General features: G+C 52.1%; 49 protein-coding genes (2 of these 49 cut by a window edge). 19 read left to right on the forward strand and 30 right to left on the reverse strand.

From position 1 onward, the window contains the following. Both EYC87_RS08665 and uvrD read right to left on the reverse strand, forming a co-directional pair. Positions 1-826, reverse strand: the 5' portion of a protein-coding gene (locus tag EYC87_RS08665; protein ID WP_007230462.1) for a TRAP transporter substrate-binding protein. Its footprint begins 341 nt before the window's first position; the window shows 826 of its 1,167 coding nt (coding positions 1-826); its start codon is at positions 824-826; its stop codon lies beyond the left edge, outside the window. Between the two features lie 13 nt (positions 827-839). After that, the gene (gene uvrD, locus EYC87_RS08670; RefSeq protein WP_279252527.1) at positions 840-2,993 is read right to left on the reverse strand and encodes a DNA helicase II; all 2,154 of its coding nucleotides are present in this window, start codon (positions 2,991-2,993) and stop codon (positions 840-842) included. Between the two features lie 116 nt (positions 2,994-3,109). Here uvrD and EYC87_RS08675 point away from each other — a divergent pair, with 116 nt between their 5' ends. The 3 genes from EYC87_RS08675 (at position 3,110) to EYC87_RS08685 (ending at position 6,709) form a co-directional block, all read left to right on the forward strand. Next, complete coding sequence (locus EYC87_RS08675; RefSeq protein WP_279252528.1) at positions 3,110-4,177, forward strand: SPOR domain-containing protein; 1,068 nt, start codon at positions 3,110-3,112, stop codon at positions 4,175-4,177. 62 nt (positions 4,178-4,239) lie between these two features. Next, positions 4,240-4,599 (forward strand): hypothetical protein, encoded by a 360-nt coding sequence (locus EYC87_RS08680; RefSeq protein ID WP_279252529.1) that lies wholly within the window; start codon positions 4,240-4,242, stop codon positions 4,597-4,599. Positions 4,600-4,879: 280 nt separating this feature from the next. After that, positions 4,880-6,709, forward strand: coding sequence for a hypothetical protein (locus tag EYC87_RS08685; RefSeq protein WP_279252530.1), 1,830 nt, complete (start codon positions 4,880-4,882; stop codon positions 6,707-6,709). 77 nt (positions 6,710-6,786) lie between these two features. Here EYC87_RS08685 and EYC87_RS08690 read toward each other — a convergent pair whose 3' ends face one another. The 3 genes from EYC87_RS08690 to glmU are packed head-to-tail and all read right to left on the reverse strand — an operon-like array spanning position 6,787 to position 10,429. Next, the gene (locus EYC87_RS08690; protein ID WP_279252531.1) at positions 6,787-7,173 is read right to left on the reverse strand and encodes a DoxX family protein; all 387 of its coding nucleotides are present in this window, start codon (positions 7,171-7,173) and stop codon (positions 6,787-6,789) included. Between the two features lie 53 nt (positions 7,174-7,226). Then, positions 7,227-9,056 (reverse strand): glutamine--fructose-6-phosphate transaminase (isomerizing), encoded by a 1,830-nt coding sequence (glmS, locus tag EYC87_RS08695; RefSeq protein ID WP_279252532.1) that lies wholly within the window; start codon positions 9,054-9,056, stop codon positions 7,227-7,229. Between the two features lie 2 nt (positions 9,057-9,058). Further along, on the reverse strand, positions 9,059-10,429 hold the full coding sequence (gene glmU / locus EYC87_RS08700) for a bifunctional UDP-N-acetylglucosamine diphosphorylase/glucosamine-1-phosphate N-acetyltransferase GlmU (protein WP_279252533.1): 1,371 nt from the start codon (positions 10,427-10,429) through the stop codon (positions 9,059-9,061). Positions 10,430-10,557: 128 nt separating this feature from the next. Here glmU and EYC87_RS08705 point away from each other — a divergent pair, with 128 nt between their 5' ends. Further along, entirely contained in the window at positions 10,558-11,298 is a 741-nt protein-coding gene (locus tag EYC87_RS08705; protein ID WP_279252534.1) for a TrmB family transcriptional regulator, read from the forward strand. A 124-nt stretch (positions 11,299-11,422) separates the two neighbouring features. Here EYC87_RS08705 and EYC87_RS08710 read toward each other — a convergent pair whose 3' ends face one another. From EYC87_RS08710 to EYC87_RS08780, 15 genes are all read right to left on the reverse strand, one after another. Next, a complete protein-coding gene (locus tag EYC87_RS08710) occupies positions 11,423-11,851 on the reverse strand; it encodes a F0F1 ATP synthase subunit epsilon (RefSeq protein ID WP_007230437.1) in 429 nt (142 codons plus the stop codon). 27 nt (positions 11,852-11,878) lie between these two features. After that, the gene (gene atpD / locus EYC87_RS08715) at positions 11,879-13,276 is read right to left on the reverse strand and encodes a F0F1 ATP synthase subunit beta (RefSeq protein WP_279252535.1); all 1,398 of its coding nucleotides are present in this window, start codon (positions 13,274-13,276) and stop codon (positions 11,879-11,881) included. Between the two features lie 97 nt (positions 13,277-13,373). Continuing rightward, positions 13,374-14,237, reverse strand: coding sequence for a F0F1 ATP synthase subunit gamma (atpG, locus tag EYC87_RS08720; protein WP_279252536.1), 864 nt, complete (start codon positions 14,235-14,237; stop codon positions 13,374-13,376). Between the two features lie 20 nt (positions 14,238-14,257). Continuing rightward, entirely contained in the window at positions 14,258-15,802 is a 1,545-nt protein-coding gene (gene atpA, locus EYC87_RS08725) for a F0F1 ATP synthase subunit alpha (protein WP_279252537.1), read from the reverse strand. 23 nt (positions 15,803-15,825) lie between these two features. Continuing rightward, on the reverse strand, positions 15,826-16,362 hold the full coding sequence (locus EYC87_RS08730; RefSeq protein WP_279252538.1) for a F0F1 ATP synthase subunit delta: 537 nt from the start codon (positions 16,360-16,362) through the stop codon (positions 15,826-15,828). A gap of 12 nt (positions 16,363-16,374) precedes the next feature. Then, entirely contained in the window at positions 16,375-16,845 is a 471-nt protein-coding gene (locus EYC87_RS08735; protein WP_279252539.1) for a F0F1 ATP synthase subunit B, read from the reverse strand. A 65-nt stretch (positions 16,846-16,910) separates the two neighbouring features. Beyond that, a complete protein-coding gene (atpE, locus tag EYC87_RS08740; protein WP_007230418.1) occupies positions 16,911-17,141 on the reverse strand; it encodes a F0F1 ATP synthase subunit C in 231 nt (76 codons plus the stop codon). 36 nt (positions 17,142-17,177) lie between these two features. Further along, entirely contained in the window at positions 17,178-18,074 is an 897-nt protein-coding gene (atpB, locus tag EYC87_RS08745) for a F0F1 ATP synthase subunit A (RefSeq protein ID WP_279252540.1), read from the reverse strand. Between the two features lie 12 nt (positions 18,075-18,086). After that, a complete protein-coding gene (locus EYC87_RS08750; protein WP_279252541.1) occupies positions 18,087-18,488 on the reverse strand; it encodes an ATP synthase subunit I in 402 nt (133 codons plus the stop codon). A 281-nt stretch (positions 18,489-18,769) separates the two neighbouring features. Then, a complete protein-coding gene (locus EYC87_RS08755; protein WP_279252542.1) occupies positions 18,770-19,663 on the reverse strand; it encodes a ParB/RepB/Spo0J family partition protein in 894 nt (297 codons plus the stop codon). Between the two features lie 13 nt (positions 19,664-19,676). Further along, positions 19,677-20,489, reverse strand: a complete 813-nt coding sequence (locus EYC87_RS08760) for a ParA family protein (RefSeq protein WP_040542491.1) — start codon at positions 20,487-20,489, stop codon at positions 19,677-19,679. A gap of 32 nt (positions 20,490-20,521) precedes the next feature. Beyond that, positions 20,522-21,151 (reverse strand): 16S rRNA (guanine(527)-N(7))-methyltransferase RsmG, encoded by a 630-nt coding sequence (rsmG, locus tag EYC87_RS08765; RefSeq protein WP_279252543.1) that lies wholly within the window; start codon positions 21,149-21,151, stop codon positions 20,522-20,524. A gap of 1 nt (position 21,152) precedes the next feature. Continuing rightward, on the reverse strand, positions 21,153-23,084 hold the full coding sequence (mnmG, locus tag EYC87_RS08770) for a tRNA uridine-5-carboxymethylaminomethyl(34) synthesis enzyme MnmG (RefSeq protein ID WP_423243970.1): 1,932 nt from the start codon (positions 23,082-23,084) through the stop codon (positions 21,153-21,155). Between the two features lie 137 nt (positions 23,085-23,221). Continuing rightward, positions 23,222-24,061: an alpha/beta hydrolase gene (locus tag EYC87_RS08775; RefSeq protein WP_007230447.1), complete on the reverse strand. Its 840-nt coding sequence runs from the start codon at positions 24,059-24,061 to the stop codon at positions 23,222-23,224. An 11-nt stretch (positions 24,062-24,072) separates the two neighbouring features. Further along, positions 24,073-25,164 carry an alpha/beta hydrolase gene (locus tag EYC87_RS08780; protein ID WP_279252545.1) on the reverse strand — a complete coding sequence of 364 codons (1,092 nt, stop codon included), beginning with the start codon at positions 25,162-25,164 and terminating at the stop codon, positions 24,073-24,075. A 119-nt stretch (positions 25,165-25,283) separates the two neighbouring features. Here EYC87_RS08780 and EYC87_RS08785 point away from each other — a divergent pair, with 119 nt between their 5' ends. The 3 genes from EYC87_RS08785 (at position 25,284) to EYC87_RS08795 (ending at position 28,908) form a co-directional block, all read left to right on the forward strand. Beyond that, complete coding sequence (locus tag EYC87_RS08785) at positions 25,284-27,278, forward strand: sodium-translocating pyrophosphatase (protein ID WP_279252546.1); 1,995 nt, start codon at positions 25,284-25,286, stop codon at positions 27,276-27,278. A 164-nt stretch (positions 27,279-27,442) separates the two neighbouring features. Then, positions 27,443-27,919, forward strand: coding sequence for a nuclear transport factor 2 family protein (locus tag EYC87_RS08790; RefSeq protein ID WP_279252547.1), 477 nt, complete (start codon positions 27,443-27,445; stop codon positions 27,917-27,919). 2 nt (positions 27,920-27,921) lie between these two features. After that, positions 27,922-28,908, forward strand: a complete 987-nt coding sequence (locus tag EYC87_RS08795) for an LLM class flavin-dependent oxidoreductase (protein ID WP_279252548.1) — start codon at positions 27,922-27,924, stop codon at positions 28,906-28,908. A 163-nt stretch (positions 28,909-29,071) separates the two neighbouring features. Here the strand turns inward: EYC87_RS08795 and EYC87_RS08800 are convergent, their stop codons facing one another. After that, entirely contained in the window at positions 29,072-30,247 is a 1,176-nt protein-coding gene (locus EYC87_RS08800; RefSeq protein WP_279252549.1) for a DUF3754 domain-containing protein, read from the reverse strand. Positions 30,248-30,423: 176 nt separating this feature from the next. On the opposite strand from EYC87_RS08800, the gene EYC87_RS08805 reads away from it, so the two are divergent. Continuing rightward, positions 30,424-31,575: an acyl-CoA dehydrogenase family protein gene (locus tag EYC87_RS08805; RefSeq protein ID WP_279252550.1), complete on the forward strand. Its 1,152-nt coding sequence runs from the start codon at positions 30,424-30,426 to the stop codon at positions 31,573-31,575. A gap of 944 nt (positions 31,576-32,519) precedes the next feature. On the opposite strand, the gene mnmE is transcribed toward EYC87_RS08805, so the two are convergent. The 5 genes from mnmE to rpmH are packed head-to-tail and all read right to left on the reverse strand — an operon-like array spanning position 32,520 to position 36,423. Beyond that, on the reverse strand, positions 32,520-33,902 hold the full coding sequence (gene mnmE / locus EYC87_RS08810) for a tRNA uridine-5-carboxymethylaminomethyl(34) synthesis GTPase MnmE (RefSeq protein ID WP_279252551.1): 1,383 nt from the start codon (positions 33,900-33,902) through the stop codon (positions 32,520-32,522). A gap of 47 nt (positions 33,903-33,949) precedes the next feature. Continuing rightward, positions 33,950-35,647: a membrane protein insertase YidC gene (gene yidC / locus EYC87_RS08815; RefSeq protein WP_279252552.1), complete on the reverse strand. Its 1,698-nt coding sequence runs from the start codon at positions 35,645-35,647 to the stop codon at positions 33,950-33,952. A 15-nt stretch (positions 35,648-35,662) separates the two neighbouring features. After that, positions 35,663-35,890 (reverse strand): membrane protein insertion efficiency factor YidD, encoded by a 228-nt coding sequence (gene yidD, locus EYC87_RS08820; protein ID WP_083793614.1) that lies wholly within the window; start codon positions 35,888-35,890, stop codon positions 35,663-35,665. Continuing rightward, the gene (gene rnpA / locus EYC87_RS08825; RefSeq protein ID WP_279252553.1) at positions 35,890-36,273 is read right to left on the reverse strand and encodes a ribonuclease P protein component; all 384 of its coding nucleotides are present in this window, start codon (positions 36,271-36,273) and stop codon (positions 35,890-35,892) included. Before rnpA ends, yidD begins: the two co-directional genes overlap by 1 nt. 15 nt (positions 36,274-36,288) lie before the next feature. After that, positions 36,289-36,423, reverse strand: a complete 135-nt coding sequence (gene rpmH / locus EYC87_RS08830) for a 50S ribosomal protein L34 (RefSeq protein WP_279252554.1) — start codon at positions 36,421-36,423, stop codon at positions 36,289-36,291. Positions 36,424-36,934: 511 nt separating this feature from the next. Between rpmH and dnaA the strand changes: the two genes are divergently transcribed. The 9 genes from dnaA (at position 36,935) to EYC87_RS08870 (ending at position 50,403) form a co-directional block, all read left to right on the forward strand. Continuing rightward, on the forward strand, positions 36,935-38,398 hold the full coding sequence (dnaA, locus tag EYC87_RS08835) for a chromosomal replication initiator protein DnaA (RefSeq protein WP_279252555.1): 1,464 nt from the start codon (positions 36,935-36,937) through the stop codon (positions 38,396-38,398). 82 nt (positions 38,399-38,480) lie between these two features. Continuing rightward, on the forward strand, positions 38,481-39,584 hold the full coding sequence (dnaN, locus tag EYC87_RS08840; RefSeq protein ID WP_279252556.1) for a DNA polymerase III subunit beta: 1,104 nt from the start codon (positions 38,481-38,483) through the stop codon (positions 39,582-39,584). 37 nt (positions 39,585-39,621) lie between these two features. Next, positions 39,622-40,743, forward strand: a complete 1,122-nt coding sequence (recF, locus tag EYC87_RS08845; RefSeq protein ID WP_279252557.1) for a DNA replication/repair protein RecF — start codon at positions 39,622-39,624, stop codon at positions 40,741-40,743. A 25-nt stretch (positions 40,744-40,768) separates the two neighbouring features. Next, entirely contained in the window at positions 40,769-43,186 is a 2,418-nt protein-coding gene (gene gyrB / locus EYC87_RS08850; RefSeq protein WP_279252558.1) for a DNA topoisomerase (ATP-hydrolyzing) subunit B, read from the forward strand. Between the two features lie 70 nt (positions 43,187-43,256). Next, the gene (locus tag EYC87_RS19480) at positions 43,257-43,559 is read left to right on the forward strand and encodes an alpha/beta fold hydrolase (protein WP_423243973.1); all 303 of its coding nucleotides are present in this window, start codon (positions 43,257-43,259) and stop codon (positions 43,557-43,559) included. A 157-nt stretch (positions 43,560-43,716) separates the two neighbouring features. Next, the gene (locus EYC87_RS08855; RefSeq protein ID WP_279252559.1) at positions 43,717-45,447 is read left to right on the forward strand and encodes a hypothetical protein; all 1,731 of its coding nucleotides are present in this window, start codon (positions 43,717-43,719) and stop codon (positions 45,445-45,447) included. Further along, complete coding sequence (locus EYC87_RS08860; protein WP_279252560.1) at positions 45,444-47,588, forward strand: molybdopterin-containing oxidoreductase family protein; 2,145 nt, start codon at positions 45,444-45,446, stop codon at positions 47,586-47,588. The genes EYC87_RS08855 and EYC87_RS08860 overlap by 4 nt, the downstream gene beginning before the upstream one ends. A 188-nt stretch (positions 47,589-47,776) precedes the next feature. After that, positions 47,777-49,363: an arylsulfatase gene (locus EYC87_RS08865; protein ID WP_279252561.1), complete on the forward strand. Its 1,587-nt coding sequence runs from the start codon at positions 47,777-47,779 to the stop codon at positions 49,361-49,363. A gap of 335 nt (positions 49,364-49,698) precedes the next feature. After that, positions 49,699-50,403: an SDR family NAD(P)-dependent oxidoreductase gene (locus EYC87_RS08870; protein WP_279252562.1), complete on the forward strand. Its 705-nt coding sequence runs from the start codon at positions 49,699-49,701 to the stop codon at positions 50,401-50,403. Positions 50,404-50,688: 285 nt separating this feature from the next. Here EYC87_RS08870 and EYC87_RS08875 read toward each other — a convergent pair whose 3' ends face one another. From EYC87_RS08875 to glyQ, 4 genes are all read right to left on the reverse strand, one after another. Beyond that, a complete protein-coding gene (locus EYC87_RS08875) occupies positions 50,689-52,206 on the reverse strand; it encodes a DNA recombination protein RmuC (RefSeq protein WP_279252563.1) in 1,518 nt (505 codons plus the stop codon). A gap of 89 nt (positions 52,207-52,295) precedes the next feature. Further along, the gene (gmhB, locus tag EYC87_RS08880) at positions 52,296-52,862 is read right to left on the reverse strand and encodes a D-glycero-beta-D-manno-heptose 1,7-bisphosphate 7-phosphatase (RefSeq protein ID WP_279252564.1); all 567 of its coding nucleotides are present in this window, start codon (positions 52,860-52,862) and stop codon (positions 52,296-52,298) included. A gap of 2 nt (positions 52,863-52,864) precedes the next feature. Then, on the reverse strand, positions 52,865-54,943 hold the full coding sequence (gene glyS, locus EYC87_RS08885; RefSeq protein ID WP_279252565.1) for a glycine--tRNA ligase subunit beta: 2,079 nt from the start codon (positions 54,941-54,943) through the stop codon (positions 52,865-52,867). Further along, on the reverse strand, positions 54,940-55,893 hold the full coding sequence (glyQ, locus tag EYC87_RS08890; protein WP_007230578.1) for a glycine--tRNA ligase subunit alpha: 954 nt from the start codon (positions 55,891-55,893) through the stop codon (positions 54,940-54,942). The genes glyS and glyQ overlap by 4 nt, the downstream gene beginning before the upstream one ends. 92 nt (positions 55,894-55,985) lie before the next feature. Between glyQ and EYC87_RS08895 the strand changes: the two genes are divergently transcribed. Both EYC87_RS08895 and djlA read left to right on the forward strand, forming a co-directional pair. Further along, positions 55,986-56,879, forward strand: a complete 894-nt coding sequence (locus EYC87_RS08895) for a lysophospholipid acyltransferase family protein (protein ID WP_279252566.1) — start codon at positions 55,986-55,988, stop codon at positions 56,877-56,879. Positions 56,880-56,937: 58 nt separating this feature from the next. Further along, positions 56,938-57,671: the 5' portion of a co-chaperone DjlA gene (djlA, locus tag EYC87_RS08900; RefSeq protein WP_279252567.1), read on the forward strand. The gene runs 52 nt beyond the window's last position; the window shows 734 of its 786 coding nt (coding positions 1-734); the start codon lies at positions 56,938-56,940; its stop codon lies off the right edge, out of view.

A 57,671-nucleotide genomic window follows, 5' to 3' on the forward strand; every position in this document is an offset into this window, starting at 1 on the left:
AAGAGTCCTTGTTAATAATAAACTCAAGCACGGAACCGGGTTCATGCCAGCCGGGGTAGTAATAATACTTAGCCACCTGGTGAAAGCCGAAAATTCGATCGTTGTAGGGGCCAACCCACTCCAGGGCATCGATAACCCCGGTCTGCAACGAAGTATAAAGCTCACTGCCCGGTAAAGTGACCGAGGTGCCTCCTGCCGCAGTAAAAACCTCACCTGCCAAGCCAGGAATGCGCATTTTCAGACCCTGCAAATCTTCAATAGAGTTGATCTCCTTATTAAACCATCCCCCCATTTGCACGCCAGTGCTGCCACCGCCCATGGGCACCAGGTTGTAGGGTGCATAAGCCTCCTCCCACAGCTCTAGGCCGCCACCATAATGCAACCAGCCGAACGTCTCTTGGGCATTCAAACCAAAGGGTACGGCGGTAAAAAACACCGATGATGGGACCTTGCCCTTCCAGTAGTATGCCGCGCCGTGTCCCGCATCAGCGACGCCTTGAGACACCGCGTCAAACACGCCCAGTGCCGGCACGATCTCTCCGCCGCCATAAACCCGAATTTTAAGGCGGCCATTGCTCATTTCATCCACCATGGTGGCCAGATTTTCAGCTGCCGAGCCAAGCCCAGGAAAATTCTTGGGCCATGTAGTCACCAGCTTCCACTCAAACTGTTCATTGGAGGTCGCCACGACCTCGCCGGCACTGCCACCACTATTTTGGTTCCCGGCTTTGTCTGCCGCCCACAAACCCAGCACCGCGACCAAAGCCGCAACCAGGGTCAAAATAATGATGGGTGAATAGCGCCTTTCTGTTTCGCCCTGTGCCATTGCAATTTCCTTGTTATATCAGCTGCAGATTGGCGTACTGCAAAACCAGCCACTTACTGCCCTCGGCATCAAAGTTGACCTCTAGTCGAGCGCTGCTGCCCCTGCCCTCAAAGTTTAGCACGGTACCCTCGCCAAAAATCTGGTGGTAAACACGCTGCCCCAGGCACAAGTCGGTCTCGGGTACCGCAGCCTGACTGAGCGCACTCACTGGCCTGGAGACGGTATTATTAATCCGCACCTCCTGCAGCAGCTCAGCAGGAATTTCGCGGATAAACCGCGAGGGCGCGTTAAAGCTTTCGCTGCCATGCAAGCGTCGGGACTCCGCATAGGTAATGGTCAGTTGCTCCATCGCTCGGGTAATACCCACATAACAAAGCCGCCGCTCTTCTTCCAGCCGCCCTGGCTCCTCAATAGACATCCGGTGGGGAAACAGGTTTTCCTCCATTCCAACCAGAAACACCAACGGAAACTCCAGTCCTTTAGCGGAGTGCAAAGTCATTAGCTGGACACTGTCCTCGTGTTCATCCGCCTGGGCATCCCCGGCGTCCAGAGCAGCGTTATCAAGAAATTGTTGCAACGGTGAGGTTTCCTCTGCCTCATCCTTGACGAACTGCTTCGCGGCAGAGACCAGTTCCTCAAGGTTTTCTACCCGCGCCTGGCCTTTTTCGCCCTTCTCTTTCTGGTGATACTCGATAAGACCCGCGTGCTCAATACTATGATCAACCAGCTCCTCCAAGGTTAAATCATCGGTACCGGAATCCAGTTCGTTGATCAGTACGGTGAAGCCTTCAAGCGCAGATAAGGCCCTGGCAGGCAGCAATTTTTCGGTAATCACAGCCTCGATGGATTGCCACAGCGACAGTTCTCTGGCGCGGGCGCAACTGCGAACCACATCCAGGGTTTTACTGCCAATGCCACGGGGAGGCGTATTGATCACTCGCTCTACGGCAGCGTCATCGCCGCGGCTTTGCAAGAGACGCAGATAGGCCAGGGCATTGCGAATTTCCATGCGCTCGTAAAAGCGCTGGCCGCCATAAATGCGGTAAGGGATCGCGCCTCGTATCAGCCCTTCTTCCAAAACCCGGGACTGGGCATTTGAACGATACAGGATCGCCACGGAGGCACGGTCGTTGCCATTGGCAATCCAGTGCTCTATCTGCTCGACAACAAACCGGGCTTCATCATGCTCATTAAATCCAGCGTAGAGATTAATCGGCTCACCCTGCTCACCCGAGGTCCAAAGCTCCTTGCCCAGTCGCCCAAAGTTAAAGGCGATAACCCCGTTGGCAGCCTGCAAAATAGTTTGGGTCGAGCGGTAATTTTGCTCCAGCCTTACCGTACGCGTACCCTTAAAGTCGTCTCCGAAGCGCTGGATATTTTCTATTTTAGCGCCTCGCCAGCCGTAAATAGACTGGTCGTCATCGCCCACCGCGATCACCGGAATATCCTTTCCGGCCAGCACCCGCAACCAGGCATATTGAATGGTATTGGTGTCCTGAAACTCATCTACCAGAATTTGCCGAAAGCGGCCCTGGTAATGGGCCAGAACCTCTGGGCTCTTGAGCCAGAGCTCATGCGCCCTGAGCAGTAGCTCGGCAAAATCGACCATTCCGGTGCGATCACAGGCTGCCTCGTAGGCTCGGTAAACCTGCAGCATTGTCTGGGCGTAAAGATCGCCATGGGGCGCATCAATATGCTGCGATCGCAGGCCCTCATCCTTTTGTGAATTGATGTACCACATGGCTTGTTTCGGGGGCCAGCGACTTTCATCCAGCTCCATTTCTCGGCAGACCCTTTTAACCAGCCGCAGCTGGTCGTCGCTATCGAGGATCTGGAAATTCTGGGGCAGGCCAGCTTCCTTCCAATGAGCCTTGAGCAGGCGATGGGCCAGACCATGGAAGGTACCCACCCACATGCCATGACTGGGAATCTGCAGCATTTCCTCAATGCGGTTGCGCATTTCTTTCGCTGCCTTGTTGGTAAACGTCACCGCAAGAATCGACCAGGGAGAGAACTCTTCAGCGCGGATGAGCCAGGCAATGCGGTGCACAAGAACACGAGTTTTGCCACTACCAGCACCTGCCAGTACAAGCATATTTTGGCTTTCAGCCGCGACAGCATCGCGCTGGGCCTCGTTCAGTGGGGAAAGAATGTCTGATACGTCCATCGGCGCATTCTAACCGAGGCAACGAGCAAACCCCACCATGCTGACAAAACGACTACAGAAAAAGGACTCAGGTCTGCTACTATCGGCGCAAACGGGACAATAGAGCAGTGTCCGACATGAGCGACCGAGACGACGATAATAACGAAACCAACGACGGTGACCAAACCAGCGCGAACTGGAGCCAAAACGAGACCCTGTTCAGCGACTTCGAAGAAGAGTCAGACTACGAAGACTCAGACCGCGATAGCGATTTCGCTGCCATTTACACCGAAGTTGACGAAGACGAGCCTGAAGAATTGGACTCGCATAGCCATGACGCTGCCTGGGAACTGAAGGAAGAAGCCTCCAGGGCATTCGATGACGATCCCTGGAGCGAGCCAGAAAACGAATCTGCTGAATCCGACCCTTGGGACAAGGAACCCAACCCTTCAAGCGCCTTTGACGACGAACCATCCACAATCGACCACGATTTACCCCCCCTTGCAGCACCCCCCATTTTCAGGGACCTTGAACTGGAAGAAGAGTGGGATGACATGGATGAGGATAAAGACTATGAGGAAGAAGACCGGGAATTGAATATTTCTCTAGGCATGATAATCGTCGCAGTATTAGCGCTTGTTCTTCTGGGGGCTGGAGGCTACGGCGTTATCGAACAGCGAGCGGCAATGCAGGAGGAAATCCGCCAACTTCAAGCCAGTCTCGCAACATCAGCAGCGCCAAAGGACGTGGCAGCCAGTCGTTTAGCTGCCGCCCAAGCCAGTGAACGCAACGTGGAACTGCAAGAGCAGTTTACGGAACTCCTGAGAGAAAACAGTAACTTGCAAGCTATCGTCAGCGGCCTGGAAAAACAACTGGCCGCCCAGCAAGAAGCCTTGAAAAAGACAGCAGCAACGCCTGAGCCCAAGCCGGTTCCCCCAGCTCCCGCCGTAAACAGCAGTGCTGTCGCCAGCGGCTGGTTCGTCAACTTCAGTTCCTACAGTCAGCGCAGCACCGCCGACGGTTGGTTAAAAAAGCTGCAGCCCTCTAGCGGCAAGGTTATCGTTGCTACAGGCCAGATTGGCGGTAAGACGGTTTATCGAGTTCGTGTAGTGGAACTTCCTGACCGGAGCACTGCCGAATTCATAGCAAGAACGCTGGAAAAAGAATACGGTCTGCCCAAGCTTTGGGTAGGCAAGTCCCGCTGACTTGGCAGGGACAGATTGTCCTGTTAAATTCACAATCCAAAACACTGGCAGAGATAAGACACATGAAAATAATCAAGCTCACCGCCCTGGCATTAGCCTTGGGTAGCACATCCGCTCTCGCGGCAGACTGCACCGCCCCAGAGGCTCCGGCGGCTCTCGACGGTGCCTCGGCAACCATGGAGCAAATGCTGGCAGGCCAGAAAGCCGTTAAAGCCTTCCAGAGTGAAAACATTGACTACATGAAGTGCCTGGAGCCCGCAATGGCGACTGCCGAGGCCGCTATGCAAGTAGGCGAGGATGGCGCAGGCGAAGCCTACAAGGCTAGCCAGGAAACCTACAACGCAGCAGTTTCCGCAGAGGAAGCGGTTGCTGACCAGTTCAATACAGCCATACGCGCTTACAAAGCAGCGAATCCCGGCTGATTGTGTTCAGGGCCGCCTGAACCCCGGTGGCCCAGATTCACCTGATCAACACCAGTAGCCCCCGCGGCGGAAAGCAATACTAGGGTATCTACCAAATGTGGTAATACTCTCGCCAGCCTGTGGTTGCGCCCGCCATCATTGCAGTACTTAGTGGGGCGAAGGCCGGACATGCTCTTAAAGCCCTTAGTGCAGTCCCTTAACACCTGCTATCTTTGTGTTCATGAATAACTCAACCCCGCAGAGTTCGAGCCGCAAAACCTGTCGCGTCTTGACCCTTTTAATGCTAACGCTGCTTGCGGCCTGCCGCATGCCTGTGGCCACCAATGGCGAGGGCGTCGTATACGGCGAAAAAGCGGGGCAGGTTTATTCCAGTGGGTACGTCTTTGATATTCAAGAAGACTTTCATGAAACCTTTTGGCCAGTGCCAGCCCCGGGCCACAGCTTTCGTCGCTGGACAAAAATATGCCGAGATCAGCCAGGGGCTTGCGAGGTAAAGCTCGACGAGCGGCTCTGGGGTGAGGACGAAACCATACCGCTGGTATCCCGCTACCGGCCCTACTACAGCGGTCCACTCAAACTGCTGAATTATGATGCCTTCATTGGGCCCGGGCAGAAAACCCTTTCAGTTCCCCTCAGCAGTATTGAGATCGAAGGACTAAGCCTGAACAGCACACCCCGGTATTTCATGGCTACCACTGACATGCGAATCATAATCCCCGCTTTAAAAGTGGGTAATGAGCTTCAGTTTTCCTCCCCCAAGGCCGACTACTCAGTGCGAGACCTGGTTATGTTTGTCTCTGCAACAGACTCCGCCGGTACCATCGCCAGCGCGTCGTTTAGTTTTGGCCTCGCTAACCGGGTGTCGGGAAAAAGCCTAAAGCCCTATCAAAAAAACAGCCCTTGGGCAGAAGTGTTGGCGGCTTGTGCATCCGCTAATGATCCGTTCCAGCTTTGCTCGCTTCAAACTCTGCCCTTTCTGGGCTCGGTATCTGCGGAACCTGACATTGACCAAATTTTACAGCGCACTACCGTCACTCATTCCTGGATGGGGGACCGCTTCAAGCAGGTACTAGCAGCGCTGCCACCAGACATGTTGAAAATGTTTCGCGGCACCACTGCCATTGTCATAGGCTCAAGTATTCGACCCGCTTTTTACACGTCTGCCACCGGCGCCATTTACCTGGATCCACAAGACCTTTGGCTCACGCCTGCAGAACGAGAAACCATTGATTGGGAGCCAGACTATCGCTCAGAGTTCGGTTCTACTCTTAAGTTTATTTCTGCAGAGCTTTATGTGTCGGGAAACACGTCCGCGTGGCGGCCCTCCTATCTGTACGAGGAAGGCCAAAGTCGTACCTTTGACGAAATTATCTGGCCCATCGCCAACCTGCTGATACATGAGTTAACTCACGCCAATGACGCAATGCCGCCTGCTCTGTTATCAGACGTTTTACCTGATGAGACAGTTCTTGAAGCCACGTACCGGCTTGAGCGCCTGAGTCCCAGCCTGCAATTATTAAATACCTATCCACTGCGCTCTGCATTGCTCTATGACCTTGGATCTGTGCTGTTTTTCGGTGCGCCTGTTACCACCGTCTTTCGAAATCTGAGTGCCATAACGCTGGGGCTGGAGTTCGAACAGGACGATGCCAGCGCTCTATATGCCTATGCGTCCCCGTTTGAGGACACGGCCATGTTGGTAGAGGAAGTGCTAACTCACTACTACTTTGGCTTAGACAGAGTGAGCTCTTTCCTCGATGTTCCGCGCTCAGATAACCCTGACTGCAGCGAATATACAGTTCAGTGGGGGCGTATTAACCGGGTTGCAACGCCCGCGATTCGAGAGCGCGCCCGCCTGGTGCTCACAGGTATTCTCGATGAGGCCGACGTATCTCGCTACTTGGATGGAGTTCCTTCTCCAGGTGCGGTAAAGCGGGGTTTGGGCCTTTGCGACAGCCTGCTTCTTTTGCCTAACAAAAATCGCCTCAGCCCCGGTCAGTTTATTGCGCCACCAGAACTGGCGCGTGAGCATGCCATGCGTGCTCGGACTCACAAAGAAATGCGCGACCGCAGAAATTTCGGTAGAACAAGGATTAGCAAACGGCGTTAACTATACTGGGCGACTCCTTCTGTAAGTTCCCGGCATGGTTAATAATCCCCGTGTTTTCTATACGCTTACCAATGCAATCACTCGTTGGATGTCTTTTCCATATTGATGGCCGCCAACAGCAACAGACCCGCAAATATGCCCAAATTTTTGAAAAAGTTCTGAGATTCATGTTTGGCATCTACGCCCTCATAGACATTCCAAAAGTCATGCAAATTCAAATTAATGAGTAAGACCATGGCGGCAAAGCCGAGCGCGCAAATAACCAACTGTTTATTAAATAGCAGGCAGATACTACCGCCAATTTGAGCAATGCCAGCAATCGCTAATAAAGCGGGAACCATGACCATATTATGAGATTCCATTAACGCCACATGCATATCCCACGAAACAAACTTGCCGATTCCCGGCAACAGAAAATACAGTGCTAATAACACTCGGCCAACATGTATTAATGCAGATCTCATTCGTTACTCCCTATTGCAAGCGAAGCAGTAATTTTTAAATGACCGCTATCGTTCTATTCCACGGTAACAGATTTGGCCAAATTGCGCGGCTTATCCACGTCAGTCCCTTTTTGCACCGCCACATGGTAAGACAACAGCTGTAGCGCAACCGTATAGACAATTGGCTTAACGACCTCGGGACAATGAGGCATGTTCAACACATTGACTCTGGGCTCGCTGGCAAAGCCTGCCTGTCCGTCAGCAAATACAAATAACTCGCCACCTCTGGAGCGAACCTCTTCCAGGTTCGATTTTAACTTTTCCAACAGCTCATCGCCGGGGGCAACAGCAACAATTGGCATGTCGTCGTCAACCAATGCCAATGGTCCGTGCTTCAGTTCTCCTGCAGGATAAGCTTCCGCGTGGATGTAGGAGATTTCCTTTAATTTTAGCGCCCCCTCCATTGCCACGGGATATTGAATACCTCTACCCAGAAAAAGAGCATGGTGCTTGGAGATAAACGATTCGGATATCTGTTTGATCGCGTCATCCAACTCAAGCGTCTCCTGCACATAATCTGGAAGATTGTGCAGGGCATTCACCACCTCCTGAACCTGTTCGACCGGCATCGCGCGTCGGCGACCCAGCACTGTGGTCAGCATGAGCAAACCTACCAGCTGGGTAGTAAACGCCTTGGTAGACGCAACGCCAATCTCGATACCCGCACGAGTCAAAAAAACCAGGTCGCTCTCTCTTACCAGAGAACTGTTATCCACATTGGCAATCACCAGACTGCCAAGGAATTCCCCGGGGGCAACGTTGCGCATAGCTGCAAGCGTGTCCGCGGTTTCTCCGGATTGCGATATAGTGACCAGCAAGGTGTTTTCATGCTGGACTCGTTTGCGGTAACGAAATTCCGAAGCCACTTCGATCTGACAGGGAATACCAGCCAGCTCCTCCAGCCAGTAGCGCGCCACCATTCCGGCATGAAAGCTGGTTCCGCAGGCGACAATTTGTATCGCCTGAACCTTGTCAAAAATTGCCGCTGCGCCATTGCCAAACACCTCGTCGGCTATCTGGTGATCGGCACTCAGGTTGAGTGTGGCTGCCAATGCTCGAGGCTGCTCATAAATTTCCTTGATCATGTAGTGATCGAAATCACCCATATCTGCGGTTTCCACCGCGGCGTCAATACGGGTTTTCTGGCGCTGGACTTCCTTACCCGCTTCGTCATAAATAATGATAGAAGAGGGGGACAAAAGTGCTAAATCGCCCTCTTCAAGATAGATAAAGCGATCGGTCACCTGGCGCAAGGCCATCTGGTCTGAAGCCAGAAAGTTTTCGCCAATGCCAACACCAATCACTAACGGACTACCCTGGCGGGCAGCGACAATCTGCTCAGGGTGCTCTGCATCGATTACCGCCAAAGCGTAGGCACCGTCCAGCCGCGAGACCGTAATTTGCATTGCTTCCGCTAAACTGTTTCCCGCTTCCATTGCGCTGTGAAGTAAGTGAACGATTACTTCGCTATCTGTAACAGAGGCAAATTGATAGCCCTGCTGAGACAGCTCCAGCCGCAGAGCCTCATGGTTTTCGATAATGCCGTTATGCACCAGAGCCAGTCGTTGACCGGAAATATGAGGGTGCGCATTAGCCGCAGAAGGCTCTCCATGGGTCGCCCAGCGAGTGTGGGCAATGCCCGTGCAACCCAGGTAAGGCTGCAGTTGTTGGGCGCGCTCCAGCTCTGCGACTTTTCCCAGTTGCTTGTGCATCAGCAAATTTCGCTCGTTATCCAACAGTGCCATACCGGCAGAGTCATAGCCTCGATATTCGAGCCTGCGCAGGCCTTCCAACAGGATTTCAGAGACTTCGCGTCGTGCCGCAGCGGCCACAATTCCACACATGATCAGGCTTCCCCGCTGTCTTTGCCGGGGCGTTGCCAACCCAGAATATTGCGCTGTTTGGCGCGACTGACAGCCAGCTCTTTTTCACCGACTGCTTTGGTCACGGTAGAGCCCGCACCAATAAAACCTCCATCGGCAACCGCAAGAGGTGCGACAAGCGTGCTATTGGAACCAACAAACACATCATCACCCAGAGAAGTTTTATGCTTGTTGACGCCGTCGTAGTTACAAGTAATCGTACCCGCGCCCACGTTCACTCCAGCACCCATGTCGCAGTCGCCGATGTAGCTGAGATGGTTCACTTTACTGCCGGCACCGATATTTGCTTTTTTAGTTTCAACAAAGTTGCCAACTCTGGCACCTTCAGCCAATACGGTTCCAGGTCGCAGGCGCGCATAGGGTCCTACATTGGCTTTGGCTCCAACCCGGGCATCTTCCAGGTGGCTCATGGCATGAACAGATGCTCCGTCCGCAATCGTCACATTTTTCAGTACGCAATTCGGGCCTATGGAAACGCCATCGCCAAGCACGACCTGACCCTCAATCACCACATTAATATCGATACTCACATCAACACCACAGTGCAAGCTGCCACGAATATCCAATCGCGCCGCATCAGCCACGCTCACGCCATCGCGCAACAACTGCTGTGCTTGTCTAAGCTGGCACTCACGCTCTACCTGATTTAATTGCAGGCGATCATTGACGCCCAGCACCTCCAATTCGGACGTCGCCAGTTGAGCCGCCACAGTTTTGTCATCGGCAACAGCCATAGCGAGGACATCAGGCAAGTAATACTCCCCCTGACTGTTGGCATTACCCACCGCTGGCAAGTAACGCTTGAGATCAGCGGCTGGCGCAGCCAGCACCCCTGTATTGATTTCATTAATTAACAGTTGCTCCTGATTGGCATCCTTATGCTCAACCACGCCCAGTACAGAGTCATCATCGCCTCGCAAAATGCGCCCATAACCGGCGGGGTCCGTCACCTGAGCGGTCAGCAACGCAGGTGCTTTAGTGGCTTTCTCGACCAGGCCTTGCAAGGTGTCCAGGCGAATCAGTGGCACATCGCCATAAAGCACCAGGACTGTGCTGCGCTCATCCACCCTGGGCATGGCCTGCAGCACCGCATGGCCAGTGCCTAGTTGCTGTTCCTGAACAACCCATTGCAACGTTTCAGCAGCCATTGCCTCCTTCACTTCCTCTGCACCATGACCCACGACCACATGGATAGCCGAGGGGTTCAAGTCACGGGCAACGCTAATCACATGCTGTAGCATGGATTGGCCCGCAATCTGGTGCAAAACCTTGGGAAGGGGAGACTTCATACGAGTCCCTTGACCCGCAGCAAGAATAATAATTTCGAGATTCATGTAGTTGGTTCCCAGTGAGGCAGAAGCCTACTGTCAGATATTTTTTGACATTAATTCAGGATTAAGTGCATTATTATCGCTGATAATTATCAAAACAACGTCATTTGTCACATAAAAATTGACAACAAATGAAACTCGATAGTCTACGTCAGCTCGGTCTTAATGACCGGGAAATCAATATCTACCGTGCTTTGCTGCGTCTGGGGCCAGCATCTATCCGTGACGTTGCCGCTGAATCGGGGGTGAACAGGGGTAGTACCTACGAAACCTTGAAGAAATTGGCGGGTAAGGGGGTAGTGAATTACTTTCCTCGCGGCAAACGAAGAGTGTTTCAGGCAGAGGACCCTGAGCAATTATTGCAGCTGGGCGAACGCAGGCAACAGGCGCTATCCCTGGCCATGGAGCAACTTCGCAGCGAAGTGATCCCTGAGCTTAAGCAAACACAAGCAGAATTCAGTCCAGGCAACGTGCGCTTCTACGAAGGAGACGACGGCGTAGAATTTGTGCTCAGGGATATTCTCAACAGCACAGCCAGAGATCCGCAGCGTGGCTATGCAGTGATTTCAACAAAAACCCTCAGGGAACACCTCTACCGCCCCTTCCCCAATTTCACCCGGCAGCGAGAGAACCGCGGAATTCAAGTTCGCGTTATTGCTGTGGGTGAAGGCGGTGATGAAGCTGAGTACGCCGAACGCAAATGGCTACCCGCCAGCGATACCGCGGATGCGTCTTATATCGCCATTTATCCACCCAAAGTAGCGATGATTACGCTGGCAGATAATGACTATCCAGTAGTAGTAATCATTGATTCGGCAGCCATCGCCTCAACCCAGCAAATCCTTTTCGATACGCTGTGGCAGCTGCTGTGAGCGTGCAGTACCCCTGACAGTATCGAGGTTGCACTGCCGATGCGCCGCCCATAAAAAAGCCCCGGCTTTCAGGCCAGGGCTTTTTCGGCGGCCCTGTAAGTGGGCAACGTGGTGCAGGTTACAATTAGCCGCGACCGGCCCGATTTTTTAACTTGCGTAATGTCGCCAACTGAGCGGCGGCTTCGGCCAATTGTGCTGATGCACGGCCATAGTCGAAATCGCCAGATTGGTTAGCCAGTGCATGTTCAGCTTCTTTACGTGCCTCCTCCGCAGCCGCCTCGTCCACGTCGTGGGCACGAATTGCGGTATCAGCAAGAATAGAAACCACGCCGGGCTGAACTTCAAGAAAGCCGCCAGACACGTAATAAACTTCTTCGTCACCAGCCTGCGTGACGACACGGACTGGGCCCGGAACCAGCGCCGTCAGCAGAGGAGCATGGCCGTAGCTCACACCCAACTCACCTTCGCCACCAGTGGCCACGAGCATCTCGACCAGGCCGGAGAAAATTTCTTCTTCCGCACTGACGATATCGCAGTGGATTGTCATTGCCATAATTCTGGCCTCGTTAACTGACTGCTATTACAGGTTCTTGGCTTTCTCAACGGCTTCGTCAATGCTGCCAACCATGTAGAAGGCCTGCTCAGGCATGTGGTCGTACTCACCGGCGAGAATACCTTTAAAGCCCGCGATGGTATCTTTCAAAGACACATACTTACCGGGAGAACCGGTAAAGATCTCCGCCACGTGAAACGGCTGGGACAGGAAGCGCTCGATCTTACGAGCCCGGTTTACCGACTGCTTGTCTTCTTCTGACAGCTCATCCATACCCAGAATCGCGATGATGTCCTTCAATTCTTTGTAACGCTGCAGCACAGACTGAACACCACGGGCAGTTTCGTAGTGATCGTTACCAATGATCAGCGGATCAAGCTGGCGCGACGTTGAGTCCAACGGGTCAACCGCAGGATAAATACCCCTGGCAGCAATATCACGAGACAGTACAACAGTAGAGTCAAGGTGCGCGAAAGTGGTCGCTGGAGAAGGGTCAGTCAGGTCATCCGCCGGCACGTATACCGCCTGGATAGACGTAATCGAACCTACCTTGGTAGACGTAATACGCTCCTGCAGCACACCCATTTCTTCCGCTAGCGTAGGCTGATAACCCACCGCAGAAGGCATACGGCCTAGCAGCGCTGATACTTCAGTTCCCGCCAGGGTATAACGATAAATGTTGTCAACGAAAAGCAATACGTCACGACCTTCGTCGCGAAACTTCTCAGCCATGGTTAGACCGGTCAATGCAACACGAAGACGGTTTCCAGGGGGCTCATTCATCTGGCCATAGACCATGGCCACTTTGGAGTTGGAGAAGTTTTCAACGTCTACCACGTTGGACTCCTGCATCTCGAAGTAGAAATCGTTACCCTCGCGAGTACGCTCCCCAACACCTGCAAATACGGACAGGCCGCTGTGCTCGGTAGCAATGTTGTTAATTAACTCCATCATGTTTACGGTCTTACCAACACCGGCTCCACCGAACAGACCAACTTTACCGCCTTTGGCAAAGGGACACACCAGGTCGATGACCTTAATGCCAGTTTCCAGCAACTCGTCAGATGCTGACAGCTCTTCGTAGGTGGGCGCCTTGCGGTGAATAGCGGCGCGCTCTTGCTCACCGATAGGGCCACACTCATCGATAGGGTTGCCCAGTACATCCATAATCCGACCCAGGGTCTCGATTCCCACTGGCACTGAAATGGGAGCGCCGGTATTTTCTACCGCCAATCCACGGCTTACACCTTCAGAAGAACCCATAGCAATAGCGCGCACGACGCCATCGCCCAGTTGCTGCTGAACTTCCAGGGTGAGATCTTTCTCAGGCACTACCAATGCGTCGTAGACCTGGGGCACGTCTTCGCGTGAAAACTCCACGTCAATTACCGCGCCAATAATTTGTACGATACGTCCGCTGCTCATGTTCGGATCCTCTATATCAAAATTCAATGCTTGCTGGCCCCGGGCGTTGCCCTGTGCCGAGTTCGTTACCACTTCTTACGCCGTGTCGAGCTGCCGTTTAACCAATGGCCGCTGCGCCACTCACAATCTCTGACAGTTCTTGAGTAATCGCTGACTGACGCGCTTTGTTGTAAATTAGCTGCAGGTCATCAATCAGGTCTCCGGCGTTGTCAGTAGCATTTTTCATTGCCAACATACGCGCCGCTTGTTCACAGGCACCGTTTTCTACGACTGCCTGATAGACCTGGGACTCAATGTAGCGAGTCAACAAGCCCTCAAGAAGGTCTTTTGCATCGGGCTCATAGATGTAGTCCCAATGGTGAGCCATCTCGTCGCTTTCTTCAGCTTCCAGGGGAAGCAACTGTTCAACACTGGGCTCTTGAGTCATGGTGTTCACAAACTCATTACTGACCAGGAACAGGCGGTCGATCTTGCCCTCTTCATAGGCATCCAACATCGCCTTTACTCCACCGATCAAGTCGGCCAGCGATGGCTCTTCACCCAGGTCACGCACCGCAGCAATAACGTTGCCGCCGTAACTGTTAAAAAATGCTGTCGCTTTGGCTCCAACCAGGCTGAGGTCAATCTCAATACCCTGATCGTTCCACGCTTTCATGGACTTGATCGCAGCCTTGAACAAATTGATATTCAAACCGCCACACAAGCCGCGATCAGTAGAAACGATGATATATCCCACTCGTTTCACTTCACGCTTTTCCATGTACATGTGCTGGTACTCTGGTGCTGCGTTAGCAATGTGACCAACCACAGAGCGCATGCGACGGGCATAGGGCTTGCCCAACTGCATGCGGTCCTGAGCCTTACGCATTTTCGACGCAGCTACCATTTCCATAGCGCTGGTGATCTTCTGCGTGCTCTGGATGCTCGAGATCTTGGTCCGTATTTCTTTTCCGGCTGCCATCTAATGGTCCTCGGGCTCTACTACCAGGTCTGAGTAGACTTGAACTTCTCGATCGCAGACTTGAAAGCGCCCTCGATCTCGTCGTTATAGTCACCGCTCTGAACGATACTGCCCATTAACTCACTGTGCTCTGCATGCATGTAGGACAGCAGTGCATCTTCAAAATCACCAATCTTGGCGACATCAACATCACTGAGCATGCCTTCGTTAGCGGCATACAGCAGCAGGCCCATCTCCGCGATGCTCTGCGGAGAATACTGCTTCTGCTTCATCAACTCGGTGACGCGCTCACCATGGTCCAGCTGGGCCTTGGTCGCGTCATCCAGATCAGAGGCGAACTGGGAGAACGCCGCCAGCTCTCGATACTGCGCCAGCGCAGTACGAATACCACCGGACAGTTTCTTTATGATCTTGGCCTGTGCCGCACCACCAACCCGAGATACCGAAATACCGGCATTCATCGCAGGCCGCACGCCAGCGTTAAACATATCGGCTTCCAGGAAGATCTGCCCATCGGTGATAGAAATCACGTTAGTCGGCACAAACGCAGATACGTCACCGGCCTGAGTCTCAATAACAGGAAGTGCAGTCAAGGAGCCGGTCTTGCCTTTCACTTCACCGTTAGTGAAGTCTTCGACATACTTGGCATTAACCCGTGCGGCACGTTCCAGCAGACGCGAGTGAAGATAAAATACGTCACCAGGGTAAGCCTCACGACCGGGAGGGCGACGCAGCAACAGCGAGATCTGGCGGTATGCCCAGGCCTGCTTGGTCAGGTCATCGTAAATGATCAGGGCGTCTTCACCGCGGTCGCGATAATACTCGCCCATGGTGCAACCGGCAAAAGGTGCCAGGAACTGCATTGCAGCCGGGTCAGAAGCCGTCGCCGCGAGAACAATTGTGTGCTCCATTGCGCCATGCTCTTCAAGCTTGCGCACAACGGCAGCTACAGAGGAGGCCTTCTGACCAATAGCGACGTAAACGCACTTAATACCAGAACCTTTCTGGTTGATGATGGCATCAACCGCAATCGCGGTCTTGCCAATCTGGCGGTCACCAATAATCAACTCACGCTGACCACGGCCAATCGGTACCATGGCGTCAACCGCCTTCAAACCAATTTGCACGGGCTGGTCAACGGACTGACGGGCAATAACACCAGGAGCAACCTTTTCCAGCGCGTCGGTCATTGCCGCATTAACGGGGCCTTTACCATCGATGGGGCTACCGAGTGCGTCTACCACCCGGCCCTGTAGTTCGGGGCCAACAGGTACCTCCAAAATGCGGCCAGTACAGCGACAGCTTTGACCTTCAGCCAGGCTTTTGTAATCACCCAGAATTACCGCGCCAACAGAGTCGCGCTCCAGGTTCAGCGCCATCCCGTAGATGCCGCCTTCAAATTCAATCATCTCACCGTACATAACTTCGGCGAGACCATGGATACGAATAATACCGTCGGTAACAGATACCACGGTGCCTTCGTTACGAGCCTCAGAGGACACATCGAGTTCGTCGATGCGCGACTTGATAATCTCGCTAATTTCAGATGGATTCAGTTGCTGCATGCTCTGTTCCTCAATCCTAAATTCTAGGAGTTCAATGCTTCGGCAAGCTTGTTCAACCTGCCGCGCACGGAGCCATCGATCACCAGATCACCGGCCCTGATTAAAACGCCACCCAGAAGGTCTTTATCAGTAGATGTACTGACCTTCACTTCGCGTTCAAGTTTTTTGCCCAATACGTCGGCGAGCTTTACTGTCGTAGCTTCAGTCAAATCAAAGGCGGAGACCACTTCTACGTCTACCGACTTTTCCTGATTGGCCTTGAACAGCTCAAATTGGGACGAAATTTCCGGCAGCAAAGCCAGACGCTTGTTCGAGGCGAGGATTGAAACAAAGTTCTTCACCTCGGCGCCCAAGACATCACCGCAGACCTCTATCATGGTCTGCGCCTGCTGCTCGTCAGTCAGCGATGGATTGTTCAAAACCGCCGCCATACCGTCGTCTGCCGCGACAGCGGATGTAGTGAGCAATTGCTCTGACCACTGCGCCAGCGCATTATGCTCTCGGGCATACTCAAACGCCGCTTTGGCGTAGGGACGTGCCAGTGTGCTTAATTCAGCCATAGCTCCCTCGCGTTACAGCTCTGAGGCCAGCTTCTCGACCAGCTCGTTATGAGCTTCTTGGTCGATTGCAGAACCCAAAACCTTTTCAGCGCCGGCCAATGACAGGGCTGCAACCTGGCCGCGAAGTTGCTCGCGTGCGCGGTTGGTTTCCTGTTCGATCTCTGCCTGAGCAGAGGCTTTCACTCGATCAGCCTCTACAACTGCAGCGTCCTTGGCTTCTTCAACCAGCTGGCCTGCACGCTTGTTAGCGGAATCGATGATGCTCGAGGCCTCTTCCTTGGCTTCTTTCAGGCGTTCTACTGCCTTCTCTTTAGCCAACTCGAGGTCGTGACTAGCGCGGTCAGCGGCAGCCAGGCCATCGGCGATCTTTTGCTCGCGCTCAGACATGGCAGCGATAATAGGCGGCCATACGTACTTCATACAGAACACGACGAAACAGATAAACGCGATCATCTGCCCGATAAGCGTAAGATTTATATTCACGCTCTTCTCCTCACAGGTTGTTGGGGTTATTTAAAGCGCAATAACCCCGATTAGGTTTGTCTCTATTAACCCGCAACTACGAAGATCAGGTACATCGCGATACCAACACCAATAATGGGAATCGCGTCTACCAGGCCTGCGCCCAGGAAGAAGGTCACCTGCAGTTTGGGTGCCAGCTCAGGCTGACGCGCAGAACCTTCGATGAGCTTACCGCCCAACAGACCAACACCGATCGCGGCACCCAGACCACCCAGACCCATCATGATGGCGGCAGCTACGTAGATTAATTCAGGCATGTTTCTCTCCTAGTTTGTGTAGATATTTAAAGTAAATTAGTGGTCTTCATGAGCCATGCTGAGATACACAATCGTCAGCACCATGAAGATAAAGGCTTGCAGGGTGATAACCAGAATATGGAAAATCGCCCAACCGATTTGCAACATTCCCGCAGGTACCATCCAGGCGATACCGGCACTGAACAGGGCTGCAATCAGAATAAAGATCATCTCACCGGCGTACATGTTTCCGAACAAACGCAGGCCCAGGGAAAAGGGCTTGGCCAGCAGGCCAACCACTTCCATAAACAAATTTACCGGAATGAACATAAAGTGATTAAAGGGGTTCATTGTCAGCTCTTTCACGAAGCCGAAGCCTTTAACCTTTATTGAGTAATAGAGCATCAAGATAAAGATGCCCAGCGCCATGCCCATAGTGATGTTCGGGTCTGTAGATGGCACTACTTTCTGGTAAGGCACGCCGAGCAGCTCAAGAGTGTGGGGGATCAGGTCAACCGGAATGATGTCCATGAAGTTCATCATAAAGACCCAAACAAAAATGGTCAGGGCCAAGGGCGCTATCAGCTTGTTGTGTCCGTGGAAGGTGTCTTTCACCGTGCTATCGACAAACTCAACGATCATTTCAAACAGGTTGACCATACCGCTGGGGACACCCGATTCGGCCTTCTTGGCCACTGATCGGAACAGGAAGCAAAATACCAGGCCCAAGCCAACGGACCATAGCATTGAATCAACGTGAATCGCGTTAAACCCCATCGCAGAGGCCTCGGCACCGCCGTGGGCAATAGTCCAGATACCCCCTTCAGGAACAACCTCTGTACCACCGTCTACAGCGTGGCGCTCAAAACCAGCGGGCAACTTGCCATAGGTAAGGTTGGTCAGGTGGTGGACAATATATCCGGAGATTGTCAGTTCTTCGCCTGCAGCTGCCATCTATAGGGACTCTTAGGTCTGTCTCTGTACCGACTGGCTGCGAGAAAGCAGCAGCCAGCTACCAATAATTTGTATCGTCAGCATCGCCACGTATCCAGCAAAAACCGACGGGCCGCTAACCGGCCGTAATGTTGCAAACACCAGGGCAAACCCGGCAACACTCAATAAAAACTTGCCTATCTCGCCAGCGTAGCTGGACCGGGCCATGGCCCTGGCTGACTTCGCTCCTCGCCAACGAAAGGCAAGTTGAGCAAAATATGCCTGAGGCACAATAGCGATTACGCCTCCCGCTGCCAGAGACCAGGCGATCACCTGATCGTATGCCGTCAACGGCAGACACACAGCTAACAAAACTGCCAATTGCGCCAGGGTAATACGATGGACAGGAGGCCGCGCTATTTCAGCACCCGGCATAACAACTCCGCCTTTCTCCCCTCTCCAATAACCACACGGGTTTGATCCTCGTTCAAGGCGCGCGCATTATAGGGGCAATGGTGGGTGGGTTCAACCAACCGATAGTCACTATCGACATTAAAAATAACGGACGTAAACCTCTATTTCCAGGCAGCTTTACCGACGCTCGTCCCTTGTTGATTGGCAGACGGTCCATATAGTGCCTGACTGTTTCCTGACCACTATATACAGTATCAATTAATGCACCTCGCCTTTAACTGGAACGCTAAAAAAATTTTTGGCTAGTTAATGTGAGCCAAAATTCCGTCCAGCTCGTCAAGTGAGCTGTAATTGAGTACCAACTTGCCCTTTCCTTTGGCAGAGTGCTGAATCTGCACCTTGGTGCCAAGACGCTGGGCTAAATCGTCCTGCAAGTGCCTAATATTAGGGTCTAGGGTTTTGTTTTCCTTGGGCCTGTCTTTACCCGCGAGCAAATTGCGCACCATAGCCTCTGTCTGGCGCACAGACATGGCTTTGCCGACGACCTGGCCCGCAGCATGTGATTGGTCACCTCCCTCCAACGCCAGCAGCGCCCGCGCATGCCCCATTTCCAGATCACCATGTTCAACTAACTTGCGCACGTCTTCCTGCAGGCTCATCAAACGCAGCAAATTGGCCACGGTGGATCGTGATTTACCCACGGCATCTGCCACCTCCTGCTGGGTAAGCTCAAACTCTTGTTGCAGGCGCTGCAATGAGGCAGCTTCCTCGATAGGGTTAAGATCTTCCCGCTGGATGTTCTCAATCAGGGCCATGGCAATGGCTGCTTCATCTGGCACATCGCGAATAACAGCTGGAATGGTATCCAGGCCCGCTAGCTGAGTGGCCCGCCAGCGACGTTCTCCGGCAATAATTTCGTACTTTCGATCGGATATCGGCCGCACTACGATAGGCTGCATAACACCCTGGGCCTTAATGCTGTCAGCCAACTCTTGCAGAGACTCCGGCACCATATCGCGACGCGGCTGATATTTACCGCGCTGAATCAGGTCAATCGGAAGCTCTTTAAGCAATTTGTCTGGGTCCGCGGCCACTTCCGATACGGTCGACTCCGAAGCTTCGGCAGCCTCACTGGCCGTGGCGCTCGCACCTAACAATGCATCCAGGCCGCGCCCCAGGGAACGTTTTTTCGACATCCTGCCTCTCCGTTTATTCCGCTACCGGGGCTGAAGCGGGTGCCACAGCCTGCTGCGCGAGTTTTTCCTCACGCCGTATAATTTCTCCCGCCAATGCCATATAAGCTTTGGACCCGCGTGAAAACTTGTCATAGTACATCGCAGGGATTCCATGGCTGGGTGCCTCCGCCAGACGCACGTTACGGGGCACTACCGTACGATATACCTTGTCGCCGAAGTGCTTATGCAATTGATTGGATACCTCGTTGGTGAGGCTGTTACGAGGGTCGTACATGGTGCGCAATATGCCCTCTACTTGCAGCTCACTGTTCACTGACTCCGCGATTTGGGAAATGGTGCGAACCAGGTCTGACAAGCCTTCCAAGGCAAAATACTCACACTGCATAGTAATAATAACCCCATCAGCGGCAACGAGGGCGTTCAGTGTCAGCATATTAAGCGAGGGCGGGCAGTCAATCAGCATGTAGTCATAAGCTGCAGATGCCTCAATAAGGGCTGCCCGCAAGCGGCGTTCCTTATGCTCCACCTCAATTAATTCAACTTCTGCGGCAGTCAGGTCGCTGTTGGATGGCAGCACGTCAAAACCACTGTCGGCGGCATGCTGCGCGACTTGACTGACCGGGGCGCGATGCACCAGGACATCGTAGGTGCTGCGTTTAACGCTATATTTGTCGATGCCACTACCCATGGTGGCATTGCCCTGAGGATCAAGGTCTACCAGCAGAACACGTCTGTTCATGGCGGCCAGGGAGGCGGCCAGATTAATGCAGGTCGTAGTCTTACCGACACCGCCCTTCTGGTTCGCAATTGCAATTACTCTTGCCACGATTTCCCCTGGTAGCTGTTGTAGCGCTGCATTCAGCGCAAAGTCATATCCACCAAATGGCGCTGCTCCTGCAGACCTGGCACCGTCACTGAGTGCACGGCCTCTAGGTGACAACGGTCTTCCACGGCGGCAATTTCTTCCCCTGGATAGGCACCCTTCATCGCAAAAAAATGGCCGCCTGAAGCCAATAGATGACGGCAATCGTCGACCATATCCTCCAAAGAGGCAAAGGCCCGGGAGAGCACCGCGTCAAATGGGGTCTCCGAATCGAATGCCTCCACTCGCGCCTGGTGAACGACCATATTATCCAAGCCAAGCGCAGTTTTCACCTGAAACAGGAAACGGGTCTTTTTGCCATTGCTATCCAACAAGTGAAACTGACGATCGGGAAATACGATAGACAGGGGCACACCGGGCAAGCCGCCTCCCGTTCCCACATCTATCAAATCGTCGCCAGCCAGGTAGGGCGCAATCGCCAGACTATCCAGCAAGTGCTTGGTGACCATTTGCTCTGGGTCGCGCACTGCCGTGAGGTTGTATGCGCGATTCCATTTAATCATTAGCTCCAGATAAGCCAGCAGACGCTGCTGGGTCGAGCTGTCAGTCGCGACCGCCAACGCGTCGCAACCCCGGGCCAATTGGTTGACGAGGACTTTGTCCAAGTCAGGCCGTCTTGCGCGAATCGTCGCCCTTGATCGCACCCAGGGCGCCACGCTTTTTCAGGTAGATTAACAACAAGGAAACTGCGGCGGGAGTCACCCCGGGTATGCGACCTGCCCTGGCCAGAGTGTCTGGCCTGCCTTCACCCAATTTTTGTTTGACCTCATTGGAAAGACCATCCACTTGCTCGTAGTCCAGGTCTGCAGGTAAGGCTGCGTTTTCATAACGCCGAAGGCGATCAATGTCACCTTGCTGACGATCAATATAGCCGGCGTACTTGGCCTGTATGGCAACTTGCTCCGCCGCTTGCAGGTCTGTCGTCGGCTCTCCTTTGAGACCGGCGATGTCTGCGTAGTCCAGCTCTGGTCGCTTCAACAGATCAGCCAGTGAATATTCTCTCGCCAGCGGGCTGGTAAGCTTGTCAGCCAGCTTCTCTGCTTCTGCACTTCCCGGTTGCAGCCAGGTGCTGCCCAGGCGCTCTGCCTCCCTGACAATGGCGTCACTTTTTTGCTCAAAGCGTTGCCAACGAGCATCGCCTACCAGGCCCAGCTCGCGCCCTTTGCCAGTCAGCCGAAGATCAGCGTTATCCTCGCGCAGCAATAACCGGTGCTCAGCACGGGAGGTAAACATGCGATAGGGCTCCATGGTACCCATGGTAATCAAGTCATCCACCAACACACCTATATAGGCCTCGTCACGACGCGGACACCAGGCCTGCTCCCCCTTAACTGCCAGGGCAGCATTCAGTCCCGCCAACAAGCCCTGGGCGGCCGCTTCCTCGTAACCTGTTGTGCCATTGATTTGACCGGCGAAATAAAGGCCGGGCAAGGCCTTGGTTTCCAAAGAAGATTGCAAATCCCGAGGGTCAAAAAAGTCATACTCGATAGCATATCCGGGGCGCGTGATGTGAGCATTTTCAAAGCCCTTAATGGAATGCACCAGATCTATCTGCACATCAAAAGGAAGGCTGGTTGATATGCCATTGGGGTATAGCTCCGGTGAAGTCAGCCCCTCGGGCTCAATGAACACCTGGTGAGAGTTCTTATCGGCAAAGCGATGTATCTTGTCTTCAACACTGGGACAGTAACGTGGGCCAGTGCCTTCTATCACCCCAGAAAACATGGGCGACCGATCGAGGCCAGCGCGAATGATGTCGTGGGTGCGCTCATTGGTATGAGTAATCCAGCAACAGCGCTGCTCGGGATGCTCGTCTACACTGCCCATAAAAGACATGACGGGCAGGGGTTCATCACCCCACTGCTCATCCAGCTCACTGAAATCTACGCTGCGCGCATCGATACGCGGTGGAGTACCCGTTTTCAGTCGCTCCACCCTGAAAGGCAGTTCTCGCAACCGCTGGGCCAAGGCAATGGACGGAGGATCACCGGCACGACCACCCGCACTGTTCTCCATACCAATATGGAGCTTGCCACCGAGGAAGGTTCCTGTCGTCAGCACCACCCGGGAAGCGCGGAAAACGACACCCATCTGGGTAATGGCACCCACAACAACACCGCTTTCAATTAACAGATCGTCAACAGGCTGCTGGAAAATGCTTAAATTCTCCTGGCCTTCAAGTATCTGCCGGATGGCATTACGATACAGCACCCGGTCAGCCTGTGCCCGGGTGGCACGCACCGCCGGGCCCTTGCGGGAGTTAAGGACTCGAAACTGAATGCCGGCGAGGTCAGTGGCTCGACCCATCGCGCCACCCAGGGCATCGACTTCTTTCACCAAATGGCTTTTGCCAATGCCGCCAATAGCCGGGTTGCAGGACATCTGGCCGAGAGTATCAACGCTGTGAGTTAGTAACAGGGTGCGACAGCCCATGCGCGCCGACGCCAGGCACGCCTCAGTGCCTGCGTGCCCTCCGCCGATCACGATCACATCGAACTGTTGTTTGTATTCCACTGCGCTGACCTCAGCTGTCGGCATAGCATAGAAAGATTGGGGGCGCGATTATACGTGTGGTGAGCCCGGTGTACAAAAATTGTTCGGCAGTAAAAATGCCAAGCTGCCCGGTTCAGGCAAGGCTGCAGAGCAGGCCTGGTAAACCAGCATTAGATCCGACTTCAGCTGCCGACTCGCTGGTCACACCACGTAAGTAGCTCAGCTATAATTTGCTCCCGCTCAGGCTCATTAAATATTTCATGGAAAAGCTCAGGGTAGAGTTTCAGGGTTTTATCCGTTGAGCTCACTGAATCATGCAAAAAGCGTGAACCGTCGGGCGCAGTCATCGAATCGCTCTCGCCATGCATAATTAACAGCGGCAGGGTGATGCTACCTGCCTCAGCCTGCACCCGATTCATCGCCTTAAACAGCTCTGCAACAAACCGCGCCGACATTTTGCCGTGGTTGATCAGGGGGTCGGCCTTATAGGCCTCTACAACTGCCGGGTCACGGCTAACCCCCGCTGCATCTAACTGCATGACACCCAGCTTTGGCAGTAGCAATGAAAGCAGCCGAATCAGGGCAATCTGGCCAACGCCTGGCTCCAGTTCTGATTTAATGGCCGGCCCGGATAAAGCACAGGCAGCAAACTGCTGCTGGTGTTGTAGTAAAAAGCAGGCGGCTATCAGGCCACCCATACTGTGCCCCAGCAAAATAACAGGCAGGCCTGGAAAATCCGCCACTGCTCGCTGCCGAAATATCTCCAGCGTATCCAGGTGATGTTGAAAATCATCCATATGCCCGTAAGTGCCATCAGACTTGCCATGGCCGACATGGTCAAGGGCCGCTACAACATACCCGGCAGCGCAAAATGAGGCCGCCAGCTCGGCGTAGCGCGCGCTGTGCTCGCCGGCTCCATGTACCACTAAAAGCAGGGCACGGGGCGCCTGTTCTGGCATCCAGTACTGAAAATAAATTGAATGGCCAGCGGCGCCAGCTAATGTGTCTTCCCGATGTTGCATTGCGCAGCTCCCTACCCCGCTTCAGCGAGGAATTTTCCAATTTCATCCCAGGCCTCGCGGGCCTCAGTGAGTTGAGGATAGAACATATGCCAAACATGAACCACGCGGGGCCAGGTTTGTAGTGTGGCCACCGACCCGTTGGCTACTGCTCGGTTAACGTAGCGGCGGCCGTCATCCAGCAACATTTCGGCCTCACTGGCATGAACCAGAGTGGGCGGCAGGTTTCGAAGATTCCCGAATACGGGAGAAATCACCGGGCTGGATGGTTTGACCCGATTCTGCACCCAGCCGCCCCACAACAGCAGAGGGCGTGGAATCTTCGTCAGGCCCTTGAACATGGGACCAAGCATCGCATCTGTTTCTACATTTGCCTTCATGCTGGGCCCACTAAAGGTCGCATCGGTAACGGGTGATAGTGCAACCACCGCATCCGCCTTTTGCGTACCATGATCTCTGGCCCAGGCAGCCATCATTAACGCCAAATTGCCGCCAGCTGAGTCTCCGGCGATATAAATGCGCTGAGCAGGCGATACGCCATCCGGTCCATTTTTGAGCAACCACTCGAAAGCTGTCTGGCAATCAGTTACACCGGCCATGCGCCGGTGCTCTGGCATTAATCGATAATCGATCGCGAGCACCGCACATCCTGAAATCTCCGAGAAGCGGCTGGTAATCACGCGGTGACTGCGCGGGCTACCCATCACAAATGCCCCCCCGTGGATGTACAGCAGGCGACGCGAACTATCCGCGCCTGGAGCAATGACCCACTCTGCGGGGACATCTCCGGCGGTTACCTGGGTAAAGCTGGAAGCAAAGTCGATGCCGTCTGATAACTGGTCCATGCGCTGGCGCATCAATGCCAGTTGCTGCTTACGCGACGCTTTAGCGGTCGGGCTTGCCGCTATCGTCAGCGAAGCTACTACCTGATCGTGCTCATCATTGGGCTCTTGCCCCTTAAATTGTTCGCCTAGCGGGGTATCGAACCCACTGAGGCTGGGCCCGCTCAAATAAAATCGGGTAAAAGCTACCGCAATCACCAGGGCGAGTAGAAAAATTGCAGTCCACAACATCAAAAAGGAATCCAGTTTTAAGTGAATCGGCATTCTGTGCTCGATAGCCTCACTAAACAAGTACCATAGAGTTCAGCATCTGGCTTGTGCCAGCGACTAAATTTTGGTTAGCTGCATCTGCAATTAAATAATAATCAACATGGAGTCAGTAGATGTCTGAATATCATGTCTTACCCCCGTTACTCGGGTTGGCCGGGCTAGCAATCGCCTTTATCATTTATCACATTATGGTTCGCCACGATCACGGAGATGGCGTCGTCAAGAAAATTGGCGACCAAATTCATCTTGGTGCCATGGTATTCATGAAACGCGAATATAAGATGCTGGCCATTTTTGCACTGGTACTGCTAATCGCTATCTACGTTTCGCCGCTGGGCGCAAATACAGCAATCGCCTTCTTGGTAGGTGCATTGTCCTCTGCAACCGCAGGGTTCCTGGGAATGTTCGCCGCAACCAAAGCGAATGTTCGAACCGCTGTTGCAGCTCATAATCACGGTCAGGATATGGCCCTGTCGGTATCGTTTTACGGCGGCTCGATCATGGGTCTATGCGTCGCCTCATTAGGTTTGATCGGCCTGGGTAGCCTTTACTGGTACTTTGGTGGCGACCCCCAAACTGCTCACGCTATTCACGGATTTGGCATGGGTGCCTCGGTAGTTGCTTTGTTTTCTCGCGTTGGTGGCGGCATTTTCACCAAAAGCGCGGATGTCGGTGCTGACCTGGTCGGAAAAATTGAAGCGGGGATTCCTGAGGATGATCCTCGTAACCCTGGCGTCATTGCCGATAACGTGGGCGATAACGTCGGGGACATTGCCGGCATGGGATCTGATATCTTCGAGTCCTACTGCGGCTCTATGATTGCCTGTATTGCCATCGCAGCAACCATGGCCATTGGCGCTGAGGAAAAAAGCGCGATGATGTTCTTGCCTCTGGCTCTAGCCACTATTGGCCTGTTGGCCTCCCTGGGCGGCATCTTTATTGTCCGAGCCCGCAGCAGCGCTGCTCCTGAGGTTGCATTGCGCACTGGTACACTAGCGGCACCTGTGATTTTTGCAGCGATGGCTTACTTCATGATGTCTTCAATGGGCCTTGGAATTAACATCTGGTATTCCGTTGTTGCTGGTGCTGTTGGCGGCGTACTTATCGGCCTCATCACTGAGTATTACACTGGCGGAAAACCTGTTGAGCGTATTGCCAAGTCAGGAGAAACTGGCGCGGCAACTGTGATGATTACTGGCTTGGCAGTCGGAATGCAGTCGGTAGTGTTGCCCGTGCTGTTCCTCGCGGCAATCATTTGGGTGTCCACCAGCCTGTCAGGACTCTATGGCGTTGGTATCTCGGCGGTGGGCATGCTGGCAACCGTCGGCATTACCATGGCAATCGATGCCTATGGCCCGGTAGCAGATAACGCCGGTGGCATTGCAGAAATGGCTGGTATGGGGGAGGAAACCCGCAAGATTACCGATGGCCTTGATGAAGTCGGTAACACAACCGCAGCCATCGGCAAGGGCTTTGCAATTGGCGCGGCTGCCTTGGCCGCTCTGGCAATCATTGCCGCTTTTGTTGAAACCGTGCAGTCTAACAACCCGGCTTTTTCGCTGGAAATAACTAACCCCACTGTACTGGTGGGCATGTTCATTGGTGGCACCGTACCCTTCCTGATTGCATCTATCACCATGACTGCTGTCGGTGAAGCCGCTTTTGATATGATTACCGAAATTCGCCGGCAATTTCGCGAAATACCGGGCCTGCTGGAAGGCAATGCAGAACCTGATACCGCGCGTTGCGTCGACATCGCCACTACAGCTGCCCTGCGCAGAATGATTGCACCAGGCGTTATAGCCGTTGCCACTCCTGTATTGGTGGGTTTTGGGCTCGGAGCCGCCGCTTTAGGTGGCATGTTAGGCGGCGCTCTGCTGGCCTGTGTGCTCATGGCTCTGATGATGGCTAACGCCGGCGGCGCCTGGGATAACGCCAAGAAGTATGTTGAAAAAGGCAATCTGGGTGGCAAAGGTTCAGATACCCATGCCGCTGCGGTCGTTGGCGATACGGTAGGCGATCCCTTCAAGGATACTTCCGGTCCCGCAATGAACATTCTGATTAACGTCATGGCTATTGTTAGCCTGGTGATTGCTCCTCTGCTGTAACCTTGCCGCGGGGCACCATGCCCCGCGTCTTACCCCTTTTTATCGGCTCAAACGGCTGTACCAAAAGCCGCTATTTCCCCTATCGACTACACTGTTCCTGGCAGCTGAGAGATACTCGGCCGATAAAACTCTGCACCCGCAGAAAAATACGCAGGACAACTACTATGGCCAGGTGGAAACGCAAGGAAATAGAACAAGCCTTTGACAAGTTTCAAGCGGCTGCTCTCAAAGGAGCGCAAACCAAAGACTGGTCTGACTGGTCTAACTGTTTTACCGAAGACGCGACCTATTTTGAGCATAATTATGGCCGTTATTGGGGTCGGCAACGAATCCATGAGTGGATTACCCACACCATGGACCAGTGGCCCGCCAGTAATATGACAGCGTTCCCTGTCCGCTGGTACAGCATCGATAAAGAAAAAGGCTGGGTATTTGCGGAAATTATGAATCGTATGGAAGACCTAGGTGACGGCAACATCTACGAAGAGCCTAATATCACCATTCTCCATTACGCGGGAAACGGACTATTTAAATACGAAGAGGACGCCTATAACCCCAATAATATGGGCGTCATGATTGGCCAGTGGCTCACTGCTAAAAAAGCGATCGAGCAGCCCAAGAAAGAGAAAAGTAGGGACTGATATTGGACATCAATGCGCAACGCAACATCGTTCTGAGATTCGACATGCGTTGCGCTCCCCAGTGCCCCGACAGCCAGACCAGTCGCTATCAGGCGGCCATTGCAATGGCCAGTTGGGCAGACCAAAACAGCGTAGACGTAATTGGACTCTCTGAGCACCACGCCACTGAGGACGGTTTTCTCTCAGCACCTCTGCAACTCGCCGGAATGATGGCTGCGGTTACCCAGCGTATCCGTATCAGCGTTAGCGCACTGCTTGTTCCACTGCACGATCCACTAAGATTGGCAGAAGACATCACTGTGCTGGACCTGGCTTCCGGTGGTCGTTTCTCTGCGACTTGCGGACTGGGCTACCGTGAGCAGGAATATCAGATAGCAGGGGTAGACTGGAAAACCCGAGGCAAGGTATTTGACAGCAAGCTGGATTCGCTATGCAAGCTACTCGCTGGCAATACGGTTTTAAATAAAGGCACAGAAATTACGTTGGCGCCGGGTCCAAATTCATCCCTCCAAAGCCTGCTTATGATCGGTGGCAACAGCAGCGCTGCCGCCAGACGCGCCGCCAGACTGGGCTTGATATTCAGTCCGGCAATCGATGACCCTGAGTTAGAACAAATCTACCGGAAAGAGTGTGAAAGATTATCGAACTGGGGGATGACTATTTTCCCGCGTAAGCCCGCCACAACGTTCATCTCCGAAGACGCAACAGCAACATGGGATCTCATCGGGCCCTACCTGTTGCACGATGCCATTGCTTACGGTGCTTGGCGGCATACCAGTCGACGAGCCTATGCTGAGTCTTTTGCGACTGATATAGAACAGTTAAAAGCTGAAGGAAAATATCGCATACTCTCACCGCAACAGGCTATCCACGCCATTGAAAGTACCGGTTCGCTACACCTGGCACCCTTATGTGGTGGAGTCCCAATAGAGTTTGGTTGGCAGAGCCTTCGCTTATTCGAGAATAAAGTGTTGCCGGCATTAAAATAAACAGTGAGAACTGTAATGTAAAGATCGTGACGAAAATAAGAGGCGTAGAGGTGCGAACATCCTTGTTCGCAGAAGTGCAACCTTGCACCGTTTTGAGCGTCTCACAAACCAGCTGACCGTGCGATTACGGGCCATTACACAGCCTATTGATTAAATTGAACGGTCACTCAGTTATCGCTACCCATTTATCATCAGTACGTTGAGCCAGCCCTAAGCGCAGTAACTTTTTGAGCGCGTCGTCAACTTCGAAATCCAGGGTCGATTGCCAACGTTGCTCGAACCAGCGCTCTATTGTCTTGTCCAATTCTACTGCTGACAGTGAATCGCCGGCGGCCAACAGAAAATAGTAGGCCAACAAACTTTCGTTACACTCGGAATCTTCAGCTTCGTCAAGTAGCCTGAATATCACGCCTGCGTTGTTATCCAGAAGCTTGAAATAAAGACTTTCAGTTAATGCCTGTGAGAAGCGGGCTTTCCGACTTCGAAAACTGGAATATTGCTTCCACAAATAGCCACCCAGGGCTCCCAGCCCCGCCAACAGAGCCAGCACTGTGGTTTTGTTTAATTCTACAGGTTCACTACTAGTGCCTAGCCAAAAACCCACTAAGGATCCCAATAATAACAGTGTTGTACCAAGCTTGGTCGTCATAACAATGCCGCCACTCACCAAAGCAGGAACACCGATCAATATCTTGTCCCAGGTTCGCATACCCACTCGGGTATTTGGAAAGAGCATCTCGACATCAGCTCCAGGCACATTCTGAAACAGTTTAATCATTGTGGAGCCCGGCTGGCATCCACCGAGCGTACTCTCAGGGTCAATGCTATCCTTTAACCGAAGGTAAAGCACGACGCGATCATAATTCACAAACTCAACCTGACGCCGCCAAAGACCAAACAGTTGAGTGATCTCTTCCCTGCGAGAAGAGGCTCCGCGAGTAAATAGCAAAGCTTCTTCAAATTCATTTAAATCTACATGCAGTTTCAAACTGAAAAGCGAGGTTCTATCGAACGCTAGCTCTATTTCTTCCCTGCTCACACGCTCATAGTTTGCACGGTCCAGTATTTGCTCGAACAGAATTGCCAGTCTATCTGCTGCCTTCTCATCTCTGAACTCCTCTATTGTTCTAGTATCCGCGTCAGGGTCCAATGGACTGTACGCATGCTTGAGTTCCTGTTTAAGCTGGTGAAATTCAGATTGGAAATAAGACTCTACTTTTTTGAGACCTGCCGAAAAATCATTTTGCTGCTGTTCGTTAAGCTCCTCTCCTGCCAGACACATGTGCACTAGATCAGTACGTCGAAAAGGGATAAAACGGAGCTTGGGAAGTTTTGACATAGTGAGTAGTTACCTCATATTTATGACACTAGGGTTAATCGCGTTTTCAGCAAGCGAAAAGACCGACCGCTATTCAAATACGATGCTAAGCAACCTTAAGTGTGACTTCAATATTGTTAGGTTATACTCGGCCGGCAAAAAATAACCGCAAAGTACTAGTAAGAGGTTAGCAATAAATGCAGTTCACCGAACAGCACAACGAAATCCGTCGTACGGTCTCCCAGTTTGTGAAAAAAGAGATTAATCCCTTCGTGGAAGAGTGGGAAGAAGCAGGTATATTTCCAGCACATGAAGTTTTTAAAAAAGCCGGGAACCTGGGTTTACTGGGTATCCACAAACCGGAAGAATATGGCGGGCTAGGCCTGGATTATAGTTATGCGCTGGTAGCCCAGGAAGAGTGGGGGAGCGCATCTCATGGCTCGGTGCCACTGTCCATTGCGGTACAAACTGACATGGCGACACCTGCCCTTGCAAGGTTTGGATCCGATGAACTTAAACGCGATTTCCTGACGCCCGCTATCGCTGGAGATATGGTCACCTCTATCGGGGTAAGCGAGCCACATGCTGGCTCTGACGTTGCTGCTATTAAAACTACGGCCATAAAGCGCGGTGATGATTATGTGATTAATGGCACTAAAATGTGGATCACTAATTCCACTCAAGCCGATTACATCTGTCTTCTGGCAAACACGTCAGACGATCAGAAACACGTTAACAAGTCGTTAATTATCGTGCCCACTGATGTCCCCGGATTTTCGACATCATCTCGGCTGAACAAATTGGGCATGCGTGCCTCTGATACGGCACAGCTTTTTTTCGACGATGTAGTCGTTCCGCAGCGCTATTTGATTGGAGAGGAGGGTAAAGGTTTCACCTATCAGATGATGCAGTTCCAAGAGGAGCGCATAGCAGGCAGCGCTATCACTATTAAAGGCCTGGAAAATTGTATTAACGAAACCATCGAGTACACCAGTCAGCGGCAGGCGTTCGGAAAGCCCCTTTTAAACAACCAGATCATTAACATGAAATTAGCAGAGATGCAGATGGAAATTGAGTCATTAAGAGCACTGACCTATTGCGCCTGCGAGACTTATATTAACGGAGGGGACCCAACTTTATTGGCGTCTTACGCGAAACTAAAAGCGGGTAAACTTTGTAACAGTATACCTACCGAATGCCTGCAGTTTTGGGGCGGCATGGGTTATATGTGGGATAACCCCGTTGGAAGGGCAATGCGCGATATGCGCTTAACTTCCATTGGCGGGGGTGCCGATGAAGTCATGTTGGGAATCATTGGAAAAATGATGGGCTTAGGCAAACAACCATGAATTAAAAACCTCGAATTAGAGGTCCGAGGACCTCTTTAAAAAGAAATTACAAGCCCATTCGGCGCACTGTAAGATCACGCATCATTTCTTTAGAACCACCTCCAATCGCGAATCAGATATTATCAAAGCGTCAATGCAATGGTGCGCAAAAGAAGAATTTAACGGCTCATCAGACTTCGCGATCTATTGTTGTGTTACCTGATGGCTACTAGTCATGCCATTAAAAACATGAATTTGCTACGACATTCGATCGAATCTTTAGCAACTGAACGCTACCTGGCAGAGAAAAGTACGTTATTGCCGACAACCCTATGCCTGTTGCTCTGAAAGGCTACCATAAAGCTTACAGGACGCCTCACGAGGTTTCTCAAGGGCTAGGTCTAACGCATATTCTTAAATCCAGTCTCGCTCATGCTTCTGATTACATTTATTAAAGGAGTTATCTTTAGAACACAGAGCAACCTTGCGCATGCTGCAAACGACAAGGCATGTAAATAAATATGATTTTCCCTTCTAAAAAAGCTTAGTGTTTAATTATTAAATAAGTATTTATATATAGTATGTATATATAAGGATTATTGTTGTTGTTATTATTAGGGAGGCACTTTTCTGTGGTTAACCCTTCTAAATCCATATAGAACAGCATGTTAGGAAAAGTATAAACCCCCTAATATGCCCTGAAACCAGGCTTGAAAACATCTGATTAATCAGGGGATGAGCTGGAGATAAGTTAAGCGTTTGTTTTTGTCTTGGCGTTTTAGTTGGCTTATCCAAAAATTACCCACGTTAGTCTCCCCGTGTTTATTCAAGGGTTATCCCCAACAGAAAAATATTTTTCTTCGATTAGAAATCTGAGTAAATGTTTGCTTAACAAGCTGTTGTTAAGTCACTTCGAAAGAGTGAAGCTGTGGATAATCAGTGTTCTTGTTGTGAATATGCGGGTATTACTTACCAATGCAGAAACTTGAAAATATTTCTCCCAGAAGCTGATCAGAACTAACGGCGCCTGTTATTTCTCCAAGTAGGTTTTGACAAGCTCGTAAATCTTCGGCTAATAATTCGCCAGCACCTGCATTTTCCAATTGGTGTTGTCCTGCCGTTAGTGCTTTTGCGGCCCCTTCAAGGGAAAGCAAATGCCGACGTCTTGCGCTGAAATTTGTTTCGTTTCCCTGTCGATAACCCATACAGGTTTTAAGGTGCTCCTTGAGTAAATTTATTCCTGCGCCGGTCTTTGCTGATAGCTCAATAGTGCAGTAGTTAACACTGTCAGTCGCTGAAGGCTCGTGCTGGCTAAGATCACATTTATTTCGAATAACGGATACCGGAATGTTCCTGCTGAAGTGTTCGGTAAATTCTGGCCAGATAACAGACGGATCATTACTATGTTGTTCCGGGTTAGAACCGTCAACTACCAAGAGAATGTGATCTGCTGATTCAATTTCGTTCCAGGCTCGACGAATGCCTTCCTTTTCAACTTCGTCAGCACTATTGCGTAAACCGGCGGTGTCGACGATGTGTAAAGGCATACCATCTATCTGGATATGTTCTCGCAAAACATCTCTGGTGGTGCCCTCAATGGCGGTAACTATGGCGGTGTCCTGCCCGGATAAAGCATTAAGGAGGCTGGATTTGCCAGCATTGGGCTTGCCGGCAATGACCAGCTTCATTCCCTCCTGTTGTAAAGAGCCTTGTTTTGCCTGATGCATTACCGCATTTAGTTGAGCAATGATTGCTGACAGTTGATTGTTCACTTGACCGTCCTGGATGAAGTCAATTTCCTCTTCAGGGAAGTCGATGGCAGCTTCTACATAAACTCGCAGTTGCGTGACCGAGGTCACCAGGTCATCTATTTTTTGTGAAAATACACCTTGTAAGGAGCGGCTGGCATTGAGCGCTGCATGTTCGGTCGTGCTGTTAATCAAGTCTGCTATTGCTTCAGCTTGAGTGAGATCTATCTTGTCATTTAAGTAAGCGCGCTCAGAAAATTCTCCCGGCCTTGCCTGTCGAGCGCCATAATTTATACAGGTTTTTATTAACAAATCGAGGACGACTGGCCCACCGTGACCGTGTAGCTCTACGACGTCCTCGCCAGTAAACGACTGTGGTCCGGGGAAATAAAGTGCTATGCCTGAATCAAGAACATTTCCGTCAGAATTTTTAAACTTGCTGAAGTAGGCGTGCCGGGGAGACAAGGTAAGCCCGCTAATTGACTCGCCTATTACCAGGGCACCAGGGCCTGATAGTCTTACGATGCCCACACCACCGCGCCCGGGGGCTGTGGCTATTGCGGCAATGGTATCCCCATCGAGGATATTAAAGGTAATCATGATGTGATTATAACGCCCCGTTTCGCGATAGGAACGGGACGTACAAATCAGGCGGGATCAGCTTTCTCAATTTGTTTGGTGATCACGTACTGTTGAGCCATTGAGAGCAGGTTATTAACGACCCAGTACAGAACAAGACCGGCAGGGAACCAGAGGAAGAAAAAGGTAAAGACAATGGGAAGCCATTGCATGATTTTAGCCTGCATGGGGTCTGTTGGTGGCGGGTTCAGCCGTTGCATAAACCACATACTTGCGCCCATGAGGATCGGTAGCACAAAGTACGGATCCATCACTGACATATCTTTAATCCAAAGGGCAAAAGGAGCGTGTCTGAGCTCCACACTCTCCATTAGCACCCAGTACAAGGCGATAAACACAGGCATTTGCACCAGTATGGGCAGACAACCACCCATAGGGTTGACCTTTTCTTTGCGATAAAGCTCCATCATCGCTTGGGATTGTTTTTGTTTGTCATCTGCGTATTGCTCGCGGATATCTAGCATCTGGGGCTGAACTTTGCGCATTCTAGCCATAGAGCGGTAACTGGTTGCCGATAATTTGAAGAATGCCGCCTTTACAACCACGGTGAGCAAAATGATGGCGGTGCCCCAGTTTCCTACAAATGAGTGTATGTTGGTTAACAGCCAGAACAAGGGCTTGGCGATCCACCAAAGCCAGCCGTAATCGACAACCAGATCCAGGTAAGGAGAGATCTCAGCCAGGCGATATTGATCTTTCGGCCCTGCGTAGAAGCGCGCGCCGGTAGTGCCTGATTGACCCGGATCCAGAGTGAGGGCCGGGCTGGTGAAGCCAGCAATGTTAAACCCGGCTTGGGTGACTCGGGTACTGTAGTTATGGCTTTGATCGCTATTTGGTATCCATGCGCTCAGAAAATAGTGTTGAAACATTGCGATCCAGCCACCTGGTAGTTGAGCTTTGAACGGATCATCCAGCATGTCTTCAAAAGTAAATTTGGTGAAGCGCACGTCCGGTTGGGTAATTGCCGCGCCAAGGAAAGGTTGCATACCCATGCCTGACTGACTTGACGACGGGGCAGGCGTGCTATCACGTTTGATTTGCCCGAACAGATTGGCTTGCCAGCGAGAATTACTGTTATTGACTACTATGTAATCAACTTCTACGAGGTATTCGCCGCGAGTAAAGGTGAACCGTTTGGTGACTTTGATGTTATCAGCGGTAGTCAGGTTTAAGTCAACGACTAACGTATCGTCGCTTTCTGAGAGTTCAAAGTTGGCTGCTGAGGCCGTGAACAATGCTCGGCCTTTGCTATCAATTCCGTCGCTCCCAATTAAGCCACTCTGCGCAATGTAGGTGCGGCTTTCGTTTTGTTCGAGCAATACAAATGGAATGTCAGGGTTGTCTATTTCTTCTAGATAGCGCGGCAATGCGAGTTCGATAATGTCTCCGCCATTGAGGTCGATGGCGAGTTGCAGGCTATCGGTGCGCACAAGAACTATTCTGCCACTGTTCTTCTGCGTAATTTGAGGCGGTGCCTCTGCTTCTATCAGCTCGGGCGTAGAAGGCACATCATCATCAGTTGCAAACAGAGTCGGCTCGCTGACCTGAGGTAACTCGGCAGTATTGGAGTCAGTGTTGGCGATGAGCCTCGTTGCTTGCGCTGTTTCTATAGCGTCTTTGTCATCTTTGAAAGCAACCCATTCGGTGAGCAGCATGAAAGACAAGACGGCGATGGCGCCAATAAGTAAAGAGCGTTGCAAATCCATAATAATATCTGTGGCTTAGTGTGAGTGGCTGCAAGGAGGTACCGGATCGATACCACCTTCATGCCAGGGGTGGCATTTGGAGAGGCGGCGGGCGGTAAGCCAACATCCCTTTATTACACCGTGATGAGAGATTGCTTCCTGGGCGTAGCTGGAGCAAGTGGGGTAGAACCGACAGTGATGCCCCACAAACGGACTCAACAGAACTTTGTAGCAGGAAATAAGGAATATAAAGAAGCGACGCATCAGTGTTCCGTGGCTTGATGTAGTTTGGACGCGTGACCGATCAGTTTCTGCCACTGCTGACGCAATATAGTTGATAGCGCTTCATTATCCAACTGATCTAAACCGCGCCTGGCCAACAAGATAACATCTAACGAGGGCTCTGAATCAGGCAGAACCCGGAATACCTCTCGGGCTACCCTTTTGATGCGATTGCGCTGTGCAGCCAACCTGATATTTTTTTTGGCTATCACTAAACCCAGACGATGCCCGGGTCTAGTGCTGGTTCTTGCCAGTAGCAATAAATGCTTATGCGAGGCTCTGGCCTCGGCGCCGTCAAATACCCGGCTGTATTCTTCGGCATTGAGTAGGCGTCTGGCTTTGCCAAAACTATTGTCAGTGCCCACTCAGAGCAAGGCCTTTTAAGCAGACAGGCTCTTGCGGCCCTTGGCGCGGCGGCGATTTAATACTGCGCGACCGCCTTTGGTAGCCATGCGCGAGCGGAAACCGTGGGTACGCTTGCGTTTTATTACGCTGGGCTGGAATGTTCTTTTCATGGCAATAGTCCAATTAATGAATTCTGTTGGCCGAGGTTGCGCGAAGAGCGACAGCCACTGGCCGGAAAAAAGGTGGGGTATTCTAGTGAAATGCTCCGGTTAATTCAATGCAGGCCGGCGCTTTTTTGTGTGTTCATTTGCGGTAGTTTTGCACCGTTTAGAAAGTGTGACACAAAGAGACCGGGCGAGTTACTCCGTTTTTCTTTAGTCCTAGGCGGGCTCTGGGTCGTGAGAATCCCCCCACATTTTTTACAGAGTTTATACACAGGATATTAACACACAGGTTTATACAATGAAGTTTTTATTAAGTTGTTTAAAAAACGCTCTTAAATAATATAAGTTGTTGAAAAATAACAAATAAATACCTTGGTGTGACTTGAAAATAAGTGTGGATAAGTAAGTTCGCGGAGAGTATTATCGTGGCCTGGTTAGGGGATTTTCAAGCCAGATAAAATAAAATTAATTGTGTATCAATTAAGGCTGACGGTCACGTTCGCCTAAGGGGAAAGCTTTGCCTGGCGTAGTATGGCAGCAATGCGTCGATCGACTGCAAGACGAATTGCCTTCACAACAGTTCAACACATGGATTCGGCCTCTGCAGGCTAGTTCCGATGGCCATTCACTGACCTTGTTTGCACCAAATCGGTTTATTAAAGACTTCGTGTCTGACAAGTTTTCCAGACGAATCAGTGAGCTGATTGCAGAGCTGGAGCCTGGTGGTGGCCTGGATGTCGTGCTTCAGATCGGAAGTGAGGTCAACAAACCGACTTTGCCCGCAGCGATGACACCTGCGGCTCATACAAAACCTTCGGTACCGGTCGTTGATAAAATGCCGCCTGCGGTATCAGGTGCTGCCGTATTTAGTCGCCCCACCGCGCCTATAGTGACAAGAAACGGCATTGCAAATGGTGCTGCACAGGCAAGACAGGCTGAAATTGAAGGCTCTTTGCAACATCAACACAGCCTTGTAGAAACTTATACCTTTGATAATTTTGTCGAAGGCAAGTCAAACCAGCTTGCGCTGGCTGCGGCCAGGCAGGTGGCAGAGAACCCCGGTGACTCCTATAACCCGTTATTTCTATACGGTGGTGTGGGCTTGGGTAAAACGCATTTGATGCACGCCGTTGGTAATGCCTTGAGACTCAACAAGCCCAATGCAAAGGTGGTGTACTTGCACTCAGAGCGGTTTGTAGCTGATATGGTTAAAGCGCTGCAGCTCAACGCTATTAGTGATTTCAAACGCTATTATCGGACCGTAGACGCATTATTGATTGACGATATTCAGTTTTTTGCCAAGAAAGATCGCTCCCAAGAAGAATTTTTTCATACGTTTAACGCCTTGCTCGAAGGCGGACAACAAATGATTCTTACTTGTGACCGTTATCCTAAAGAAATTGATGGCCTTGAAGAGCGATTGAAATCACGCTTTGGTTGGGGTTTGACGGTGGCAGTGGAGCCTCCGGAACTGGAGACCAGGGTCGCGATTTTGATGAAAAAAGCGACGCAAGCGCGTATTAACCTACCCCCAGATGCTGCTTTTTTTATCGCACAACGAATTCGCTCTAACGTTAGAGAGTTAGAGGGAGCGCTAAAAAGGGTGATAGCGAGCGCTCACTTCACAGGTAGAGACATCGATATTGATTTGATTAAGGAAAGCCTTAAAGACTTGTTAGCTCTGCAAGATAAACAGGTGAGTCAGGACAATATCCAGCGCACTGTGGCAGAGTATTATAAGATTAAGGTGGCTGACCTGATGTCGCGTCGACGCAGTCGTTCAGTAGCCCGGCCCAGGCAAGTAGCGATGGCTTTGGCTAAAGAATTGACCAATCACAGCCTACCGGAGATCGGCGATAGCTTTGGGGGTAGAGATCACACGACAGTGCTTCACGCATGTCGTAAAATCAAGGAGCTTCGGGAAACCAACTCGGATATTCGTGAAGATTATAAGAACTTGCTGCGGTCACTCACTACTTGAGGTAGAAGAGGGACAGTAGTTTTTCGTTTATTTAAAAGGTGCTTTGTATAGCGCCTTCTCGTGTTGAGGAATAACAACGCATATGAAGTTCACAGTTTCCAGGGACGCATTACTTAAGCCACTAAACCTTGTTGCAGGTGTGGTGGAGCGGCGCCAAACCCTGCCCATTCTGGCTAACGTACTAATTGTATTAGACGGCGATCGTCTGTCACTAACGGGTACCGACCTTGAGGTTGAGCTTGTTGGTCGTGTAAAGCTGGCCTCGGCCGGGGATTCAGGCGAACTGACTCTACCCGCTCGTAAGTTGGTGGACATTTGCAAGTCGCTGCCAGAGGGCAGTGAAATTAGCTTCGCAGCCGAAGACAGTAAGGTGACCGTGAAGTCGGGCAGAAGCCGCTTCACTCTATCGACACTACCGGCCCGAGAATTTCCCAATGTTGAAGACAGTATGGGAACGCATCAGTTTACGATAAAGCAAGGCCAGCTGAAGCGCCTTATTGACCGCACCGGCTTTGCCATGGCGCAACAGGATGTTCGTTATTATCTGAACGGTATGCTGTGGGAGTTAAAAGACAAGCAACTGAAAGTTGTTGCAACTGACGGCCACCGCCTGGCTTTGTGCACGCTGCCAGAAAAGATAGAAGCAGGCGATGATGCTCAGGTTATCTTGCCACGTAAGGGGGTGTTGGAGCTCGCTCGCTTGTTGCTGGCCGAAGATGAGGATATTGCCATCGTTATTGGCAGTAATCATATTCGAGCAACCACGGAAGAATTTACTTTTACCTCCAAGCTGGTGGATGGAAAATTCCCTGATTATCAGCGTGTATTACCGAGGTCGCCTAATAAAATCGTGTTGGGGTCCAGGTTGGAGCTTCGCCAGGCTTTTACTCGAACAGCAATTCTTTCAAATGAGAAATATCGTGGGGTACGCCTGAAATTAACCGACAACAGCCTTGATATCGTAGCCAATAATCCTGAACAGGAAGAGGCTGAAGAGGCGGTACCTGTTGATTATCAAGGGGAATCCCTGGAAGTAGGCTTTAATGTCAGCTATTTGCTGGATGTGCTGGCTGTGCTGAGCGGAGAACAAATTAAGCTGTCCCTTTCGGATCCGAACAGCAGTGCCCTGCTAGAGGAGTCTGATGAAGGCGATTCCCTCTATGTAGTAATGCCGATGCGCCTCTAAAGAGGCGTTATGCCCCTCGTTTCGGCTATTAGTGCTGATGTCTTCCGATTCCAGCCTCTCACGATTGCAAATTAATCATGTTCGGAACCTTCTGGGCGTCAGGCTTGAGGGTATTCAGCGGGTTAACGTCTTTTTTGGCCAAAATGGTAGCGGTAAAACCTCGGTATTGGAGGCAATCCACCTTTTAGGCATGGCTCGATCCTTCAGGGGTAGTATTAAATCCCTTGTGACCCACGGGCAGGATCACTGCACGGTTTTTGGAGCGCTAGAACCTAGAAGCACAACGTTGGGGGTGCAGAGAGGTGTTACCGGTGAGGTCAAAATCAAAATTGCAGGCTCGCCGGTGCGAACTGTGGCCGAATTGGTTGAGTATTTGCCGGTTCAGGTAATAAACGCCGACAGCTTTAATTTGCTCACGGGCTCTCCCGGCGCTCGCAGGCAATATCTCGACTGGGGTGTGTTCCACGTGGAACATCGTTTTTTTGATCAGTGGCAGCGCTTTCAGAGAGGAATAAAACAACGGAATAAGCTGCTGCGGCGTGTTAAAATGCCAACCGAGGAGCTCGCTGTCTGGACACGCGAACTTGCTCAGTCAGGGGAAGTCCTGAGTGGCTACCGTGAATCATACTTTAATCGGCTTACGCCGAGGTTTATTGAGATCATGGCCCAGTTAGCGCCATCGCTCACGGGGTTGGAACTGCGTTATAGAAAAGGCTGGGACAAGCAGTTGGAGTATCAGCAGGCGCTGGAAAATAGCACAATCACTGATATTGAGCAGGGGTATACGCACGTGGGGCCTCAGCGCGGCGATGTGCGAGTGCTGACGGAGGGTCATGTTGCCGCAGATACGCTGTCCCGAGGTCAGCAAAAGCTGGTGGTTTGTGGCCTTAAGCTGGCTCAGGGCCAGCTTATGGCGGAGATGGGTAGGGGGAATTGCACCTACCTGGTTGATGACCTGCCCTCCGAGCTGGATTTGCAGCACAGTAGTCTTGTTTGCGGGCTATTGGCAGGGATGAACGCTCAGGTGTTCATAACCTGCGTTCATCAGAATGATATTCAGGCCGTATGGCCCGAGGAAAAGCAACAGGAATTGGCTATGTTCCACGTGGAACATGGCTCGGTCACCCCCTTAGCCGGCGGGTCGTCGCACTTAATATAAATAGAACGCACAACGAGAGCTACACATGAGCGATACGGAACAGAATTACGACTCTTCGAGTATTAAAGTCCTCAAAGGCTTGGATGCAGTGCGAAAGCGGCCTGGTATGTACATTGGTGATACCGACGATGGCACTGGTCTGCACCATATGGTCTTCGAAATCGTCGACAACTCCATAGACGAGGCGCTAGCGGGCCACTGCAGTCGCATCGATATCGTGATACACCCGGATGAGTCCGTCACAGTTAGTGATGATGGGCGTGGCATTCCCACTGAAATGCACGAAGAGGGCGTGTCAGCGGCTGAAGTGATCATGACCGTTCTGCACGCTGGAGGTAAGTTTGATGACAACACTTATAAAGTGTCTGGCGGGCTTCACGGTGTGGGTGTGTCAGTGGTAAATGCTCTCTCCTCAGAGTTGCTATTAACTATTCGACGAGACGGTAAGCTTTACGAGCAGACCTACCGGCATGGCGTTCCCGCAGCCCCGCTGGAAATGGTCGGCGATACCGAGACCTCGGGCACGTCTGTGCGGTTCCACCCTTCTAATCAGACATTCACCAACATTGAGTTTCATTTCGATCAGTTGGGTAAGCGCCTGCGGGAACTGGCTTTCTTAAATTCAGGCGTTTGCATTGCGTTGAAAGATGAGCGCAGTGGCCAGGAAGAGATTTACAGCTATGAAGGTGGCCTTAACGCGTTTGTTGATTATCTTAATAAAAACAAGACGCCGATCAATAAACCCTTTTATTTTCAAATAGATACAGACGAAGGGGTCGGTGTCGAGGTTGCGTTACAGTGGAACGATTCCTTTCAGGAAAGCTTACTTTGTTACACCAATAATATTCCCCAGCGAGACGGTGGTACTCACCTGGCAGGCTTCCGAGCGGCCCTCACTCGCAATTTGAACAACTATATTGAAAAGGAAGGCCTGGCCAAAAAAGCGGCCGTGAATACCACGGGCGACGATGCTCGCGAGGGCCTGACTGCTATCGTCTCTGTGAAGGTGCCCGACCCCAAGTTCTCCAGCCAGACTAAGGACAAGCTCGTGTCTTCCGAGGTTAAAACCGCCGTAGAGCAGGCCATGAATGCCCGCTTCGGTGAATTCTTGCTGGAAAACCCTCAGGAAGCAAAAGCGGTTGTTGGCAAAATGCTGGATGCGGCCCGAGCTAGAGAAGCAGCGCGCAAGGCAAGGGAGATGACCAGGCGCAAGGGCGCTCTCGATATTGCCGGCTTGCCCGGTAAGCTAGCCGACTGTCAGGAAAAGGATCCTGCTCTATGTGAGCTGTACCTGGTGGAGGGTGATTCTGCCGGCGGTAGTGCAAAACAAGGCCGTAATCGTAAGTTTCAGGCCATCCTTCCATTGAAAGGGAAGATTCTGAACGTAGAAAAAGCCCGTTTCGATAAAATGCTGGGTTCCGCAGAAGTCGGCACCATAGTGACTGCCCTTGGCTGTGGTATTGGCAAAGAAGAGTTCAACCCGGACAAGCTGCGCTATCACAACATTATCATCATGACCGATGCTGATGTGGACGGCTCTCATATCCGAACCCTGCTGTTGACCTTCTTCTTCCGCCAAATGAGAGAGCTGGTTGAACGGGGCCATGTGTATATTGCTCAACCTCCTTTGTACAAGATTGCCAGAGGCAAACAACATCAGTACTTGAAAGATGATGAGGCCTTAAACCAGTATCTTACGCAATCTGCCCTGGAAAATGCGTCTATCTTCGTCAATCCTGACGCCCCCGCGATTTCTGGCGAGGCTTTGCAGTCTCTGGTGGATCAGTACCGTAGTGTCGCTGCGACAATAGAGCGTCTGTCTCGCTTATATTCCCCCGAGGTGCTTTGGGAAATGGTTTATGGCGCATCTCTTAAAGTGGATGAGATGAAGGATGAGCAGGCAGTTGCCGCTTTTGCAGACCAGTTAAGTGAGCGCTTACACTCGTCGAACTCCGGGTCTGCTGTCTATTCAGCAGTGGTCCGCAAAGATCAGGAACGTCAATTGTTCTTCCCGGTGGTTAAGCTGCTGGCTCATGGCATAGAGTCTGAAACCGAATATCATCATGAGTTTTTCTCTTCAGGCGAATACCGCAGTCTGGTTGAGTTGGGCGAAACATTGAATACGTTGATAGAGGAGGAGGGCTACATCCAGCGGGGCGAGAAAATCCTGCATACCCAGAGCTTTGCGGAAGCACTGGACTGGTTGATGACAGAGGCTCGCAAGGGCTACACCATCCAGCGCTACAAGGGCTTGGGTGAAATGAATCCGGAACAATTGTGGGAAACCACGATGGATCCAGAGGTCCGCCGAATGCTGCAGGTAACCATTGAGGATGCAATCGCGGCTGATCAAATTTTTACCACCTTGATGGGCGACAACGTCGAGCCCCGCAGAGACTTTATCGAAGAAAATGCGCTGTCGGTGGCTAACCTTGACGTATAACGCGTCACTTTGTTGATTTTCACGCTATTTGAAAAATTTTCACGATATATGAAAGATAGGCGATGATCTTATACTTGTGGGATTTTCAGCAGGCGGAATACATGTCAGAAGCTTTTATGCAAAATATCCTCAAAAAGTTCGAGGAATAGTTTTTGTTGAATCTTCTCATGAAGATCAAAGCTCACGACTGAAAAGCCGACGTCCACTGCAGCGCGATGTGCCATTGTACAGTCTATGTGACAAGCTAGCATGGACCGGGATCATACGGATTACTGGCATAGCCGGCTTATTCGCGACACTTCCCAAGGGCTCACCTCAGAGTGGACTGCAATGCAGGAGGAAATATCCGCGCTTTCTTCAGATTCTGACTTAATTATTGTGCAAGGAAGTGGGCATAGCATCCCTTTTGAGAACCCTCAAATAATAGACCAGTCAATTGGGAAAGTAATACAGAGATCGTCATTACGACAATAAGGTTCCAAACATCTTTAATCGCTTATTTTTATCTGTAAATTCAGGATTAAGCGCCAATGATTAGACAGCTGTTATTAATGCTCCTTGCAGCGAGCCAGTTGGCGCACGCACAGGCACAAGTTGAACGCATTGCACAGGCGCCAGTGGACGAGTGGTTCTACGGTGTCGCCGATCCCCGTAATCGCTGGCTTCCCGATGCCGACATTGGCAAGGAGATGGCGGTACCCTCCGATGCAATAGCGAAGCGTAACGGAGGCTATGTATGGGCTATGACCTCCACGAGCGATAACCTGTGGTTTTCCACCCTCAGTAACGGTTGGTGTGGTTGGATGATGGTGACCGGGCAATTCCTGCCTACCCGCAATTCAAGATGGGCTTGCGAAACATTTCGGTCCTCCTACCCTGACAACGCTGAAGTTGATGTGCGCCTGCCATGGCCCGACGGTGCCACGATTGTTCAGGCAGATTGGCGTAGGCCCTCAATCCATCGGCACAATACCACGACGGGCGAATTTTTTCGGGTCGAGTCAGAACACCCGACATTCCAGGCTATCATGGCCCGCAGCTTCGGTTTCCGGGCAGCCGGTAGTGCCGACGGCGTTGTGTTTATGGCATCCAATCCCCTGGTTCGTAGTGACAAGTCGGTGTATTTGCTTGCTTTTAATGGGGAGAGCGGAGAGTTTATAGACGGTGTAAAGTTGGCGAATTACATCAATGTCCGCCGCTTTCGAACGGTCACCCATGCTGACGGAAGCCAGGCGATGTATGTTTTTGTCGGTTCCGAAATGCACTCGTCGGCGCATCCCAATCATCTGCTGCGCTGGGTGGGAAGTCCGGAAACACCTTTCAAAGGGGCTGGCAACGACACCGGCTTCGAGGTTGTGGGTGATCTGGGGAGTGCGGGTTCTGGAGTTGAGCTCATTGAATTTGAGGGGCGTTTTGTACTGACTACCTGGGGTTCGGAAACCTTACCTGCTGGGCTTTACCAGACTAGCCCCTTCCCAGATGGCGGCTTTACGCCGGAGCAACCCGCCAGCTTCGGCAAAATATTTGATGCCGCCGATTTCGACCCTGACCCGGTAATCGCCCGATCCTGGTTGATTGGCGCGCTCGAAGAATTCAATGGTTACATCTATTGGGGGGCGATGTTTCCCAATGGCCAGGGCTTTCAGCAACTGGTGATGGATTCCCCCGGTTTGTTGTTCGCTGCCAGGGAGGCCATTATCAAGGCTCATCGCAGCACTCACCTTTTTCGCACCGATCTGCGCGACGAAAACAAACCAAAGACCGAGTTGCTCTACGGCAAGGAAAAACTCTGGGCCTATAACGGTCAGTGGACAGAGCAAACGAATCTGCTGGGTGTCCGACCCCTGTTCGGGGATGCGGGCTTCGGCGCTTTTTTTAACGACTATACTTGGACTATGGTGAAATATCGGGGCAGTTTGTATCTGGGGACCTTCGATGTGTCAGGAGGGATGCTGGCCATTCGGGATGAGACAGATTGTCAACTGAGCTGCTTCGTACTGCGCACTCTGAGTGAACATGCGACCCTCTCAAAGGAGGTGCCAGGTTTCGACCTTTACCGTTTTGACAGCACCGATCGACCTGCCGTGGCCGTGACGCTCGACGGGTTTGGTAACCCGGCCAACAACGGCGTGCGCAATGCCATGGTGGTAGGCGACGACCTCTATATCGGCAGCTCCACCTATAGCAATATCGACGCGGAACAGGGCGGCTGGGAGTTATTTAAGTTGACTGCCCCATCCTTTAAGGAAATGGCAGAATGAATACGGTTTATACCACCTGTCGCTATTGCGAAGCAGCCTGCGGCCTGGCGGTGCAGGTTCAGAACAATAAAGTTGAAAAGATCGTAGCCGACAAAGAAAACCCCCAGACCTGGCGCGATATCTGCTCCAAAGGCCTAACCGCCCATGAATTAGTAGAGCACCCCCGGCGCATCAAGGCGCCCATGAAAAGGGTAGGGGACTCTTTTGTAGAGACGACTTACGAGGAGGCCATTGGCGTTATTGCCGGACGATTCAACGAGCTGATAGCGGTTCACGGCGCTGACAGTATTGGCTACTACCACGGCAACCCACTGGGTTTTACCTCGGGGGTTATGTTCTCGCTGGGATGGGTGGACGCCATTGGCACCCGCAATCGGTATAACGTGGGCTCCATCGACCAGAATAACAATCATGTCGTATCCAACGCCCTGTTTGATTTACCTTATGTCCCGTTCAATCCAGATATTGATCGTTGCGATTACTTGCTGATGATTGGCATGAACCCGGCGGAGAGTAAATTTAGTTGGTTGGGCAATGCCAGCGATGGCTGGGTGCGGGCGCGGGAAAGACAGTCTAAAGGCGCCAAACTGGTCGTGGTTGACCCACGCAGGACACGCAGCGCACAACAGGCCGATACCCATCTGTCTATAAAGCCTGGCACTGACTGGGCTTTTATTCTGGGCTTATTACATACTGTGTTTGGCGAGGATCTGGTGGACTCGGCCGCCTGCGCGGCCCTGCCCGCCGCGCAGCTCGGGTCGATCAGAGAAATTGCGCTGGCTGCGGATCAGGCTAGCTTATCCGGTCGTTGCGGTATCGATGCTGAGGACATCCGGCAAGTTGCCAGAGATTACGCGCAAGCCGCGGGCGCCATGTGTCTCACCCAGACCGGCGTATCCATGCATACCACAGGTACTCTTGGCCATTGGTTGGGGTTGGTGCTCGACATCGTCACCGGCCATCTGGACAAACCGGGAGGGCGACGCTTCGATACCGGCTATATCAACATGACGGAGTTTGCAGCCACCGACAACCAGCCGGAAACAGCCAGTCGGGTGCGGGGCCAGCCCACGGTTATGGGCAATCGCTCCCTGGCGGAGCTGCCGGATGAAATCTACACCCCGGGACCGTCCCAGGTAAAAGCCATGGTGATTCAAAGTGGCAATCCGGTGGTGTCGGGCCCCAATGGTCAGGTATTAGACAGCGCCCTGGCCGAGTTGGATATGTTGGTCGTCGTCGACCTGGTACAACGGGAAAGCCATCGTCACGCAGACTGGTTGATTCCCGGTGTCCACTGGCTGGAGCGCGAAGAATTATTATTTAATTTGGCGGGCGGCATGGACCAGCCCTTTGCCCAGTATTCTGCGCAGGCTGTCAAACCGCCTGGGTTAATCCAGCCGGAGTGGAGGTTTTTTGTGGACCTGGCGTTGGCAATGAAGGTGCCGTTTATGGGTAAAAAGGGCGCCAATACGATGATTCGCATCAGTCGCGTACTGGCACGCCTGTTCAGAAAACCGCAGTGGGCCTTTTCCCCCGGATTGCTGGAACGGCTGATGTTAAAAGGTGCCAAGACCTTCAGCTGGCGACAATTGCAAAATTCACCCCACGGTTTGCAATATCGTGACCGCGCCTACGGCCAGCTTCAGGCGCAGATGCGAGGCAAGGCGATCCAAATCGGGCCAGAACAGTTCTGTACGGAGTTGCAGCGTTTGTTGGATAAAAGCAATCAACCTGGCACTGAATATCCCTTCACCCTGATCGGTAAGCGAACCCTGAATATGATGAATTCCTGGTTGATGGAACTGCCCAATATGCAAAAGCGGGAGCAGGGCAATGATTGCGAGGTTAATCCGGCAGATGCGCATTCCCTGGGAATAAAGGAAGGTGCCAAAATCGAGGTCACGTCAGCGGTTGGTAGTCTTTCTATTAAGGCGCGCATCAGCGACCGCGTAGCGCCGGGTGTTGTTTGCATCCAACACGGCTGGGGCTCGCGGGTGTTCTCCCCGGTGGATAAGGAAGAACCCCTTTGTTTCGGCGTCAACGTCAATCAGCTGGTGGATAATGCCGCAATCGACCCTTTTTCCGGGATACCCAATCTCAATTCGACCCGGGTTAAAGTCACATTATGTGCTGACACTTAGTGGGTATTCGGTCATTGTATTAATTCTTAATGCTATGGTTTGCAATAGAATCTAGCATGGGTTTCAATTCCTCGGTCGCGGAAGTTTGCACCTCTCGATGGAGCCCAGTGACGGGGACAAAAAAATTAAGTCTGACCAGGCGGCAAAAGCCAGATACGCCTGCAAGAAAAATAAAAGGAGATTCAAGAATGACCTCAGGATTACTGACTTTGTTGAATGACAAACGGACCCGATCAAACCTATTGCGACGTTTTGGGCTGACCCTGCTGCTAAGCTTATTCGCATCCAGCTTCGTCCAGGCGCAGGACCAGGAAAAGCCCAATATACTGATTATTTGGGGTGACGATGTCGGGTGGTTCAATACCAGTGCCTACAATCGTGGCATGATGGGCTATAAAACCCCCAACATCGATAGCATCGCCTCCGAGGGCGCCCTGTTTACTGATTGGTATGGACAGCAAAGCTGCACAGCCGGTCGCGCCGCGTTTGTGACCGGACAAAGCCCTTTTCGCACGGGGCTGCTGAAAGTTGGATTGCCGGGCGCCAAGGAGGGACTATCAGAGAAAGATCCTACCGTAGCGGCCTTGCTCAAGAACCACGGCTATATGACAGCCCAGTACGGCAAAAATCATCTGGGTGATCTCGACGAACACTTGCCGACCAATCATGGCTTTGACGAGTTTTTTGGCAACTTGTACCACCTGAATGCAGAAGAAGAGCCAGAGAGTGCTGACTATCCCAAGAGCGCGGCCTTCGCCGAGAAGTTTGGTCCACGCGGTGTCATCAAGTCTAGCGCCGATGGGAAAATCGAGGACACTGGCCCGCTGACTAAAAAGCGGATGGAAACCGTCGACGAAGAGGTCACTGCTGGCGCCCTTGCTTTTATGGAGCGTGCCGCCAAGGCTGAAAAACCTTTTTTCCTGTGGTGGAACTCCACACGTATGCACGTCAATACGCATCTTAAGCCAGAATCTGATGGCGTAACCGGGTTGGGTGTTTATGCAGACGGCATGGCTGAGCACGATAAGCATGTTGGTCAAATACTTGCCAAGTTAGATTCATTGGGCTTGGAAGAAAACACGATTGTCATGTACTCAACAGACAACGGCGCGGAAATTTTCACCTGGCCTGATGGAGGCATGACGCCTTTCAGAAATGAGAAGAACTCCAACTGGGACGGTGGTTATCGCGTACCCACCATGATCAAATGGCCCGGCGTGATCAAACCCGGCACTGTCTACAACGACGTTTTTTCGCATGAGGACATGCTGCCCACTATTATGAGTGCGGTCGGAGAGCCCGACATTAAAGAAAAGCTGCTTAAAGGCCACAGGGCGATCGGCCGAAACTACAAGGTGCATCTTGACGGTTACGACCTTGGACCTTATTTCCGTGGCGACGTCGATGAAGGCCCGCGCAAGGAATTTTTCTACTGGACAGACGATGGCCAGCTTGCCAACCTCCGTTATGATCGCTGGAAAATGGTATTCATGGAGCAACGCGCCCACGGTTTCGATGTGTGGCAAGAGCCCTTCGTGACATTGCGACTGCCCAAGCTGATCGATATGCGCGGCGACCCCTTTGAAAGAGCCGAGCATGAGGCAGCACCCTACCCCATGTGGCGTTTTGACAGGGCCTATCTGGTTCTGCCTGCAGTGAACTACGTTGCGGAACACCTTGCTACTTACAAGAAGTTCCCACCACGCCAGGAGGCCGGTAGTTTCAACTTGAACAAGGTACTGGAGGCGCTGCAGAAAAACCCGGGTACCAATTAAAATCATCTTGCGCACAGGGGGCGGCGACTCGTCGCCCCCTATGGTGCAGCGCCTTCTAGCTTAGTTATAGCGCAAGGTGTCCCAACTCCCTCTTGGTTTCCTTGGCATTGAACCGTTTCATCAGGCGAAGAAAAAACGACGAGTTTTCTCTATGCTGGAAGTCCATTGCCGTCAATTCCGGTTACAAACTCTAGGCATCGCGGCGCGGATAGTTAGCTTCGCTTTGGTCAGGATGATGACGCAAGGTATTTATTTTTGGACCTTTGCTGTAGAAAATATTGGTGAAACAATTAAGCGCAATACTTATCAGCAGTAATAAATAAATGGCGGTGACTATGGCAGAAAAAACCTGTGTTGTGGTAGGGGTAGGACCCGGCATAGGTGCCGCTTGCTGCAGACTTTATTGTGAGCGAGGCTACAAGGTGGCAATGATTGCAAGGTCTCCCGATTACCTGAATGAACTGGCCGCTACTTTGCCAGGTACCAGCCTTTCGCTGATTGCTGATGTCACCGATGAAGAAGCCGTTACAGTGACCTTCGGAAAAATAGCCAAAGAATTTGGCCGGGTTGATACGCTGATATACAACGCAGCGCGCGGTAGCTTTGGTAGTTTTTTAGAGATGAGGCCCAAGGACTTATCAAAGAACTTCGAAGTGAACACTATGGGGCTGCTCTACTGCGCGAGGGCCGTAGCACCGGGCATGATAGAGCGTGAAGCGGGCTCTATTTTAGTCACCGGCAATACTGCAGCAACTCGCGGCGGCGCCAAATTTGCTGGCTTTGCCCCTTCAAAGAGTGCCGCGCGCAGTCTGACTCAATCCATGGCGCGAGAATTGGGCCCCAAGCACGTACACGCGGCTTACCTGGTGATTGATGGTGCCGTCGACGGACCCTTTGCGAGAAATTTGCGAAAAGATAAACCGGATGAGTTTTTTATCAAGCCTGATGATATTGCACAGACGATCTGGCACCTGGACCAACAGCCCGAAAATTGCTGGACGTCAGAGATTGACTTAAGGCCTTTCGGCGAGAACTGGTAACCGTCTTTGCGTTATTAATAGCTCTCTCTGCGAGTTGAATATTTAACGCGTCCGACTCTGCCAATGCGTCATGCGCGATTTGCGCTGTTATTCTTCATTTACAAACACGCTTTACCGCACACAAGCATCCATTCGGCTGCAGCAGGTCGCCGCTCAACGAAACGCTATTTTTTCTTTCTGATTTTTTTCCTATCGTTCTCCCCAACACCAGCACAAGGCAAGCCGGAACCGAGCGATAGCATAAGCGATGACCGAGATCAGCAGTGACTCAGTCGCTTCAATCAACTAGGAGTTTCCTGACCCCTGCAACCCCTGGTGGGGGTCACTCTGGGGCGCTGCCTTCGAAGGCAGTGCCCCTTCACCTTCTTCAGCATCGTCCTGAGTCAATTCCACGGCTTCCAATCGCTCTAGTTCAATGTCAGCGTGGATGGGCTCTAGTTCAGTCAGGCTTTTACTTGCGTTGCTGGAAAGCTGCCGAAAGCGCTCTACCTTCCCCACCAGACCTTGTTGTCCCGCCAGGCCCTTTACTGTCTGGTTATAGTGGTTGTTGGCAGACTTAAGGGTATTACCGAGCTTGTGTAGTCGCTCAGCGACAAGACACACCTGGTTGTAAATTTCGCCGGCGCGTGTACTTATCTCCCTGGCTTCACGGTTACTCTGGTCGATCATCCACAGGTTCGCCACTGTGCGCAAAATAGGCATCAGCGTCGTGTGTGAAACCATCACTACCTGCCGTTGATAGCCGTAGTTGAACAAATCCTTGTTGTATTTCATGGCCTCGATATAGGCAGGCTCAATGGGCATGAACATGAGTACAAAATCCGGGCTGTCTACGCCGGACAGATTGGAATAGTCTTTGGAGGACAGGTCATCAATGTGATTGCGAACCGCTTGCGCATGCGATCTTAGCGCCTCACTCTGTTCCTCTTCTGTTGCTGCGGAAATGGCTCGGTCGTAATCTACTAACGAGACTTTGCTGTCGATTACCAGACACTTCTTCTCGGGTAGTTTGATGATGAAATCGGGCAGCCGCCGCTTGCCTTGCGCATCGGTGAAGCTGGCCTGGGCCTCATAATGATCGCCAGGCAGCAGGCCGGCCAACTCAAGCGTTCTTTCCAGTTGGGCCTCGCCCCAGTTGCCGGTGGTTTTTTTATCGCCTTTGAGAGCGGTCGCCAGGTTGGTGGCCTGGGAGTTCATCTCAAGACCAATTTCAAAGACCTTTTTGATTTCTGCTTCCAGGGCAGTATTGCCCTTTACCGCTTCTGTGTGTACTTCGTTGATGCGCGACTGAAAACCACTAATTTGCTCCCTGAAGGGCTTGAGTAGAGATTCCAGCGATTCCTTATTAGTGGAGGTAAAGCTTTTACCCTTGTCCTCGAATATGCGGTTGGCCAATAACTCGAATTCCTGCTTGAGATTGTCCCTGGCTTCTTTCAACAACGTCATTTGGCTCTGGTGTTGTTCCTCTCTTTCTTCCTGCTGGGTGTGTAGGCGAGTATGTTCATTTTGTAGGGCCTGGTAGCGCCGGCCGTGGCTGTCCAGATCGTTTTCCAGCTTGGATAACGCGATTCGACCTTCCTGTAAGCGTTCTTGTAACTGGTTTCGCTCGACTTCCAGGCCAGGAATAACGCGAGTGGCGCTCTCCAGTTCGAGTTGCAGTTCTTCATTGGATGCAGTCATTTGGAGGCGCAGTCGCTCAGCTATGCCCTGCCCCCTGATAACGCCAATGAGCAAGCCCAGGGCTATGCCACCGAAAGCGATTGAACCGGCAATAACTAGCTGTTGTATTTCGATTTCTGTCATGCTCTGCCCCACAAGAATGGGCCCAGTTTAAAACAAAGGCGCAACGATAAGCGGATTTATTGTACCGCGAGTTGAGGGCGTGTCGCTTTTTAAGACAGGTAGCAGGAGAGGATGTCGCGACTGGCAGCCGCCAGGTCAGCGTAGATAGGTATGCTGCTTGAATCGACCAGGTCGTTATTGGAAGACTCCAGTTGTAACCGGGTTTTTTCTCCCTTGCCGGTGAGCACCAGCACGGGCTTGCAGCCCATGGCCCGGCCAGCCTGCAAGTCTTTGAAGCTGTCGCCAATAAAGTAGCGTTCTGCCACCGGCTCACTTAATTCCGTCTCAATTGCACGCAGCAAACCGGTTGCGGGCTTACGACAGTCGCAGCCATCATCAGGCAGGTGGGGGCAGTAGAAAATACCGGCGATCTCGCCACCCTGCTCTTCTACCAGCGAGCACAGATGATTATGAATAGCTTCAAGCTCTTCCAGGCCAAAAAAGCCCCTGCTTAGCCCGGATTGATTGGTAGCAATGGCCACCTGATAGCCTGCCTTCGATAGCGTCGCAATGGCTTCTATACTGCCGGGTATAGGCTTCCAGTCATCGAGCGAGCGGATGTAGTCATCCGAATCCTGGTTAATAACTCCGTCGCGATCCAGGATCAGCAGGGGCATGCTTACTTGCCTACAACCAGCTGCGAAATGTCGGCTACTTCCAAGAATTGGTCGCGCAGTGCTTTCAACAGGTTAAGTCGATTGTTGCGCAGGGCCTCATCTTCGGCGTTCACCATGACCTCGTCGAAAAAGCGATCTACGGGTGCTCTCAGGCCGGCGAGACTTGCCAATGCCGCGCTGTACTCGCCTTTTTCAAGGTGACCAGAAGCGATGGCAGATAAAGCGCTTAGGTTTTCCGTCAGCTCCTTTTCTGCTGCCTCTTGAAGCAAGTTTACGCGAACTTCACCAAAACTGTGGTCATGACTCAGCTTGCCGAGAATATTCGAAACGCGTTTGTTTGCCGCGGCCAGGGCAGAGGCTTCTGGCAGTTGCGAGAAGGCGTTGACGGCCAATACGCGTTGCTGAATATCCAGGGGTTGGCTGATGCGACGTGCAGAGACTGCGCGAAAGACTTCAACCGGAATGTCTTCTTCCTCGTACCAGGCGCGGAAGCGTTCAATCATGTAGTCAAAGACTTGATCCGTTGTTCCTTCTGCAAGGAGATCCTGGGGGTATTGTTGTGTGGCAAGTTCGAGGCAATCCCTAAGATCCAGGTCCAGCTTTTTCTCCACTATGATTCGCAGCACTGCAAGAGAAGCGCGGCGCAGGGCGAATGGGTCTTTGGAACCAGTAGGTGGCTGGCCAATACCGAATATGCCGACCAGGGTGTCCAGCCTATCAGCCAGGCCCAGGGCACACGCAGTATTGCTTTCAGGCAGGCGGTCGCCGGCAAATTTGGGCCAGTATTGTTGGGCGATTGCTGCCGCGACCTCAGCGTCCTCGCCGTCGTGCAAGGCATAATAAGACCCTGCCACTCCCTGCATATCAGAGAATTCCTGCACCATATCGGTAACCAGGTCGGCTTTTGCCAGCAGCGCTGAACGCTCAGCTTTGTCAGCGTCCGCACCGATCATGCGTGCCAGGCTGCCCGCAAGCTTTTGTACACGACGGGCTTTGTCCGCCAGAGTGCCAAGCTTTTGCTGGAAGATGACGGTTTCCAGTTTAGCGGCACGTTTTGCCAGCGGTGTTTTCTTGTCGGTCTCAAAGAAAAAAGCGGCATCTGCAAGTCGCGGACGGATGACTCGCTCATTGCCCGCAATGACCTGCACAGGATCTTTGCTTTCAATGTTAGCCAGGGTAATAAAATTAGGTTTCAATTCACCATTAGCATCAACCAGGTGGAAATATTTCTGGTGCTCTTTCATGGAAGAAATCAGCGCTTCAGCAGGCACCTCCAGGAAGCGCTCTTCGAAGGAACCGGTGAGAGCGACAGGCCATTCGACCAGTCCCGTGACTTCGTCTAAAAGATCTGGGTCGATCACGGCGGTAGCATTCACCGCACTTGCCTCTGTTTCCACTTGCTCGCGAATCATGGCCTGACGCTTGTCAAAGTTGGCAACAACGTGGGCATTGGCCAACGCTTCTTCGTAGTCGTCAGCCTTTTCCAGCAAGATATCGCCGCTTGAATGGAAGCGATGTCCGCGAGTGGTATTGCCTGTGGGGATGCCCAGAATCTTGCCGTGATCAAACTTTTCTCCGAGCATGGCAATCAACCATTGCACCGGGCGAACAAATTCGACTCGGCTGGCACCCCAGCGCATGCGCTTTGGAATAGGCAAACCGGCGATGGTTTCAACAATGATGTCATTGAGGCAGTCACTGGTGTGCAAGCCTGCCTCGGTCTTTTTCAGTCCTAGCCTGGTGCCTTTCGGTGTTTCAATTTCCTGCAGGTCTTGTGCTGCAACGCCTTGTTTTTTGGCGAAGCCTGAAGCGGCAGGTGTCCAGTTGCCTTCACTGTCCCTGGCTCGATCGATCGGGGGGCCAAGCACCTCGATATCTTTATCTTCACCCTGTGTTTGCACCTGTGCAATTTGTACAGCGAGACGGCGAGGAGACGCAAACCAGCTGACCTCTCCAAAGCCCAGTTCGCGCTGCTCCAGGCCGGCGGTGATGCCATCTCGAAAGGCCAGGCCCAGCGATTTTAATGCCTTGGGGGGAAGCTCTTCTGTGCCCAGCTCTATCAGCAGAGTTTCATTGCTCATGATTGCTCCTCCGCCTGAATTCGCTCCAGTACTTCCTTGCGGATACCCTCTTCCGCCAAGGGGAAACCCAGCGCGGCGCGAGCGTTGAAATAGGCCTGAGCGACTGCCCGCGCAAGCGTGCGCACGCGGAGAATGAATCGTTGGCGCTCGGTAACGGAGATAGCGTGCCTGGCGTCCAGCAGGTTAAATGCGTGAGACGCTTTCATCACCATTTCATAAGCGGGCAGTGGCAAGTTTTTATCCACCAGTCGTAAGGCTTCTTTTTCGCAGTGGTCAAAGAAGCCAAAAAGCTGCTCAACATCGGCTTCTTCAAAGTTGTAGCGAGACATTTCGACTTCGTTTTGGTGAAACACGTCGCCGTAGGTGACACGACCAGCTGGGCCGTCTGCCCATACCAGATCGTAGATACTGTCGACGCCTTGCAGGTACATGGCAATGCGCTCGAGACCATAGGTGATCTCACCTGTAACGGGGTAGCACTCCAAACCGCCAGCTTGCTGGAAATAGGTAAACTGCGTGACCTCCATTCCGTTGAGCCAGACTTCCCAGCCTAAACCCCAGGCTCCCAGTGTTGGAGACTCCCAGTTATCTTCGACAAAGCGCACGTCGTGGACGTTGGTATCCACACCCAGCGCTGTCAGTGATTGTAAATAAAGCTCCTGGAAATTCGCAGGGGAAGGCTTCATTGCCACCTGAAACTGGTAATAGTGCTGCAGGCGGTTGGGGTTCTCCCCATAGCGCCCATCCGTTGGTCTGCGACTGGGCTGAACATAGGCCGCATTCCAGTTTTCCGGGCCAATGGCACGAAGAAAGGTCGCGGGATGGAAGGTGCCTGCGCCAACCTCCATGTCAAGCGGCTGAAGAACCACACAGCCCTGATCTGCCCAGAACTGTTGCAGCTTCAGGATAAGCTCCTGAAATGTAAGTAGTTTGTTTTGGTTTTCTGCCACCGGAATGCCTGTGAGGTCACTGCAAAGGGCGGCTATTATACAGGCTCTTTTGTCGGCATAATACGCGCTTTAGTCGATTGTGAATTTCACTCATGGATGGCCTCAAAGTAGCGGTTATCAAGCTCTATCTGCACTTATGTGCCCTGCTGCCCCTGTCCTGGGCGCGAGCGATGGGCAGAGGTATTGTACGTTTGTACTGGCCCCTTGGAGGTCGTAGCGTCAAAGTGACCAAACGTAATATTGAATTGGCTTATCCAACGCTGGGAGTGCAGGAGCAGGCCAAACTTGCTCGTCGCAGTTTGTGTGCCACTGGCGAATTAGTTTCAGAGCTGGGGCATTTATGGATTAGACCCTGGGACCACGTCCGCGATTTGATAAAGTCGGTGGAGGGCTGCGAGCTTATCAGCGCGGCCCAGGCCCAGGGGAGAGGCGTTATTATTCTGGCACCCCACTTTGGCAATTGGGAAGTGCTTGGCTTGCATCTGGGAACACTGGGTAAAACCGTGTGCCTTTATGAGCCGCCCAAGTTACAAGCGCTGGGTCCGATGATCGTAGCGGCTCGGCAACGCACTGGCGCCACTCTGGTTCCCACTGATAGCCGGGGGCTGGCGAAACTGGTGAGAAGCGTCAAGGCCGGCGGTGTCTCCGGTATATTGCCCGACCAGGCGCCTGCGGATGTTAACTCTGGCGAGAACGTGTCTTTTATGGGCAATCAGTGCTTCACCCCGACCCTGGCGAGCAACATGATCCGTCGCACGGGCGCGCTTGCCGTTTTTGGGTCAGCAGAGCGAGTGGACGGTGGCTTTGCACTGCGCTATTTCGCGGCTGAGGATGGTATCTACGACGCCGACACCGGAATATCGCTGGCAGCGATGAACCGTGGAGTTGAGGCCTGTGTGCGCCTTAGTCCTGAACAATACCAGTGGGAATACAAGCGCTTCAGAGTGCGTCCCAAGCAGGGTCCTGGCGTTTACGACGATCTGTAACTGGCGTGGCCCCGCCTTCTTGAACTAAACGGCGCCTCAGGGCTGCCAATGGAACGCTATGTACTACGGAAAAATTATCGGCGGTGTGATTGGCCTTATGGTTCTGGGCCCAATCGGTCTGATTCTGGGAATTTTTGTCGGACACCTTTTCGATAACGGTCTGATGCAGACCCTCAAGTTTGCGTCCCCGCAGAATATCGCCCGCATTAAGAACAGTTTTTTTGAAACAACGTTCCTGTTGTCGGGGTATTTGGCTAAAGCCGATGGCCGTATTTCCCAACAGGAGATTGACCAGACTGAGTCAATCATTTCGCAGATGGGGCTCGATGCGCAGCAACGCAAGCGTGCTATTAATCTATTTCAACAGGGCTCCGCGCAGGATTTCCAGCTAGAACCCACGGTATCGTCTTTTATGGAGACCTGCCGGGGCCAGCGCCAGTTGTGTCAAACCTTGTTGTTCTTCCTGATTTCACTGGCGTTGGCCGATCACAAGATCGAGCAAGTTGAACACAATGTACTGCAACGGATAGCGACCTTGCTCAGCTTCAGTCCAGCGCAACTGGAGCAAATGTTGCGCATGGCCCAGGCCCAGGGTCATTTTCATGGCTCCTCGGGTTATGGCGCCCAGCCGGGAACCAGTCTCGAAGATGCCTACGAGGCGCTGGGTATTGCATCTGATGTGGATGACAAAGCGCTCAAACGGGCTTATCGCAAGCTGATGAGTGAAAACCATCCGGATAAGTTGATTGCCAAGGGTGTTCCAGAGGATATGATCAAACTGGCGACTGAGCG

Source organism: Candidatus Seongchinamella marina (assembly GCF_026262685.1).
Classification (GTDB): Bacteria; Pseudomonadota; Gammaproteobacteria; order Pseudomonadales; family Halieaceae; genus Halioglobus; species Halioglobus marinus.

Excerpts from the sequence above, each read along its gene's own strand:
- uvrD (WP_279252527.1), bottom strand. The coding sequence starts at position 2,993 with ATGGACGTATCAGACATTCTTTCCCCACTGAACGAGGCCCAGCGCGAT.
- EYC87_RS08675 (WP_279252528.1), top strand. The coding sequence starts at position 3,110 with ATGAGCGACCGAGACGACGATAATAACGAAACCAACGACGGTGACCAA.
- EYC87_RS08680 (WP_279252529.1), top strand. The coding sequence starts at position 4,240 with ATGAAAATAATCAAGCTCACCGCCCTGGCATTAGCCTTGGGTAGCACA.
- EYC87_RS08685 (WP_279252530.1), top strand. The coding sequence starts at position 4,880 with ATGCTAACGCTGCTTGCGGCCTGCCGCATGCCTGTGGCCACCAATGGC.
- EYC87_RS08690 (WP_279252531.1), bottom strand. The coding sequence starts at position 7,173 with ATGAGATCTGCATTAATACATGTTGGCCGAGTGTTATTAGCACTGTAT.
- glmS (WP_279252532.1), bottom strand. The coding sequence starts at position 9,056 with ATGTGTGGAATTGTGGCCGCTGCGGCACGACGCGAAGTCTCTGAAATC.
- glmU (WP_279252533.1), bottom strand. The coding sequence starts at position 10,429 with ATGAATCTCGAAATTATTATTCTTGCTGCGGGTCAAGGGACTCGTATG.
- EYC87_RS08705 (WP_279252534.1), top strand. The coding sequence starts at position 10,558 with ATGAAACTCGATAGTCTACGTCAGCTCGGTCTTAATGACCGGGAAATC.
- EYC87_RS08710 (WP_007230437.1), bottom strand. The coding sequence starts at position 11,851 with ATGGCAATGACAATCCACTGCGATATCGTCAGTGCGGAAGAAGAAATT.
- atpD (WP_279252535.1), bottom strand. The coding sequence starts at position 13,276 with ATGAGCAGCGGACGTATCGTACAAATTATTGGCGCGGTAATTGACGTG.
- atpG (WP_279252536.1), bottom strand. The coding sequence starts at position 14,237 with ATGGCAGCCGGAAAAGAAATACGGACCAAGATCTCGAGCATCCAGAGC.
- atpA (WP_279252537.1), bottom strand. The coding sequence starts at position 15,802 with ATGCAGCAACTGAATCCATCTGAAATTAGCGAGATTATCAAGTCGCGC.
- EYC87_RS08730 (WP_279252538.1), bottom strand. The coding sequence starts at position 16,362 with ATGGCTGAATTAAGCACACTGGCACGTCCCTACGCCAAAGCGGCGTTT.
- atpE (WP_007230418.1), bottom strand. The coding sequence starts at position 17,141 with ATGCCTGAATTAATCTACGTAGCTGCCGCCATCATGATGGGTCTGGGT.
- atpB (WP_279252540.1), bottom strand. The coding sequence starts at position 18,074 with ATGGCAGCTGCAGGCGAAGAACTGACAATCTCCGGATATATTGTCCAC.
- EYC87_RS08750 (WP_279252541.1), bottom strand. The coding sequence starts at position 18,488 with ATGCCGGGTGCTGAAATAGCGCGGCCTCCTGTCCATCGTATTACCCTG.
- EYC87_RS08755 (WP_279252542.1), bottom strand. The coding sequence starts at position 19,663 with ATGTCGAAAAAACGTTCCCTGGGGCGCGGCCTGGATGCATTGTTAGGT.
- mnmG (WP_423243970.1), bottom strand. The coding sequence starts at position 23,084 with ATGCCGACAGCTGAGGTCAGCGCAGTGGAATACAAACAACAGTTCGAT.
- EYC87_RS08775 (WP_007230447.1), bottom strand. The coding sequence starts at position 24,061 with ATGCAACATCGGGAAGACACATTAGCTGGCGCCGCTGGCCATTCAATT.
- EYC87_RS08780 (WP_279252545.1), bottom strand. The coding sequence starts at position 25,164 with ATGCCGATTCACTTAAAACTGGATTCCTTTTTGATGTTGTGGACTGCA.
- EYC87_RS08785 (WP_279252546.1), top strand. The coding sequence starts at position 25,284 with ATGTCTGAATATCATGTCTTACCCCCGTTACTCGGGTTGGCCGGGCTA.
- EYC87_RS08790 (WP_279252547.1), top strand. The coding sequence starts at position 27,443 with ATGGCCAGGTGGAAACGCAAGGAAATAGAACAAGCCTTTGACAAGTTT.
- EYC87_RS08800 (WP_279252549.1), bottom strand. The coding sequence starts at position 30,247 with ATGTCAAAACTTCCCAAGCTCCGTTTTATCCCTTTTCGACGTACTGAT.
- EYC87_RS08805 (WP_279252550.1), top strand. The coding sequence starts at position 30,424 with ATGCAGTTCACCGAACAGCACAACGAAATCCGTCGTACGGTCTCCCAG.
- mnmE (WP_279252551.1), bottom strand. The coding sequence starts at position 33,902 with ATGATTACCTTTAATATCCTCGATGGGGATACCATTGCCGCAATAGCC.
- yidC (WP_279252552.1), bottom strand. The coding sequence starts at position 35,647 with ATGGATTTGCAACGCTCTTTACTTATTGGCGCCATCGCCGTCTTGTCT.
- yidD (WP_083793614.1), bottom strand. The coding sequence starts at position 35,890 with ATGCGTCGCTTCTTTATATTCCTTATTTCCTGCTACAAAGTTCTGTTG.
- rpmH (WP_279252554.1), bottom strand. The coding sequence starts at position 36,423 with ATGAAAAGAACATTCCAGCCCAGCGTAATAAAACGCAAGCGTACCCAC.
- dnaN (WP_279252556.1), top strand. The coding sequence starts at position 38,481 with ATGAAGTTCACAGTTTCCAGGGACGCATTACTTAAGCCACTAAACCTT.
- recF (WP_279252557.1), top strand. The coding sequence starts at position 39,622 with ATGTCTTCCGATTCCAGCCTCTCACGATTGCAAATTAATCATGTTCGG.
- gyrB (WP_279252558.1), top strand. The coding sequence starts at position 40,769 with ATGAGCGATACGGAACAGAATTACGACTCTTCGAGTATTAAAGTCCTC.
- EYC87_RS08855 (WP_279252559.1), top strand. The coding sequence starts at position 43,717 with ATGATTAGACAGCTGTTATTAATGCTCCTTGCAGCGAGCCAGTTGGCG.
- EYC87_RS08860 (WP_279252560.1), top strand. The coding sequence starts at position 45,444 with ATGAATACGGTTTATACCACCTGTCGCTATTGCGAAGCAGCCTGCGGC.
- EYC87_RS08865 (WP_279252561.1), top strand. The coding sequence starts at position 47,777 with ATGACCTCAGGATTACTGACTTTGTTGAATGACAAACGGACCCGATCA.
- EYC87_RS08870 (WP_279252562.1), top strand. The coding sequence starts at position 49,699 with ATGGCAGAAAAAACCTGTGTTGTGGTAGGGGTAGGACCCGGCATAGGT.
- EYC87_RS08875 (WP_279252563.1), bottom strand. The coding sequence starts at position 52,206 with ATGACAGAAATCGAAATACAACAGCTAGTTATTGCCGGTTCAATCGCT.
- gmhB (WP_279252564.1), bottom strand. The coding sequence starts at position 52,862 with ATGCCCCTGCTGATCCTGGATCGCGACGGAGTTATTAACCAGGATTCG.
- glyS (WP_279252565.1), bottom strand. The coding sequence starts at position 54,943 with ATGAGCAATGAAACTCTGCTGATAGAGCTGGGCACAGAAGAGCTTCCC.
- EYC87_RS08895 (WP_279252566.1), top strand. The coding sequence starts at position 55,986 with ATGGATGGCCTCAAAGTAGCGGTTATCAAGCTCTATCTGCACTTATGT.